Source organism: Nocardia flavorosea NBRC 108225, assembly GCF_001613385.1.
GTDB classification, from domain to species: domain Bacteria; phylum Actinomycetota; class Actinomycetes; order Mycobacteriales; family Mycobacteriaceae; genus Nocardia; species Nocardia flavorosea.
In genome coordinates this window covers 171673-228254 of record NZ_BDCG01000021.1, presented here as the reverse complement: position 1 = coordinate 228254, position 56582 = coordinate 171673, and the positions used below count along the sequence as shown (strand labels likewise).

55 protein-coding genes and 1 pseudogene (1 of these 56 running past the window's edge) are annotated in these 56582 nt (G+C 66.4%); 29 read left to right on the top strand and 27 right to left on the bottom strand.

All coding sequences use genetic code 11. The features are described from left to right. Positions 1-168 precede the first annotated feature (168 nt). Complete coding sequence (locus NFL01S_RS27765) at positions 169-858, bottom strand: TetR/AcrR family transcriptional regulator (protein ID WP_062979247.1); 690 nt, start codon at positions 856-858, stop codon at positions 169-171. Between the two features lie 88 nt (positions 859-946). Between NFL01S_RS27765 and NFL01S_RS27760 the strand changes: the two genes are divergently transcribed. Beyond that, entirely contained in the window at positions 947-1906 is a 960-nt protein-coding gene (locus NFL01S_RS27760) for an ATP-binding cassette domain-containing protein (protein ID WP_062979246.1), read from the top strand. Next, the gene (locus tag NFL01S_RS27755; RefSeq protein WP_062979245.1) at positions 1903-2724 is read left to right on the top strand and encodes an ABC transporter permease; all 822 of its coding nucleotides are present in this window, start codon (positions 1903-1905) and stop codon (positions 2722-2724) included. The genes NFL01S_RS27760 and NFL01S_RS27755 overlap by 4 nt, the downstream gene beginning before the upstream one ends. Before the next feature lie 134 nt (positions 2725-2858). On the opposite strand, the gene NFL01S_RS27750 is transcribed toward NFL01S_RS27755, so the two are convergent. Next, positions 2859-3782, bottom strand: coding sequence for an alpha/beta hydrolase (locus NFL01S_RS27750; protein WP_062979244.1), 924 nt, complete (start codon positions 3780-3782; stop codon positions 2859-2861). Positions 3783-3921: 139 nt separating this feature from the next. Here NFL01S_RS27750 and NFL01S_RS27745 point away from each other — a divergent pair, with 139 nt between their 5' ends. Together NFL01S_RS27745 and NFL01S_RS27740 are read left to right on the top strand one after the other, a co-directional pair. Beyond that, the gene (locus tag NFL01S_RS27745; protein WP_062979243.1) at positions 3922-4854 is read left to right on the top strand and encodes an aminoglycoside phosphotransferase family protein; all 933 of its coding nucleotides are present in this window, start codon (positions 3922-3924) and stop codon (positions 4852-4854) included. A gap of 120 nt (positions 4855-4974) precedes the next feature. Then, positions 4975-5898 (top strand): helix-turn-helix transcriptional regulator, encoded by a 924-nt coding sequence (locus tag NFL01S_RS27740; RefSeq protein WP_062979242.1) that lies wholly within the window; start codon positions 4975-4977, stop codon positions 5896-5898. Between the two features lie 11 nt (positions 5899-5909). Here NFL01S_RS27740 and NFL01S_RS27735 read toward each other — a convergent pair whose 3' ends face one another. Beyond that, positions 5910-7109, bottom strand: coding sequence for a cytochrome P450 family protein (locus NFL01S_RS27735; RefSeq protein ID WP_062979241.1), 1200 nt, complete (start codon positions 7107-7109; stop codon positions 5910-5912). Between the two features lie 518 nt (positions 7110-7627). Further along, positions 7628-8380, bottom strand: a complete 753-nt coding sequence (locus NFL01S_RS27730) for a GntR family transcriptional regulator (RefSeq protein ID WP_371851869.1) — start codon at positions 8378-8380, stop codon at positions 7628-7630. Between the two features lie 170 nt (positions 8381-8550). Here NFL01S_RS27730 and NFL01S_RS27725 point away from each other — a divergent pair, with 170 nt between their 5' ends. After that, positions 8551-9708 (top strand): TIGR03364 family FAD-dependent oxidoreductase, encoded by a 1158-nt coding sequence (locus tag NFL01S_RS27725; protein WP_062979239.1) that lies wholly within the window; start codon positions 8551-8553, stop codon positions 9706-9708. Positions 9709-9913: 205 nt separating this feature from the next. Here the strand turns inward: NFL01S_RS27725 and NFL01S_RS27720 are convergent, their stop codons facing one another. The 3 genes from NFL01S_RS27720 to NFL01S_RS27710 all read right to left on the bottom strand — a co-directional run bounded on the left by NFL01S_RS27720 (position 9914) and on the right by NFL01S_RS27710 (position 12490). After that, positions 9914-10717 (bottom strand): alpha/beta fold hydrolase, encoded by an 804-nt coding sequence (locus NFL01S_RS27720; RefSeq protein WP_062979238.1) that lies wholly within the window; start codon positions 10715-10717, stop codon positions 9914-9916. Between the two features lie 195 nt (positions 10718-10912). Continuing rightward, positions 10913-11554 (bottom strand): dihydrofolate reductase family protein, encoded by a 642-nt coding sequence (locus NFL01S_RS27715; protein ID WP_062979237.1) that lies wholly within the window; start codon positions 11552-11554, stop codon positions 10913-10915. A 69-nt stretch (positions 11555-11623) separates the two neighbouring features. After that, on the bottom strand, positions 11624-12490 hold the full coding sequence (locus NFL01S_RS27710; RefSeq protein WP_062979236.1) for an alpha/beta hydrolase family protein: 867 nt from the start codon (positions 12488-12490) through the stop codon (positions 11624-11626). 400 nt (positions 12491-12890) lie between these two features. Between NFL01S_RS27710 and NFL01S_RS27705 the strand changes: the two genes are divergently transcribed. From NFL01S_RS27705 to NFL01S_RS27680, 7 genes are all read left to right on the top strand, one after another. Beyond that, positions 12891-14156, top strand: coding sequence for a cytochrome P450 family protein (locus NFL01S_RS27705; protein ID WP_062979326.1), 1266 nt, complete (start codon positions 12891-12893; stop codon positions 14154-14156). Between the two features lie 171 nt (positions 14157-14327). After that, positions 14328-15155, top strand: a complete 828-nt coding sequence (locus NFL01S_RS37175; protein ID WP_245670914.1) for a hypothetical protein — start codon at positions 14328-14330, stop codon at positions 15153-15155. After that, complete coding sequence (locus NFL01S_RS37170; protein WP_503826398.1) at positions 15047-16396, top strand: AAA family ATPase; 1350 nt, start codon at positions 15047-15049, stop codon at positions 16394-16396. Before NFL01S_RS37175 ends, NFL01S_RS37170 begins: the two co-directional genes overlap by 109 nt. Beyond that, positions 16389-17630 carry an McrC family protein gene (locus tag NFL01S_RS27695; RefSeq protein WP_062979235.1) on the top strand — a complete coding sequence of 414 codons (1242 nt, stop codon included), beginning with the start codon at positions 16389-16391 and terminating at the stop codon, positions 17628-17630. The genes NFL01S_RS37170 and NFL01S_RS27695 overlap by 8 nt, the downstream gene beginning before the upstream one ends. A 244-nt stretch (positions 17631-17874) precedes the next feature. Continuing rightward, positions 17875-18408, top strand: a complete 534-nt coding sequence (locus NFL01S_RS27690) for a hypothetical protein (RefSeq protein WP_062979234.1) — start codon at positions 17875-17877, stop codon at positions 18406-18408. Positions 18409-19007: 599 nt separating this feature from the next. Further along, the gene (locus NFL01S_RS36195; RefSeq protein ID WP_062979233.1) at positions 19008-19400 is read left to right on the top strand and encodes a helix-turn-helix transcriptional regulator; all 393 of its coding nucleotides are present in this window, start codon (positions 19008-19010) and stop codon (positions 19398-19400) included. Beyond that, the gene (locus NFL01S_RS27680) at positions 19397-19942 is read left to right on the top strand and encodes a hypothetical protein (protein ID WP_062979232.1); all 546 of its coding nucleotides are present in this window, start codon (positions 19397-19399) and stop codon (positions 19940-19942) included. The genes NFL01S_RS36195 and NFL01S_RS27680 overlap by 4 nt, the downstream gene beginning before the upstream one ends. A 728-nt stretch (positions 19943-20670) precedes the next feature. Here the strand turns inward: NFL01S_RS27680 and NFL01S_RS27670 are convergent. From NFL01S_RS27670 to NFL01S_RS27650, 5 genes are all read right to left on the bottom strand, one after another. Then, positions 20671-21330, bottom strand: coding sequence for a hypothetical protein (locus tag NFL01S_RS27670; protein ID WP_062979230.1), 660 nt, complete (start codon positions 21328-21330; stop codon positions 20671-20673). Positions 21331-21545: 215 nt separating this feature from the next. Then, positions 21546-22055, bottom strand: coding sequence for a hypothetical protein (locus NFL01S_RS27665; RefSeq protein WP_062979229.1), 510 nt, complete (start codon positions 22053-22055; stop codon positions 21546-21548). After that, the gene (locus tag NFL01S_RS27660) at positions 22052-22762 is read right to left on the bottom strand and encodes a hypothetical protein (RefSeq protein WP_062979228.1); all 711 of its coding nucleotides are present in this window, start codon (positions 22760-22762) and stop codon (positions 22052-22054) included. The genes NFL01S_RS27665 and NFL01S_RS27660 overlap by 4 nt, the downstream gene beginning before the upstream one ends. Then, positions 22759-23085 (bottom strand): type VII secretion target, encoded by a 327-nt coding sequence (locus NFL01S_RS27655; protein ID WP_062979227.1) that lies wholly within the window; start codon positions 23083-23085, stop codon positions 22759-22761. The genes NFL01S_RS27660 and NFL01S_RS27655 overlap by 4 nt, the downstream gene beginning before the upstream one ends. A 239-nt stretch (positions 23086-23324) precedes the next feature. Beyond that, on the bottom strand, positions 23325-24869 hold the full coding sequence (locus NFL01S_RS27650; protein WP_062979325.1) for an alanine/glycine:cation symporter family protein: 1545 nt from the start codon (positions 24867-24869) through the stop codon (positions 23325-23327). A gap of 264 nt (positions 24870-25133) precedes the next feature. On the opposite strand from NFL01S_RS27650, the gene NFL01S_RS27645 reads away from it, so the two are divergent. Further along, positions 25134-26207, top strand: a complete 1074-nt coding sequence (locus NFL01S_RS27645; RefSeq protein WP_157117020.1) for a hypothetical protein — start codon at positions 25134-25136, stop codon at positions 26205-26207. Positions 26208-26818: 611 nt separating this feature from the next. On the opposite strand, the gene NFL01S_RS27635 is transcribed toward NFL01S_RS27645, so the two are convergent. From NFL01S_RS27635 to NFL01S_RS27625, 3 genes are all read right to left on the bottom strand, one after another. Further along, the gene (locus NFL01S_RS27635; RefSeq protein ID WP_062979224.1) at positions 26819-27676 is read right to left on the bottom strand and encodes a hypothetical protein; all 858 of its coding nucleotides are present in this window, start codon (positions 27674-27676) and stop codon (positions 26819-26821) included. Between the two features lie 116 nt (positions 27677-27792). Then, positions 27793-28527: a TetR/AcrR family transcriptional regulator gene (locus NFL01S_RS27630; protein WP_062979223.1), complete on the bottom strand. Its 735-nt coding sequence runs from the start codon at positions 28525-28527 to the stop codon at positions 27793-27795. Further along, positions 28524-29750, bottom strand: coding sequence for a cytochrome P450 (locus NFL01S_RS27625; RefSeq protein WP_062979222.1), 1227 nt, complete (start codon positions 29748-29750; stop codon positions 28524-28526). The genes NFL01S_RS27630 and NFL01S_RS27625 overlap by 4 nt, the downstream gene beginning before the upstream one ends. Before the next feature lie 381 nt (positions 29751-30131). Here NFL01S_RS27625 and NFL01S_RS27620 point away from each other — a divergent pair, with 381 nt between their 5' ends. Together NFL01S_RS27620 and NFL01S_RS27615 are read left to right on the top strand one after the other, a co-directional pair. Next, positions 30132-30380 carry a hypothetical protein gene (locus NFL01S_RS27620; protein WP_084493305.1) on the top strand — a complete coding sequence of 83 codons (249 nt, stop codon included), beginning with the start codon at positions 30132-30134 and terminating at the stop codon, positions 30378-30380. A 142-nt stretch (positions 30381-30522) separates the two neighbouring features. Then, complete coding sequence (locus tag NFL01S_RS27615) at positions 30523-30822, top strand: DUF1540 domain-containing protein (RefSeq protein WP_062979221.1); 300 nt, start codon at positions 30523-30525, stop codon at positions 30820-30822. Positions 30823-30919: 97 nt separating this feature from the next. Here the strand turns inward: NFL01S_RS27615 and NFL01S_RS27610 are convergent, their stop codons facing one another. Together NFL01S_RS27610 and abmR are read right to left on the bottom strand one after the other, a co-directional pair. Further along, positions 30920-31963, bottom strand: coding sequence for an ABC transporter substrate-binding protein (locus tag NFL01S_RS27610; RefSeq protein ID WP_062979220.1), 1044 nt, complete (start codon positions 31961-31963; stop codon positions 30920-30922). 70 nt (positions 31964-32033) lie between these two features. Beyond that, positions 32034-32621, bottom strand: coding sequence for an ATP-binding transcription factor AbmR (gene abmR, locus NFL01S_RS27605; protein ID WP_062979219.1), 588 nt, complete (start codon positions 32619-32621; stop codon positions 32034-32036). Between the two features lie 349 nt (positions 32622-32970). On the opposite strand from abmR, the gene ligD reads away from it, so the two are divergent. Continuing rightward, positions 32971-33906, top strand: coding sequence for a non-homologous end-joining DNA ligase (ligD, locus tag NFL01S_RS27600; RefSeq protein ID WP_062979218.1), 936 nt, complete (start codon positions 32971-32973; stop codon positions 33904-33906). A gap of 38 nt (positions 33907-33944) precedes the next feature. Here the strand turns inward: ligD and NFL01S_RS27595 are convergent, their stop codons facing one another. After that, positions 33945-34526, bottom strand: coding sequence for an NPCBM/NEW2 domain-containing protein (locus tag NFL01S_RS27595; protein WP_245670921.1), 582 nt, complete (start codon positions 34524-34526; stop codon positions 33945-33947). Between the two features lie 553 nt (positions 34527-35079). Here NFL01S_RS27595 and NFL01S_RS27590 point away from each other — a divergent pair. Beyond that, a complete protein-coding gene (locus tag NFL01S_RS27590) occupies positions 35080-36687 on the top strand; it encodes a DEAD/DEAH box helicase (protein ID WP_062979216.1) in 1608 nt (535 codons plus the stop codon). A 735-nt stretch (positions 36688-37422) separates the two neighbouring features. Next, the gene (locus tag NFL01S_RS27585; protein ID WP_062979215.1) at positions 37423-37878 is read left to right on the top strand and encodes an SRPBCC family protein; all 456 of its coding nucleotides are present in this window, start codon (positions 37423-37425) and stop codon (positions 37876-37878) included. Positions 37879-38181: 303 nt separating this feature from the next. On the opposite strand, the gene NFL01S_RS27575 is transcribed toward NFL01S_RS27585, so the two are convergent. Beyond that, a complete protein-coding gene (locus NFL01S_RS27575) occupies positions 38182-39264 on the bottom strand; it encodes an NAD-dependent epimerase/dehydratase family protein (RefSeq protein ID WP_062979213.1) in 1083 nt (360 codons plus the stop codon). Between the two features lie 486 nt (positions 39265-39750). Between NFL01S_RS27575 and NFL01S_RS27570 the strand changes: the two genes are divergently transcribed. After that, positions 39751-40044, top strand: a complete 294-nt coding sequence (locus NFL01S_RS27570; RefSeq protein WP_062979324.1) for a hypothetical protein — start codon at positions 39751-39753, stop codon at positions 40042-40044. Positions 40045-40095: 51 nt separating this feature from the next. Here NFL01S_RS27570 and NFL01S_RS27565 read toward each other — a convergent pair whose 3' ends face one another. From NFL01S_RS27565 to NFL01S_RS27550, 4 genes are read right to left on the bottom strand one after another with little or no spacing between them, the layout of a single operon-like run. Further along, positions 40096-40917, bottom strand: coding sequence for an ABC transporter permease (locus NFL01S_RS27565; RefSeq protein WP_062979212.1), 822 nt, complete (start codon positions 40915-40917; stop codon positions 40096-40098). Continuing rightward, a complete protein-coding gene (locus tag NFL01S_RS27560; protein ID WP_062979211.1) occupies positions 40914-41723 on the bottom strand; it encodes an ABC transporter permease in 810 nt (269 codons plus the stop codon). Before NFL01S_RS27560 ends, NFL01S_RS27565 begins: the two co-directional genes overlap by 4 nt. Beyond that, on the bottom strand, positions 41720-42511 hold the full coding sequence (locus NFL01S_RS27555; RefSeq protein WP_062979210.1) for an ABC transporter ATP-binding protein: 792 nt from the start codon (positions 42509-42511) through the stop codon (positions 41720-41722). Before NFL01S_RS27555 ends, NFL01S_RS27560 begins: the two co-directional genes overlap by 4 nt. Positions 42512-42542: 31 nt before the next feature. Next, complete coding sequence (locus tag NFL01S_RS27550; RefSeq protein ID WP_157117013.1) at positions 42543-43541, bottom strand: ABC transporter substrate-binding protein; 999 nt, start codon at positions 43539-43541, stop codon at positions 42543-42545. 397 nt (positions 43542-43938) lie between these two features. Here NFL01S_RS27550 and NFL01S_RS27545 point away from each other — a divergent pair, with 397 nt between their 5' ends. From NFL01S_RS27545 to NFL01S_RS27520, 6 genes are all read left to right on the top strand, one after another. Beyond that, positions 43939-44613 (top strand): FadR/GntR family transcriptional regulator, encoded by a 675-nt coding sequence (locus NFL01S_RS27545; RefSeq protein ID WP_084493318.1) that lies wholly within the window; start codon positions 43939-43941, stop codon positions 44611-44613. Between the two features lie 146 nt (positions 44614-44759). Next, positions 44760-45326 carry a MaoC family dehydratase gene (locus tag NFL01S_RS27540; protein ID WP_062979207.1) on the top strand — a complete coding sequence of 189 codons (567 nt, stop codon included), beginning with the start codon at positions 44760-44762 and terminating at the stop codon, positions 45324-45326. Beyond that, positions 45323-46537 (top strand): CaiB/BaiF CoA transferase family protein, encoded by a 1215-nt coding sequence (locus NFL01S_RS27535; protein WP_062979206.1) that lies wholly within the window; start codon positions 45323-45325, stop codon positions 46535-46537. The genes NFL01S_RS27540 and NFL01S_RS27535 overlap by 4 nt, the downstream gene beginning before the upstream one ends. Then, a complete protein-coding gene (locus NFL01S_RS27530; protein WP_062979205.1) occupies positions 46534-47913 on the top strand; it encodes an MmgE/PrpD family protein in 1380 nt (459 codons plus the stop codon). Before NFL01S_RS27535 ends, NFL01S_RS27530 begins: the two co-directional genes overlap by 4 nt. Before the next feature lie 18 nt (positions 47914-47931). Next, positions 47932-49095, top strand: coding sequence for an acyl-CoA dehydrogenase family protein (locus NFL01S_RS27525; protein ID WP_062979204.1), 1164 nt, complete (start codon positions 47932-47934; stop codon positions 49093-49095). After that, the gene (locus NFL01S_RS27520; RefSeq protein WP_062979203.1) at positions 49092-49916 is read left to right on the top strand and encodes an HpcH/HpaI aldolase/citrate lyase family protein; all 825 of its coding nucleotides are present in this window, start codon (positions 49092-49094) and stop codon (positions 49914-49916) included. Before NFL01S_RS27525 ends, NFL01S_RS27520 begins: the two co-directional genes overlap by 4 nt. A gap of 108 nt (positions 49917-50024) precedes the next feature. Here the strand turns inward: NFL01S_RS27520 and NFL01S_RS27515 are convergent, their stop codons facing one another. Next, positions 50025-51521, bottom strand: a complete 1497-nt coding sequence (locus NFL01S_RS27515) for an MFS transporter (protein ID WP_062979202.1) — start codon at positions 51519-51521, stop codon at positions 50025-50027. Between the two features lie 112 nt (positions 51522-51633). On the opposite strand from NFL01S_RS27515, the gene NFL01S_RS27510 reads away from it, so the two are divergent. Beyond that, on the top strand, positions 51634-52314 hold the full coding sequence (locus tag NFL01S_RS27510) for a TetR/AcrR family transcriptional regulator (protein ID WP_062979201.1): 681 nt from the start codon (positions 51634-51636) through the stop codon (positions 52312-52314). A gap of 78 nt (positions 52315-52392) precedes the next feature. Here NFL01S_RS27510 and NFL01S_RS27505 read toward each other — a convergent pair whose 3' ends face one another. Then, the gene (locus NFL01S_RS27505; RefSeq protein WP_062979200.1) at positions 52393-52716 is read right to left on the bottom strand and encodes an ArsR/SmtB family transcription factor; all 324 of its coding nucleotides are present in this window, start codon (positions 52714-52716) and stop codon (positions 52393-52395) included. A gap of 16 nt (positions 52717-52732) precedes the next feature. On the opposite strand from NFL01S_RS27505, the gene NFL01S_RS27500 reads away from it, so the two are divergent. Together NFL01S_RS27500 and NFL01S_RS27495 are read left to right on the top strand one after the other, a co-directional pair. Further along, a complete protein-coding gene (locus NFL01S_RS27500; protein WP_062979199.1) occupies positions 52733-53200 on the top strand; it encodes an SRPBCC domain-containing protein in 468 nt (155 codons plus the stop codon). A 204-nt stretch (positions 53201-53404) separates the two neighbouring features. Next, positions 53405-53863, top strand: a complete 459-nt coding sequence (locus NFL01S_RS27495; protein ID WP_062979198.1) for a nitroreductase/quinone reductase family protein — start codon at positions 53405-53407, stop codon at positions 53861-53863. Here NFL01S_RS27495 and NFL01S_RS37395 read toward each other — a convergent pair. Both NFL01S_RS37395 and NFL01S_RS37390 read right to left on the bottom strand, forming a co-directional pair. Then, positions 53797-54165: an amidase family protein gene (locus NFL01S_RS37395; RefSeq protein ID WP_280508017.1), complete on the bottom strand. Its 369-nt coding sequence runs from the start codon at positions 54163-54165 to the stop codon at positions 53797-53799. The two genes, NFL01S_RS27495 and NFL01S_RS37395, sit on opposite strands and share 67 nt — an antisense overlap. Positions 54166-54206: 41 nt before the next feature. After that, positions 54207-54653, bottom strand: a pseudogene (locus tag NFL01S_RS37390) (amidase family protein); the annotation flags it as partial. Between the two features lie 165 nt (positions 54654-54818). On the opposite strand from NFL01S_RS37390, the gene NFL01S_RS27485 reads away from it, so the two are divergent. Continuing rightward, positions 54819-56582, top strand: the 5' portion of a protein-coding gene (locus NFL01S_RS27485; RefSeq protein ID WP_062979196.1) for a GAF domain-containing protein. Its footprint extends 153 nt past the window's final position; the window shows 1764 of its 1917 coding nt (coding positions 1-1764); it begins with the start codon at positions 54819-54821; the stop codon falls past the right edge of the window.

Here is a 56582-nt window from a genome sequence, read left to right as displayed (position 1 = left end):
CGCGCACCGTATTGATATCCCGTTCGGCCCCGCTGGTCCGGTACGGGTCCGGAGCAGCGGGCCCGGCGCCGAGCCGTCGACTTCCGAACTCGGGGCTGCCGGACGCGGCCGGGAGGACATTTCACCCCCTGCCCTGCCCGTGACAAGCGGCGTCGCAGTGAAGGTGCGTCAGCGCGGGCCCGCGATACCGAACAGCAGCGCGTCGACCCCGGCCCGGAATACGGCGTCATTGTCGATACCCGGTTCACCAGGGGCGTCGGGTTCGGCGAAGAGCGCGGCGAGGTGCGGATAATGCCCCTGGACGAGCATGGCGGCGATATGCCCGGCGCCCCCGCCCTGAGTCGGCAACGGCTGCCCGGTGGCCTCCTGACCGGCAAAAACGGTAATCCACCCGGAGATCATCGCGATACCGGTCATGATCTCGGCCGGCCGCAGCTCCGCAGGCGCCAGTACCGCGACCATATGGTCCAGGTAGCGCAGGCCGTGCGGGCCGAGGCTGCGCGGGTTCGCTTCGATCAGCCAGCGGTGCCGGCGGTGCATGGCGCGCGCTTGTTCGGCGACGTCCAGAACATCGGCCCGGAGGTCCCCGGTGAGGGGCGCGAATTCGTATTCGCCGGCGACCAGGTCGTACATCAGGGCGACGAGATCCTCTTTGCCCGACACATAGCGGTACAGGGAGGCAGCGCCGGTGCCCAGTTCCTCGGCGATCCGCCGCATCGACAGCGCCCGCAGGCCTTCGGCGTCGGCCAGCCGGACGCAGACCGCCGCGATGTCGTCGAGGCTCAGGCCGGGGCGTGGTCCGGGTTTGGTGTCGCCGGCCCGTAGCCACAGCGCGTTCGTCGGTTCAGCGGAGGGCATCGGTCAAGCATGCCTCGAGCCAGTTGCGAACACTGTTCGCATTCAGCTAGCGTCGACTGCGAACGACGTTCCCAATCAAGGAGTGGACATGACGGCGATCCAGGCCGGTGGGCTGACGAAGAGATACGGCGGACAGACCGTGGTCGACACCGTCGACCTACAGGTGGAACCCGGACGAGTGCATGCCCTGCTCGGACCCAACGGGTCCGGGAAGACCACGACGGTACGCATGCTGGCCACCCTGCTGCGGCCCGATGCGGGGTCCGCCAGGATCGCCGGATACGACATCGCGCGCGAAACCACCGAGGTGAAAAAGCGGATCGGCTCAGTCGGCCAGTTCCACGCCGTCGATCCCCGGCTCACCGGGCTGGAGAATCTCACCATGTTCGGCCGGATGAACGGGCTCCCGGCCCGGCAAGCCCGCACGCATGCCGGTGAGCTGCTCGAACGGTTCGATCTCGGTGCTGCTGCCGATCGTCTCGCCCGGGATTACTCGGGCGGAATGCGCCGCCGGCTGGATATCGTCGCGGCGATGGTGGTGCGCCCGGCCGTCCTCTTCCTGGACGAGCCGACCACCGCACTCGACCCCCGCAGCCGCAACCAGATCTACGGCTACATCAAGGATTTCGTGAAGGAAGGCACCACCGTCCTGCTCACCACCCAATACCTGGACGAGGCCGACCGGCTCGCGGATTCGGTGACCATCCTCGACAGTGGCCGGGTGATCGCCACGGGGACACCGCACGAGCTCACGGCGAGTATCGGCGGCGGGCTGGACCTGATCGCGGACCCACGCCGCCGTCACGAAATCGACTCCGTACTGACGGGTTTCGGCGGTATCGCCGCACCACCCGGCGACACGGCGGACGAAACAGAAAAAACTGCGCCCCTGTCGTATTCGTTTCCGGGCGCGGAGATACCGCTGCTGCCGATCCTGCGCGCCCTCGAAGAGGCAGGTATCGAAGTACATGACATCGGCCGCCGGCGCGCCACCCTCGACGACGCTTTCCTGGCCCTGACCGGCCCCACCGCAAGGACGCACCGATGATCACCCGCACCCCACGCCCGCCCACCGCGTTCGCCGCCACCGCGACCACATTCGGCCGCGTACTCACCGCCTACCGGCATTCTCCAGGTCTGCTCGCGATAACCCTGGCCGCACCCGCGGGCATGATGCTGCTGTTCGGTTTCGTTTTCGGCGGTGCACTCGCGGGTACCGCCGATACCGCGGCCTACCGCTCGTACCTCACCCCCGGCGTTCTCGTCCTGGTCGCGGCCATGGGGCTCACCGCCACCGCGTCGACCGCCAATGCCGATCTGAACAGTGGACTCACCGACCGCTTCCGGGCATTACCGCTTCCCGCGTTCGCGGTTCCCGCCGGACTCGCGCTCGCGGAAACCCTCACCGGAGGTGTCGCGCTGGCCGCCATGTCCGGTATCGGCATGGCCGCGGGCTGGCGGATCGACGCGGCCCCCGTCGAAATACTCACCGCCGTAGCGCTACTACTGCTGTTCCGGTTCACGCTGAGCTGGGCCGGGATATGCCTGGGCGCGGTGATCCGGGACGAACAGATGCTGCAGCAGACCGCACCACTGATCTTCGGCGTGATCATGTTCTCCAATGTCTTCGTACCGACCGAGACCATGCCCGGACCACTGCGTGCGTTCGCGGAGTGGAATCCCGTCAGCGCCGTCGTCGCCGCGCTGCGAGAACTGTTCGGCGCCCCCGGCTCGGTCGCGGCGGACGCGGCATGGCCGCTGCGCGAACCAGTGGCAGCGTCCGCGATCTGGCTCACGGTGGCGCTGATCGTTACGATCCCGGTGGTCCTGCGGCAGTACGGGTCCGCCCGGCCACATCGAAACTGATCACAACCGGACGACCGCGTGGCGCGATTCCGCGCGACAGAAGCGGCCGGCGAGTCCACTGCTCGGCCGCGCCCGTGACGATGCCCCACGAAGCGGCGGGGTTTCACCGGCGATGCACGCCGACCGGGGACTTGTTATGACGACGGTAGCCGGTCGCCGTCGCCGAGTGCCGCCGACAGCGCGGTGAATCGCGCCTCCCGATACGCCCGCCCGACACCGGTCCTCGCCTCGACCAGATCGAAACCGTGGTAGGCGCCGTCGACCTCGTACAGCTCGCAGGACACCCCGGCGGCGCGCAACCGCTCGGCATAGGCCACGTTTTCGGCGTGGAAGAGATCGTTGGTTCCCACGCCGATCCAGGCCGGTGGTAGCCCTGTGAAATCGTCACCACGCCCTGGGGACGCCAACGGCAGTATCTCATCGCCGGCGAGGCCACCCAGATAGGAAGCCCAGCCGAACCGGTTGCTGCGCGGGCTCCACATACGCATCCGCGTGGCATCGAGTGAGGTATCGGCGGCCGTCCGGTCGTCCAGCATGGGATAGGACAGCAGCTGGAGTACCGGCCGCACCTCGCCGCGGTCGCGGGCCAGCAGCGCCAGTGCCGCGGCGAGCCCACCGCCCGCGCTCTCTCCCACGATCGCGATACGGTCGGGGTCGACGCCGGGTTGCCCGGCCAGCCAGCGCAGAGCCGCGTAACAGTCGTCGAGCGGCGCCGGAAACGGGTGCTCCGGCGCCAGCCGGTATTCCACCGAGGCCGCCACGATCCCGAGACGGCGGGCGGCCGCGCGGCAGAACCGGTCCCCCATCGCGGCATTGCCGATGACATAGCCCCCACCGTGGATGAACAACAGGGCCGGCCCGGGCTGCCCGGAGGTGTCGGGCCGGAACACCCGGACCGTCACCGTCTCGTCGACCCGTTCGATGGTCCCGCCCGCCGGCCGGGCCCGCCCCGCGCGATCGGTGAGGCGCCGGATCGTGCGGATCGTGCGGGGATGCACGACCGAACGAGGCAGCAAGCGGGCCAGGCGCAGGTCGGGATGGAAGATGGGCGAAGGCATCGACGAGCCGTCCTCTCGCTGTCGTGCGGGGGCGGGAGCCCCGGCCATCGCAGCCTACTGGAGTCACGGCACCTGCCGGCACGGTTCGATACCCGTAAATCCGGTTGTCGAAACGGAGGCGGGGACGCAAGCTGAGTCGATGACGCTCGGCCTCCCGCCCGTTGTGGTGGACACTATTCGCACCATCTTCGAGGAACGCGGCGACCGCTGGCTCGCGGATCTGCCCGCCGTGGTCGACCGGCAGTGCCGGGTATGGGACCTCGAGCTGATCGGGCGGCCGTTCGCCGGCGGTACGCATTCCTTCGTGGCGCCGGTGCGGCGCGGCGACGGTTCGGTGGCGGTACTCAAGATCGCGGTACCGGATGAGGAGAACGCCGGTGAGGCCACCGGAATGTACTGCTACTCGGGTGACGGCGCGGCACGCCTCTACGATTTCGACTCTGCCAGTGGCGCATTGCTGCTCGAATGGGCACGTCCCGGAACACCGCTGATCGCGCAGCCGCGGATTCCCTTGGAAGGTAGGCCGGAGAACGCGGGCAAGATCCAGATCGCCTGCGCACTGTATCGCCGGCTGCGCCGCCCACCCACCGATATTCCGGCCCGATATCCCGCGCTGCCGCTGGTGGCCGATATTGTTTCCGATTGGGAGCAGCAACTTTTCACGCCCGAGATGACCAGCTATCTTCCGGATGCGGTCACCGCCCGCGCCCGCGACCTCCGTAGGTGGCTGACCGTCCCGGACGGGCCGCTGCTGATCGTCAACCGTGATACCCATCTCGGCAATATCGTGGCCGCCGAACGGGAGCCGTGGCTGCTGATCGATCCGAAGGCATTCCTGGGCGAGGCGGCCTTCGATGCGGGATTCCTCATTCTGAAGCAGGTCGAAACAGAACCCGGCCCCGCCCTGGCGCGCCGGGTACTCGCGGCAACTGCCGACGGTCTCGAAGTGGATCGTGAACGAGCCCGTGCCTGGGCGTACCTCCGTGCCATGGAGGAGATCGCGTGGTCGCTGGAGGACGAGCGCCCGGAAGATGCCGCCCGGTACTGCGAGGTGGTAGCGGCCCTTTCGTGAACCGGCCGCGGGCACAACGGACCGGGGCCCGCGGAGCCAGTAGGGTGATTGCGCTGATCGAATCGGCGGGTGGACGGCCGATCCTGATCGATGGGAGGGCCACTCGTGCGCTGGAGCAGCGTGACCGCATGCGGTCCCGAATCGTTCGCCGGTCTGGCCGACGGATTCGTGCCGATGGCACATGAATTCGGCGACGAGCCCGAATGGCGGGCCGGGCTCACCACCCAGGAATCGGCGACCTATACGCTGCTGCGCTGGGATCAGCACGGCCGGCGGCAGTGCCATCGGAGGCCCGGCCATATCCGCCGCGAACCGGGCGACGATTTCTACTGGGTGGTGATTCCCGACCGCGGCCCCTTCGGGATCCGGTTCCGAGACGACATCACCCACGTCACACCGGGCCGCGCGACCGTAGCCGGCCTCGAAATCCCCTGCCATCTCGACATTCCGGATTCCGCGGCCTTCGCATTACAGGTTCCGCGCACCGAACTCGACCATCGGCTGCGCCCGCGCGCCCATATGAACCGTGTCCTCGATCTGCCCCGCGGACTGGGGCGGGTCGCCGACGCCATGATCCGCAGCACCCACGCCGAGCAGTCCCGGTTGTCGGCACGCGAATTCACCGCGGTCTGCGATCGGATCACCGAACTGCTGTGCATGCTCGCGGCCGGGGATACCGCACCGCAGCGCGCACACCACGCGGAGATCGCCGAAAGCATCCGGCGCTACCTGCGCGCGAATATCGGTCGCGGTGATGTGCGCCTACCGGCTGTCGCGTACGCGCTCGGCTGGTCGGAACGTCAAGTGCGGGAAGTGCTGCACGAATCCGGCACCACGTTCCGCGATCTGCGCCGGGAAGAAGCACTGCGGGTCGCCCGGGAGACCCTGGAAGATCCGCGCGCGACCATGTCCATCGCCGAACTCGCTACCCGATGCGGTTTCACGCCCGCCTGGTTCTCCGCCGCGTTCAAAGAACGCTTCGGTCAGTCGCCGCGGGAGTTCCGGCAGCGCCGCCGCGCCGAAATCGCCACGCATCGGGCGTGAACCACCCCGTCCTACGCTGCCGGCCCCAGCCGCACCGGCAGTGCGACCGGGCCGACAGTGCTGATCTGCACCGTGTACTCGATTTCCTTCGCGTCCACCGCCAAGGTCAGTTCCGGGTACCGGGTGAACAGCGTGGCCAGCGCGATCCGGCTCTCCAGACGGGCCAGAGGCGCGCCCAGGCAGAAATGCGGTCCGCGGCCGAAGGCGAGCTGATCCTTGTGCTCGTGGTCGATATCGAACACTTCGGCGTCGGAGTAGCGCAGCGGGTCGCGGCCGACCCCGCCGTGCCACAGCGTCGGTGTGCCCGCCGCGATACGCACCCCGGCGACGGTCACATCGGTGCGCGGATACCGCATGAGCGCGCCGACCACCGAAGACCGGTAGCGCAGCGCCTCCTCCACCACATCGGCCCAGCGGTTCCCCGCCTGCGCGCGGGCGAGCTGCTCCGGGAACTCCCGCAGGGCCACCACCGCGTTACCGAGCAGGTGCACCGTGGTCTCGTGCCCGGCGACGATCACCAGCCACAGCATGCTGATGAGCTCGGAGTCGGTGAGCTCGTTCTCCGCGTTGGCCGCCAGTAGCGCCGAGGTGAGATCGTCGCCCGGTTCGGCGCGTTTGCGCTGCAGCAGCTCGGCGAAATACCCGCCCATCGCCGCCATCGCCGCCTGCGCTTCCTCGCCGCTGCTGGTGACCGAAACGATGGTCAGCGTCCAATCCTTCAGCTGCGGTTGCTCGTCGGCCGGCACCCCGAACAGCTCGCAGATCACCCGGACCGGCAACGGGGTGGTGTAGTTCGCGATCAGGTCGACCTCGTCCCCGGCCGGGAAACTGTCGGCCAGTTCGTCGGCGATCCACTGAATCCGCGGCTCCAGCGCCGCGATCCGCGCCGGAGTGAACGCCTTGTTGATCGTCTGCCGCAGCCGGCGATGCTCGGCGCCGTCCTGGTTGAGCATATGTTCGGCGTCGGTGAGCGCCCGCAGTGGCCAGTCGGCGGGAATGGTGCCGTCGCGCAGCGCCGGACAGTGCGCGGGATGTTTACCGAAAACCTTGTCGTCGAGCACTTCACTCACCGCGCGATGGCTCACCGCGATCCACGCGGGCACCCCGCCGGGCAGTTCGATCGGCACGATCTCCCCCGCACGCAGGATGCGCTCATGGGTTTCGAGAATGGACTCGCCGGGTGTCGGAAGTTGGATGATCTGCTCGGACATGCTGCCTCCCTGGGCGTTTCGGTCTACCGGGGGCAAGTGTGCGGCGACGTCGCGGGCCCGGCAAACGCTGCCGGGCTTTCTGCCGCCTACCGATATTCCCGCGCACCGAACCGTAAGAATCCACGGCGCGTCACGACCGGGCCGATACCTCGGACAGCCGCCCACAGCCCCGTTCGGCACCCTCGGGCATCTGCTCCGATCCACCTCGGCCTATCCGCGTGCGGAGTGCGCCGGGCGGCCGGAGTCCCAAGGCGCGCCGGATCGCTGCCTCGTCGGCTCGCGCGCAGCGCGGCAGGTACAGCCAGTGCCGGTGTCGCCCGGCCGCCGAACACCCGTCCCCGGCCCGAAGGCTCGGCGCCGACCGTGCGCCCGAACTACTTCGGCCGTCATTTTGCCTGGCCGCGCGGTGGATCCGACTGTCGGCGCGATCCTCCCTGTCCGCAACGTCGCGGAGTCGGGGGCGTCTACGCGGCACTCCGCAGGTCGGCGCACACACGTGACCACCGCGAAGATTCGACTCATTCCGCCTGTTTGCGGACCCGCAAATCGGGCGTGGTCCCCGGGACTCCAGGGCGGGCGTTGTCGATGGTGAAGGTGACCTTGTCCGGGCGGTAGCGATCGTCGCCGTACTCGACCGGTTCCCCGGCCGCCGTCAGCGTGCGGCGCCGTTCCCGCAGCAGTGGGGCTCCCGGGGCGATACCCAGCAGTGTCGCGTCGTGGCGGTCGGCGGCCAGCGCGTCGATGGTGTGCCGGGCCGAATGCAGATCGACGCCCTGCCGGGCGAGGTGAGCGTAGATCGACGAGGCGTCGGGGTCGAAATCGAACAGCAGCCGGCCCACGGGTTCCACGAAGGTGGCGCGTTCCAGCATGACCGGTTCGCCGTCGAGCGAACGAACCCGCAGGACATCGACAACCGGCGTACCTTCGCCGATACCCAGCGCGGTAGCCGCGGCCGCACCCGCCCCGCGCCGCGCGATCTCTACCGTGCGCTGTCCCGGTGTCCGGCCTATCCGCTCCGCCCAGGCGGTGAACGAGACCAGGCTTTCGAACGGCTGCCCGGATGCGGTATCGCGCACTACGGGCGGCCGGCCCTGGCCACCGATGATCAGCCCTTCGTGCCGGAGGGTCGCCAGGGCGGTGCGCACGGTACCCCGGGACGCATCGAACTCCGCGCACAACCGCGCCTCCGAAGGTAGTGAGGCGCCGGGCGGTAGCGCACCGCGGTGGATCCGCTCCCGGAGTTCGGCGGAGACCCGGGCGTGCAACGGTATGACCACGTCGTCCTTTCGGGTTACCGGGCAACTTGACCACACAAGTATAGGATCACCGCCGCGGATTTGCGCACCGACCGCAATGAACTGGAGAAACAGTAGGTGAACTTATATATACAAGTTCCGCGGAGGCCTTGAGCCGCGACGGCCGGCTTGCGAATATTCCCGGCATGACAGCTGTCCCGCCGCCCGTACCCCGCACCCTGCCGACTCGTCCGGTCGACCTCGCCGTCGTCGGCGCCGGCATCGTCGGTCTCGCCCACGCCGTCGATGCGGTCGAGCGCGGGCTGCGGATCGCGGTCGTCGAACGCGACGCCCGCGCGGTGGGCGCCTCGATCCGCAACTTCGGCCACCTCTGCACCACCCCGCAGACCGGCACCCTCCTCGACTACGCCATGACGGCCCGCGAGAAATGGCTGCGGCTCTCGGAGATGGCGGGTTTCGACATCGTCCGCGCCGGCACGCTGGTCGTCGCGCGCAGCACCGCCGAGATGGGTGTCCTCGAGGAATTCGCCGCCGAACGCGGCCGCGAACAGGTACGCCTGCTCGACCGCTCCGGCGTCGAGAAATCCTTCCCCGCCGCCCACTCCGGCAGTGAAATCGTCGGCGGCGCGCATCTACCGCTGGACCTGCGGGTCGACCCCCGCGCCGCAGTCCCGGCGCTTACGAACTGGCTCGCAGCACACGGTGTCGATTTCTTCTGGAACACCCACGCCGGCGCCATCGCCCCCGGGGTCGTCCACACCGCCCGCGGCGACCTGCCCGCGACAGCGGTCGTCCACGCCTCGGGCCACGACGTCGACCGCCTGTTCCCCGCCCTCGCCGAAGAATACGAAGTCCGTCGCTGCAAACTGCACATGCTGGAAGTAGACCCACCCGGCGATATCCGCATCGACCCCGCCGTCCTCACCGGCTACTCGATGCTCCGCTACGGCGGCCTCGCCGCCACCGCTGCGGCCACCGAGGTCCGCCGCGAAATCACCGACCGCGCACCGGAAACCCTCGATGTGGTGATGAACCTGATGTTCACCCAGCGCCCCGACGGCGCCATCGCGCTGGGCGACACCCACCACTACGACCGCACCCACCTCCCCTTCGACGAGGAATCGGTCACCGACCTGGTGCTGCGCGAAGGCGCCCGCCTGTTCGGTGCCGACCGGCTCACCGTCCGCCGCCGCTGGCGCGGAATCTACGCCGACTCCCCCGAAACCGATTTCCTCGTCGCCACCCCCGCCCCCGGAGTCCGCGTCGTCTCGGTGACCTCCGGTATCGGAATGACCACCGCCCTCGGCCTCGCCCCCACGGTCCTCGACGATCTGATGGGGTAATCCCGCTCGCCGGGTGAGGTCAGGCGTGCCACCATTCGTCCGTGCCACAGGCGACCTCGTAGTGCCACCCTCCGTGGTCCCGCCCGTGCTCGGGAGTGGCCTTGATTCCGGCCGCGCGGAACGAAACGAAACCAGATCTTGGTCCTGTCACCCGCGCTCGCCGTGGCGCCCATCCTGCCCGAGTCGCGCGACGACGTACCGTCCGCTAACCCGCCGCGGTCGTGATGGTGGCCGCAACGTCGTCCGGCCGGGAGACCAGCGACGCATGCGAAGCGTCGAGTTCGCTCACCTGCGCACCCATCCGGCCCGCCATGAACCGCTGGGACGACGGCGGAATGACCCGGTCCTGAGCCGACACCAGATACCAGCTCGGCACCTGCGCCCACGACGGTGGGCCGGAGGGTTCGAGGTTCGCGGCGACAGCGATCGACTGCTGGTGGGCGATCATCTGGGCAGCCGTGGCATCGTCGACATCTTGCGCGAACACCTCATGGAACCGGTCCGGTGCGATATAACCGTCGAGGTTGCGGCCCATCGGGCCTTGCGGATCGTCGACGAGTTCCACCTGCAACGTCGGCGGAAGCAGCTGACTGCCCGGGAACCGGATCGGGTCCAGTGCCAGCTGCGCGATCTCCCCCTGCGCCGGCGCGAACGCCGCCACATAAACCATCGACACGACATCAGGGTCGTGCACATTACTGATAACGAACCCCCCGTACGAATGCCCGGCCAGGACGATCGGTCCCTCGACGGTGTCGAGAACCGATTGGATGGCCGCCGCATCGTGCGCGGGCCCGCGCAACGGGTTCTCCGGCGTCAGCACCTGATATCCCTGACCGCGCAGACGCTGGGCCACTCCATCCCAGCCGGTGGAATCGGCGAAGGCTCCGTGCACCAGTACCACGGTCGGCAACGACTGCGCGGCCGCGGGAATCACACCCCCCAGCACCGCAGTCAAGGCGACGATCACAGCGAACAACGCAACACGCACAGTGCGGAATGTGGTCATGGTTTCCCTGTCCGGTCTCGATCGGTTCGACACGAATTCGAGCAGCTGGGCGCCGAGAGATCCGGCGCCGCACAGGTGATACGGCCACTGATTCTAACCCCACTCGCCGACCTGCACCGGGAAATCTCCCACCTGGTTCAACGGGAGACCCGGCGATCCCCGGACCACCCACGACACGACGGCCGGATCCGGAACTCACCCGACCTCGGATACCTCACGCCCTCCTTCGACCAGATAACGCCCCGCCTGGAACTCCGCAGGTCGCAGCACCTGATACACCGCTCCCGATCCCGTCACCGCACTGTCGGCCAGTGTGAACCCCGACGCCGGCGAATACGTATCGAACAACCGCTTCCCCGGCCCGACCACCACCGGAAACACCATCAAGCGATACTCGTCGATCAACCCCGCCTCGTGCAGTGTCCGCACCAACTGCCAGCTCCCGTGCACCTGCAGTTCCCCGCCCGGACGTTGCTTCAACGCCTGCACCTGCCCGACGACGTCCCCGGCGATCGCCGTCGAGTTCTGCCACTCCGGCTCGGCCAGGGTGGTCGACACGATATGTTTCGGCAGCCCGTTCAACTTCGCCGCCACGATATCGGCGGGATCGGTGACCTGCGACCAGTACTCGTACATCATCTCGTAGGTACTCCGTCCGAGCAGCAACTCCGCCACCTGCTCGAACCACCCGCCGACGATCCGCCCGAAATCCTCGTCCCCGGTGAACGGCACCTGCCACCCACCGCGCTCGAACCCACCGCTGGTGTCCTCGTCGGGTGCTCCCGGACCCTGCATCACCCCGTCCAAGGTGAGGAATTCGTGCACCGTGAGTTTCATTCGCTGCGTCCTATCCTGTCGGCCGGTCAGTGGTAATGACCGGTCCGCTCAGCAAAAATCATCGGTCGCTCACCGATGCGCGTGCGCCCCGGTCACGTGTTCGAGAATGATCGCGCGGGCAGTAGCCCAGGCAGTCGAATCGATATCTCCGAAATCCGCATGCCCAGCCCCCTCCAGCATCGCCAACCGTGCCGGATCACCCGACGCCTGCGCAGCCCGCACATAGGACCGGGACTGCACCGGATCCACTACCGAATCGGCCGTCCCGTGCACTGCGACCACCGGAATTCCCACCGGCAGATGCTTGATCGGCGACCCCACCGCATACCGTGCGGGCTGTTCCGAGGGCGCCCCACCGAGCAACCCGCCGACGAATTCGTCATGTCCCTTACGCACGGCCAGCGCAAGGTCGAACACCCCGGCCATGATGGTCGCACTCCGCGGACGCACCCGCGGCTGCGCGCCGGGCGCCCCCGGCCCGAGCGTATGCCGCCCCGCAATCCACGCCGCCAGATGCCCACCGGCCGAATGCCCGGCCAGGTGCACTCGTCCGAGGTCGAGCCGCCCGCCTGCCGCCTGCTGGACGACAGTGGCCACCGATTCGGTGGCATCATCGGCATCGGCCAGAGTCGCCGGCCAGCCACCTTCCCCGGTCACCCGCCGATACTCGATATTCCAGACCGCGACACCCGACTCGGCCAGCGACGCCGCCAACGGTTCGAAGTATCCGAGATCGTGATCCTCGAGCCACCCACCCCCGTGCACCATCACCACCACCGGATACGGTCCCTCCCCCTCCGGCACATGCAGAATCCCGTAATTGTCGGGGTGCTCTCCGTAGACGACTTTCGTCGTATCCGCGCTGCCACGGAGAACGGGCGCTTCAGCAGCCTGCCCGCCACAGGAAACCACACCCACAGCCGTCGCTACGGTCATGAGGAGCCGCGTCACTGCCGCCCGCCAACCACACATCGGCACCTCGTCTCCCATGTCGCGAACAGACCGTCGCCCGGCTTCCTTCGCGTCACCGTAAGCATGACGTCTTCTGCTTCCGTGGATGCCACGCGGAGTCACATCGGCAATGCGCCACATGCAGACGGCGGCCGCGGCCGTGTTCACCCCCGCCCCGACCGCGTCCTGGATATCTGACCGGCACCGAGGTTCGGCCGGCCCGGTACGAGCCGGCGTCCGGGTCTCCACCCCCGGATCGATTGCGAATTGATCAATCCGGTCGGTTCGGTTCGAGTCAGGTGTCTTCGCCGAGTAGTCTCGCCACGAGCTTCCGGTGGCGTCGGTAGAGCTGTATCCCGGCGCCACCTTCACCTGTACATATGGAGTGACACAGTTGTTTCCGTCGGCCGACGCCCAGCCCACCGCACTTCCCCTCGTCCACGGGTCACCGCAGAGCTCCGACGGACCCCGGGTTCCGTTCTATGCACCGGAAATCGCTCAGGCACCCCACCGCGCCTATCGCGAAATGCGCCGCCGGTACGGCCCGCTGGTGCCGGTCGAGCTGGCTCCCGGTGTTCCGGCGACACTCGTCGTCGGATATCACACCGCTATCCGCATCCTCAACGACCCCGAGCACTTCCCGGCGGATTCCCGCACCTGGCAGAAAGATATCCCCCGCGACTGCCCCGTACTGCCGCTACTGGAATGGCGCCCGTCGGCTGTCCGGAACTCCGGTCCTGTGCACGCCCGCTATCGGCAGGCAACCGTCGCCGGTGTGAGCGGTGTCGATCTGTATTCGCTGCACAGCCGCGTGGAGAAGATCGCCATTCCACTCATCAACGCCTTCTGCGCCACCGGCTCGGCGGAACTCATCGGGCAGTACGCATTCCCGCTGACCTTCGCGCTCATCAACGACATCCTGGGCTGCCCGGCCGAAATCAGTCAACGCGCGGCGGCCGGAATGGCCACCATGATCGAGGGATCGACAACGGCCGCCGCCGAAGGCAACGCCATGCTGGAACAGGCCATGGCCGATCTGGTGAGCCTGAAAAAGCGCGAACCCGGGCACGACATCGTCACTCGCATGGTGCACGACCCGGCGAACCTCGACGACGACGAAATGCTGCACAACGTCTACAGCTTCTACGGAGCCGGTATCGAACCGCTGCAGAACCTGATCGTCAATTCGCTGCGGCTGATGCTCACCGACGAGCGTTTCGCGGGCGGCGTCCTCGGCGGAAGCCTCTCGACCCGCGACGCCGTGGACGAGGTACTGTTCACCGACCCGCCGGTGGCTAACTACGCGATCTCCTTTCCTCGCCAGCCGATTCTGATCGACGGCGTCTGGCTACCCGCTCATCAGCCGGTGATGATCAGCATCGCCGCCTGCAACAACGATCCGGCGATCGACAACGGCGAATACACCGACAACCGCGCCCACCTCGCCTGGAGTGTCGGCGCACACATGTGCCCGGCAAAAGAGGTGGCCTACCTGGTCGCACAGGAGGCAATCGACCAACTCCTCGACGCCCTGCCCGAAATACGCCTCGCCGTACCGGCCGGGGACCTCACTTGGCGCCCCGGACCTTTCCAGCGCGCGCTGACCGCCCTGCCGGTCGAGTTCCCCGAATCCGCGCCACTGACCATCTAGCCCGAAACATCCCAGCGCTCGGTCGACCTGCGCCCGACCGCATCGTGGTGCGTATACCGCCGACAGTACGCCCCTCGGAGTGACACTGCCCTGGTCCGCCGCTATTCTGACCCGGCTCTCTCCCCACGGATCACCGGCGCGTGACCACAGCGAGAACCGATGAGGAATTACATGGACATTCACGCTGCGGTCGCCGAGTTCGACCGATCCGCCTACTCCGAAAGACTGGCCGCCGGGGAGAGTCAGCGTCAGCAGATCGTCGAACTTTTCCCGCTCGACGAATGGCCCTCGATGCCGCTCGAGCGGTATGCGCTGGGCGTCGGCCAGCGCAGCGAAATGACCTATTGCCGGCTGCTCGAGTTCGTCGCCACCGAGTTCGGCAGCATCGGCGGCGGCAGCGCCCGTAAACATATGCTCTACCGGCATAAATCCGGCGAGTGGCGGCTCGCTCCTCCGCTCATGGGCCTCGGTGTGGACGAGGCGTGGCAGCGGTTGCGCAGTGAGTTCGTCGCAGCATTCGACGCCGTGGAACGGCAGGCCTTCGCCGAACTCGACGACCTCCAAGTGCTTACGTCCGGCCAGACTCTCGCGACCAAATCGATGACCACCTACTACCCGCAGCACTTCCTGCCGATCTACTCGTCGACCCACCTGCGCAAGTTCATCGCGCTGCTGGGTGGGACGCCCGAGCGGAACGCTCCCGCCTGGCGGTCCAACCGGCAACTCCGTGAGCTGGTTCGAAAAGAGCCCGCGCTGGAAGGGATGTCTTCCTCGGAGGTGATGCGGTTCCTGTACGCGAGCTTCGATCCGCGGGAGCAGAAGCGCGTGGTGTGGAAGATCGCCCCGGGCCGGGCGCGCGGCTCTGGGATGAGTGCCGGACACACAAGTACATCCGAGTCGGCTGGGACGAGGTCGGCGATCTCACTCAGTACACCAGTGACACCGAGCTCAAACATGCTCTCGACACCGAGCTGCCGGACCGCCCCGGCGGCAATCTGACCAAAGCCCGGAATCTGGTGGCGTTCCGCGATCTCGAACCGGGCGACCGGATCGTCGCCAACCAGGGCAAATCCCATGTGCTGGCGGTCGGTACAGTTTCCGGCGGTTACTACTTCGACGAGGACCTGACCGAGTATCGCCATGTGGTTCCGGTCGATTGGGACACCTCCCTGGCTCAGGATCTGGCGGAGCCGCAGAACGGCTGGGTGCCGACTTTCGCGAAGGTTCCGGAGCAGTTGTTCGCGCAGCTCACCCGCCCCCGCACGGTTTCCGGCGCCACGTCGGAGTTCGATCCCGCCGCCGAGATACCGGCGGCGGTAACCCGCGTACAGGATGCGCTCGTCCGGAAGGGTCAAGTGATCCTGTACGGCCCGCCCGGCACCGGAAAGACCCGGCTGGCGTTGCAGACAGCGTTGGTCGCTACCGGACAATCCGCGGCCCTCGGCAACCCCGCAGAGTCGCAGGAGGTCTCACATATGCTGGGTTCCGACAAAGTGCAGCTGGTGACGTTCCACCCTTCCTACGGTTACGAGGATTTCGTCGAAGGCTACAAACCGGTCGACACCCCGAACGGGCACGGGTTGCGACTCCAGCTCACCGACGGCTTGTTCCACAATCTCTGCACCGCCGCGGCCGATTCGGACGACACCTTCCTGCTCATCATCGACGAAATCAACCGTGGCGACCTGCCGCGGATCTTCGGTGAACTCGTCACTCTGCTCGAAACCGATAAACGCGGCATCCCACTGCGGTTGCCGATCAGCAAACGCACTTTTACTGTCCCGCCGAATGTTCGCATCATCGGAACGATGAACACTGCCGACCGCAGCGTCAGCCATCTCGACGCCGCGATCCGCCGACGTTTCGCCTTCGTCGAAATCGGTCCCGACCCCGACGCGGTGTCGGGCTCCGTGGGCCCGCTCGACCTCGCCTCCTTCCTTACCTCCCTCAACACCCGCATCGCCGATCACCTCGACCCGGATCACCAGATCGGCCACGCGTACCTGCTCTCGAACAGCGAACCTCTCGCCACGGACGAAGAGCTGGCCGCGGCCTTCTACCACGACATCGTTCCGCTCCTGGAGGATTACTGTGTCGGCAGAGTGGAGTTGCTCCGGGAAATCCTGGGTGACCTGATCGACCAGGACACCGGCCGCCCCGCACAGATCGCCGTCGCCGACCTCGCGGCCGCACTGGCCGCCGAGTTCACCGCCGGCCCCGACCGCGACATGGATGCCTGACCGTATCGAGATCCGGCTGGCCGAATACGAAGCGGTATCGCTGGATCTCGCTCAGCTCAGCCAGGCCGATCTGACACGCCTGCACGCACTCCAGGACCGGCGCCGCTGCACACTCACCCCACACCGCACCGGCTGGACGCTGACCGCCCGGGCAACGGTCGGGGTCCTCGCCCTGGACAGAATCCGCCTGGTCATCGCGCCGAAGCTCGCTTTCACCGGCGATTCGCTGCTGCGGTGGTTCTGTTATGCCGCTGCCGCACCGGTCCCGCACCCGGCCACGCTCCGCCGGTGGCAGGTCGACCGGCACGGCGTCACCGATATCGTCGCAGCAGCATTGCTGCACGAATGCCGAACCCTGCTGCGCGACGGCCTGCGCCGCGACTACATCCGTCACGACACAGTCGAACCCGTACTCCGCGGCCGCCTGGACACGGTGGCCCAGGCAACAAAGCGATACGGCCTGCTCGACCGCCTGCACAACCAGACCTTCGACCGCGATATCACCATCTGGGAGAACCAACTCTGCGGCCTGGCCCTCCGCGCGGCCCGCACAATGGTTGCCGACCCGCACCTTGCTCGCGAACTCACCCGCACCGCTATCGAATTCCCTACGCCGGCCTCCCGCGCCCGCGTCCTGCGTGCGCTCGACCGCACCACCTACACTCGACTCAACCGTCGCTACCGCCCCGCCCACATCTGGGCGGGTCTCGTCCTGCGCGGTGGAGGCGTCACTGATCTACTTGTCGATACCGGAGCGTCCGCGGAAAGTCTGCTGCTGGACATGCCGGCCCTGTGGGAGTCGGTGGTTCGCCGGTTGGTGCACGACGCCGCCCCACCTGGAACCGAAATCGTCACCTCCACCGGCCCGACGGCCATTACCGTCCGCGGCGATCTCTCGTCCCGGCCACCGTTCCGCCCAGACGTGCTCGTCCGGCGTTCAACCGGAACCGGCTCGCCGAGCCTGCTCCCGATCGACGCCAAATACAAGACCTACGCCAACCGAACGATAAGCGCCGCCGACGTCCATCAGCTATTGACCTACTCCTCGGGATACGCACCGCATACCGCTCCACTCGCTACCATCATCTATCCGCATCCGAACGACTCCCCCCAGCGGAGACTCCAGATCAGCGGCAACGGCCGCCACCTGGGAATCGTGCATGTCCACGGCGTCGACACCACCGCAAGCCCTGAGCAGGCCGCTGCAGCCCTGGGCGCGAGATTGTTCACGTAGTGCAGGATCGCGTCGGGAACCATCTCGGCGCTACCCAACGTGCGAAGCTCGCCACAGCGCGTGCTCGCTACTGATCACTTCTTCCGTACCGGCCGCGTCCTCGTCCGTCTCGTTGGAGTTACGGACGGTGCCGCGATCAGCGCTGCAGAAAGAATAACCCATGCCCTTGCATTAAGCTTTATCAAGCCATACTCTGTGGCCAGGTGACCTGGGGCGCCGCGCCATACATTTCGGAAGGCATTGGGTGGCAATCAACTTCAAGCTTCGGCAGCGATGCGAGATCGAGGATTCGAGCACGTGGGGCCGCTCATGGGTGGGCTGGGATAAGCACGCATCCGATCAGGTGAACTTCGAGGTGAATCGCGGCGTCTGGAACTTGGGCGCACGTGCGGAACGGGAGGGTTACGCCACGTTCTCCAGTGAGGGAACCGTGGTTGCCGTCGCCGAGATCGATCGCATCGAGAACATTTCGATGCTCGACGGAAGCATCAAACAAGCGATTGCAGGACGGGCCCTCCAGCCCGGTGACGCCGGCTACGACCTGCTGATCGGCCGCGCAGTCGACAATCACCGCAATCCCGTCACCTACATTCCCGATCACCCCGACGAAGGGCCGAGGACTTGCGCCTGCCAGTGCGGGGCCGCAGTGACCGGGAGCCGGGTTTTCCTCCCCGGTCACGATCAGAAGGCAGTCCACGATCGTATCCAACGGCAGTGGGGAAGTACCGTCGCCTTCATCAATTGGTTCGATAGGGAGTTCACTGGAGAGCGCCGGTGACCCACACCTTCCCGCACGGCGAGCGCGTAACCCGAGGACAGTGCCACTGGGAACATACTCCTGACGCCGACAAGGGACTGAACGAGTTGCTGGCCCGGGACCCATTCGCGTACGGCAACCTCATCGGTCAGATCGAAGAATCGGAGCGGGGTGGCCTCGGGCGTAGCCGATATCGACAGCCGCAGGATTACCGGTGCCCGCTCGATTACGCACCCAAGGACGAACCGGACCCACCCTGGCTGGGCAAACTGAAGGCCTCCGGCATAGGCAGGAAGACGGAATGGCGGTTGTACTTCGGGGAGCCGGTCAATCGGCAAGACCACGTCGTGGGCGTGACATTGCGGGACAGCAAACTGGGCCGCCTCAACCCACTGCAGAACCACGACCGACAGCGGCGCGATATCAAAACAGGCCATGCGGTATCTCAGGAAGTTCTTCACGGAACGTGGGTACCTGTGGGCGCCGTTTCCGAAGCGATAACCGAACCGCGGCACAGCACTCCCCCAAGCATATGTTGCGCTATAATGCAACATATGAGGATTAGTAGGCGACGCGTACAAGCCCTCGACTTAACCAGCCAAAGCCACCTCAGGAACGCAATGGACCTGACTCAGGCTCGACGCCGCCTGTTCAACGACCTCATCGGTATACGCACGCGGCGGGGAATAAGTCAGGCGCAGGTCGCCGAAGCGATCGGCATCAACAGGTCCGGCATCAGCAGGTTCGAGTCCGATATCGAGGGCAGTAATCCGACGATTGATATCGTCCTGCGCTACGCCCATGCCGTAGGCGCAGCGATCGAGATCAATGTGGAGACCGTCGAGGAAAATCAGGCCCGGCGCACCGCCCGCGCCGCTGGTGACGAACACGCCTGGACCATCTCACCGCGGACGCTACACGAGCCGGTCTTCGTCCCCGCCGACAAGCTCGACGACGACGAAGCGTCGGTACTCCAACTGGGCGCGGTAGCCGACAGCGATGGGCCCCGATGACCGACAAACGCCACATCGACGGGGCATCGACTACATCGTTCGCCATCCGTTTGGACAGGATCGAAACCTGGTCCGTCCTCGCACAACGATGGGACGACGAGAAAGAGATACCCGATTGGGCGGCGGGAACAAAGAGCGAGTTGACCATCGGATTAGGTGGACGACCGGCTAGCCAGATCGCGGCTTCGATCGACTTGCTCGTCCTGGACGATCACCCTCGTGCCGTTCGGGTCGAGATCGTCGCGTTCTACGAGGTGGCTGCATTTTCGTCTGGGTCTCCTACCCCCAGCGAAGGAAATATCGAGGATACGAGCGCATTCCTGGTAGATCTCGAAGGCAGCGCCAGCACAAAAATCGTGAACCGAGCCCTACGGGACGTAGGCCCATATCTCCGCGAAGCTGTCCAAAGCGCTTCGGCACGAGTGTTTCCGACGCATCCCATCATCCTGCCCGGCGATATCCGTGACCTGCCGGAAAGCGCATTGCGCCCGCAACAGCAGGCTCCCACGCCCGCGGACGACCAACCATCTCCGGACGATTAGGTCTCGCAGTCTCGGTTGTCGCAGATCGAGTACGGTCCCCTAGGGGTTCGTACCTCCACCGGGAACCCTCGGACCCGTTCGACGCACCTGTCAACTCGGGGTTCAGGTTCGATGACCAGATAATCGTGACCCATACCTGGTCCGTGCCCGCAGGTATCAGCACCCGGAGTTGCATCTTCGCAAACTATCGACGCACAGTATGTTCGCGTCGTTCAAGCGCCGCTGAGGCGTCCCATCTCAGGGACACCAACCCAGTGTCAGAGTGCGAAAGTCGCATTCTAGGTTGCGAATTCAGCGTGCAAGAGTGCGAAAGTCGCAGCAAAGTCGATTTGGGCTGGTCTCTGTGACCAACCCTCGCCCGCCGGAGAACGCGACTGGTTCATCGACGGACTCGACATCATCCTGGACGGCATCGAAGCCGGCGGCACCGTACGCCACACATGACACCCGGCCGCACCAGCCGGACCCCCAACAAGCGTCTTCACCTGCCTTTTCTCGGTGCCGAGGGAGCCCGCCGGCTCACGCCGAGAATGATCCCCATCAGGGAGGCGAGGCCGGTAGTGACCGCGTCCGACCGCGCGGACCGAAAACCATACGCCCGCACCTGGGCGACCCGGCCGGCGGATACCGAGTGCTCTACGCTCCTGACCGGCGTCTTTTTCTTATCGCTCGACGGTTCGTAGGTCTCCCAGAGGTGGCGCCGGCAATCCGCACGGGACTCTTACGCGTCAGCGATCATCCCCGGGCCTCACAGCATAGTTCGGTACGACTCTGCCGTTCTCCATCCGGTAGGGACCTGTTCCCGTCTGCCCACCCTGCGCCGAATGGTCCGGCACCACCCGGCCGTGTTCGAGGCGATAGTGCTGCACCGCGGGCGGCTTCCCCTGCGGTTCCGTGGTCACACGATGAACGGCGGCCCCGAACTTCGGGTGTACCGCGACCCGCAGGAACCGTTCGTCATCGATGGGCCGCAGCGTCATCCGGGGATCGCCCTTCTTGTAGAGCCACGACATGACGAGCAATCCGAGCGGAATCGAACCCGGGAATACGCCGAGCGCCAGCGGAGGTATCAGCGGGTCGTAATGCACTATCCGCGCGACGACAACCACGGCTATCAAGTTGGCGACCATAACTATCGCAAGGAGCCCGGCCAAACCGCGGTAGCGACGTCGATAGCCGCTGCACAAGTCGCATATCGGCCAATCACCGTCGACCACGGTCGAGGGCGGTGGATATCGATGCGGTGCATGGAACGAGAGCTTCGGGTCGCGCGGGTGGACCGCGGTTTCGTAGAAGACAGACCTCATGGACACCCACGCCACAGCGGGCCGGCCGTGGGCGGCACAGACACTCGGGAGCGGTTGCGCGAACTCCAGGTCGAGCGGCACCGTGGCACCTGTAAGTCGTCGTCGTGACATCCGGAGCAGTGGTTCAGCATTGCTCCGAGAGCTCGGCCGGCGGCGAAGCGGGATAGTCGCGTCCGTTGTTTCGTGGTGCCCTTCCCGCGCGGCCTCGCCGGGGTTGCGCACCGAATGTTCCGAGTACAGCCACGTTCGGCCGTACTCGTCGAGATGGTGCTCCCGCCCGGTCTCCGGCGCCCCACTCACTGCAACCAGCCGCGTTGCCGCCGTTCCTGGAAATACAGGTCGTCTTCATCGGGCTCGTCGGGGGTCACGACGACATCACGCCAGGATCGACGCGGGTTGCTCGTCGGCTGCGATGCGGTGTGTGGTGGTACGGGCTGAGCGGGAGGTTCCGGTGCGGGACGGGGTTCCGGAGCCGGCCGCGTTTCGCGGTCCGAGACGTGGGGATCTTCGTGTCGGTAACGTTCGAGGATGGCATTGCCCATGTCGACCAGCCGCTGCTTCTCCTCGTCGGTCTGGACAGCTTGGTCCTGCCGAACCTGCTCCAGTACCGAATCACCAAGCCTCAAAAACGATTCACTGGACTCCAGATCGCGCAAACTGCCGGTTCCGTTGCGGATTTCCCGCAACTGGTTTTCCAGGTTCTTGTCGGCGGTGTTGTCGGCCAGTGCCTTCAATGCCTGCGAAAGCACCCGCGATACACCGATATCTCCGGCCGGGTCCAACATCGGTTCTTCACGATTGTTCATGACACCCCAGGGTGGTCATAAGTTTTCTCCGGAAGTTCGGGAATGTCGATCTTATAATCCTCGCCGCTCTCCAAGTAGCTGAGCAGTGCCATCGCGCCGCTGTACCAATTGCCGAATGCACTGACAACCTGGACGCTCTTCACTGCCATCACCGCCGCGATCGCAGCCGCAACGGATTGGAATACAGCTGCTGCAGGCGTCGGAAGCCGTGCCGCTGCCTGGTTCACCAGGAAGACAATTGCCAGATCACCCAACCCTTGGAGGGCAGCGGCAATACCGTTGGCCATCTCGTAGGAATTCAGGGCGAACTCTTCGATCTTACCCGCCATCTCGTTCATCGGATCGATTTGCCCGGTCAGGCTGTCACCCAACGTGGTGAAGAACGCGCGTGCGTCATCGGCAGCGTTCCCTGTCCATGATGCCGCAAAGTGCGCCGCGGCCGAATCGATGGAGCCTTCGTAGGCACTGTTGTAACCAGCCATGTTCCGGATAGCTTGCGCCGACTGGTAGAGAGTGGACCAATCACCCGAAGCATAGTTGGTCACCGTGCCGATGGGGTCGAACCCGGTGACGTACGAGATCACTGCATTGATCATGTAACTCATGCTCACACCGTTGCCGTTGAGCATCAGCTCGGCCAAGTTGGATACGGGGTCTGTATCGTCGCTGGGTGTGGCAAGTTTGGCCACCGGCCACTCGGTGCTCAATTTACCGACTCCGGATTTTCGTAGCTGCGATCCAGATTTTCGGCAGTTTGGGTGTCCGTCGATCGATACATCACGGCGGAATTCGTCAGTTCTGTCGATGACAAGTCCGTGACACGACCCAGAGTTTCATAATTCTTCTGCAGCCGTTCACCGGCTTTCTGGAGTCCGGCGAACACGGGTTTGAGTATCTCGCCCGCGCTTTGATCCAGTGTCAGCCACTGCTTGGCATAGGCCACCGCCTGCGGGTTGTCCTCACTCAGTTTCCACAGATCACGTGCCGCCAAATCCAAATGAGCTGGTTCGACCTTGAATTCGTAAACCACTTCGACCTTCGTCTTGTTTCGTCACACTGACATGCCCGAGTGTTCGACTAAAGGCGTCTATACATCGAAGCCCCCCTACGCTTTCCGACATGTCCGTATCGGATACTGCCACATATCCATGGCCAGGTCGACTACGGGCCGGGTCGAGACCGGTTCCACCGCGCGAGGCCTACACAGGCGCCGTGGTCGATGACATCCCGGTCAGCCGGTCTCGAGCGCCGGATCGGTGGTCACTCGGCTCATGCCCTCGTCGGCACCTTTACCTTGTCGCCCGACGGTTCGTAGGTCTCCCAGAAAGTGGCCCCGGCGATACCCAGCGCCCTCGGATCGAATACCGGATCCACCCCATCCCGCTGCTGTTTCTCGTAGTCCCGCAACGCCTTGTACGCGGGCTGCTGCAAGACGAGGATGCCCACGATATTGAGCCAGGCCATCAAACCCACTCCGATATCACCCAGCGCCCACGCTTCCGCCGCGGTCGATACGCAGCCGACCACCACCGACGCCAGGATAAGAGCCTGCAGTACGACCGTGGCGACCGAACCGGCCGACCAGCGCAGGAACGGAACCACGGCGGTGCCGTATTTGCTCAGCAGGAACCGCAGGTTGGTTTCCGCGATGTAGTAGTAGGCGAGGATCGTGGTCAGGCAGAAGAATGCCAGGGAGAGGGCGACGAACGTGGAGCCGGCGCCGCTCCAGAGGGTGTCGAAGCCGTGCTGGACGAAGCTGGGGCCGACGACGATATCGGAGGGCAGGACGCCGCCGTCGGCGATAACGGCCCCCTCGGCGGTTTCGCCTTCGAATACGCGGTAGGCGCCGGTGGACAGGATCAGGAAACCTGTTGCGCTACAGACGAATAACGTGTCGAAGTAGACGGCGAACGCCTGGACGAAACCTTGTTTGACAGGGTGGGAGACCTCGGCGGCGGCCGCGGCATGGGGGCCGTTGCCCTGCCCCGCTTCGTTGGAGTAGATACCGCGTTTGACGCCCCACATGACCGCGGCGCCCACAATCGCACCGAAGGCCGCGTCCGCGCCGAAAGCGCTCGCGAATATCGTGGAGATCACCGAGGGGATCTCGGAGGCGTTGACCACGACGATGATCAGGGCGACCAGCATGTAGCAGACCGCCATGAACGGCACCACCACGGACGCGAAGGCCGCGATTCGTTTGACGCCGCCGATGATGATCACCGCCAGCACCGCCGCCGTACCGATTGCCACCACCCATTCCGAGACTCCCCACGCCTGCTGCATCGCCGACGCCATGGAGTTGGACTGCACGCTGGGCAGCAGAACCCCGCAGGACAGCACGGTGACCGCGGCGAAGACGAACCCGTAGACCCGGAACGCCGGGGCAGCCTTGGTATGCGCCATGGCCCTGCTCAGGTAGTAGGCGGGTCCACCACGGTATTCGCCGGTGAGCGGGTCGCGGGTCTTGTAGATCTGGCCGAGGGTGCATTCCACGAACGAGGTCGACGCACCCAGGAAGGCCATCGCCCACATCCAGAACATCGCGCCCGGACCGCCGAACGCGATCGCGGTCGCCACCCCGGCGATATTTCCGGTGCCGATCCGCCCGGACAGCGATACCGCCAGCGCTTGGAACGACGAAACCCCCGCAGATGAACTCTGCCCCTTCATCATCAAGCGGATCATCTCGGGCACCTGGCGCAACTGCAGGCACCGGGACCGCACCGAGAAATAGATACCTGCCGCCAGGCACAGGTAGACGAGAGCGTCGCTCCATACGTAGCCGTTGACGGTATCGAGAAAATCACCCAAAACGGATACTCCTTGCGAATTCACATTGAGAATTATGTTGATTCGCATGCTCGCACAGGTGGCGGTCACCCGTGTGTCCGATCGATGACAGCCGTGTAAGAAAGGCTGCCCGCGGGCATCGGCTCAGCGCTTCGCCGAGTGCGACAGACCAGCACCGGGCCGGCACACAGTCCCCCGCCGAGCCTCCGAACGCCGGCAGCACCAGTGCTCGTACGCGCCCATTCGTCCGACTACTGCCATGAAATAGCTGGCAGGATGGATGGCATGGCACCCCGAAACAGTGATGAGGCGGCGGAACCGGCCGCATGGTCACTGGTGGAAACACGCAAGCTGTTCGATATGCTCGACAGCCCGCGCCCCGGGCACGGACTGCTGGGGGTGAGCGACCCGGATATCCACTATCTCGACGGCAGATGGTGCATGTTCGTGGGTGCGATGAACAGCCGGTTTCAGGTCAGGCTGTACGAAGCGCGGCTCCCCGAAGGGGCCGATATCACCGATGACCACTGGCAATTCGTCGTCGACAGCCGCGACCAGGCGATCGCGCTGGGTCCGGCGGAACGCGGCGCCTGGGACAGCGCGGGGATGCACTCCCCGACCTACGTCCGCGGCACGGCGGACGATCGCACAGTGGAACGTATCTACTACGCCGGACAGCTCACCCGCGCCATGAGCGGAAAGCGCAGCCGATACGCGATCGGCTACCTGCAGCGAAGCGCCGACGGTCAGTGGTTACGGCACCCTGAACCGATTCTGTACGGGGACGATACGCGCCCCAGCGCCATGGAGCCGTTCGTGCTCTGGACCGGCGAGCAGTGGCGGATGTGGTACCTGGCATGCGTCGGTGAAGTCGGCCGTGGCGAACTGCCCGACTACGAGATGCGGTACACCACAAGTGAAGACGGGACGAACTGGACTCCGCCGGAACGATTCGGCAACACTGTCGAGGGGTTCTTCAACAATACGGTCGCGGTCCGCGATACCGGTTCTTGGATGATCACGGCACGCGGAACCAACCTCCACGGCACGGACCCGTACCCGAGTCAGGGCCTCTGGCTGGCCCACACCACCGGAATTCCCGGCGACCGCGCTTCCTGGCAACCATTCGAACGACTCCTCGACACCGACACCGCAGCGGAACCGTGGTATGCGGCCGGAATCTGCGGTCCCGCCTGTGTCTTCGACGGCGACGACACCATGCACATCTTCGCCACGGGCACCCACTCCCCCCTTTCGTGGCACCGCGCGGTCTTCCAGCAGTTCCGCCGCCGGCTCCCGATCGTGCCCGCCCCGTTCTACCTCGCCACCGCTCGCTTCACCTTCCGCCGCTCCCGGTGAAGTCTTGGACCGGTCACCTGTCGTACGTGGGCGTGACCGGCAGGCTGAACCATGGTCAGCTCGGCTCGGCCCCCTCAGCCGGTGGTCTCGGTCGCGGCGGCGCCGAACTCCGGGCTGCTCTCGGCAGGGGCCGAAACCTTGCTCCGGCCCTCGCCGCGGTGCAACAGGAACGGGCACACGATCGCGGCGGCAGCAAGGAGACCGCTCTGGTGATGGTGTCGGCGCCGAGTCCGTCGATGAATGCGTGGCGGGCAAGGGCGGCGAGAGAGTCGGCGGATTCGGCCGGGAGCTGTTCGGCGACGCTCAGCGCGGCGCCGTGTTCGGTGGCGGTCTCGGAGAGCGCGGACGCGGCGCCGGAGCGATCCGGCGGCGCGGAGCCGACCACCACAGCGTGGGCGTTGACGGCACTCGACGAACTGGGTTTGCCGCCGCAACGGCAGCGCGCGCGATCATGACGATCAACGACTACGTCCAGGGCCACGACCGTGTTGTCCTCGGCGGCAAGCAGGCCACGGCCGGCGTTGAGCTCGAACCACCTGGTCCACAGCGGGTCCGGTACCCGTGACGCGGCGGGCAGCCGATCCGGATCCGCTCGCCCTGCTCGTCGATGATCACCACGGCCCGCGGCCGAACCAGATGGGACGCGCGGGAGCGCCGGGACCGTCCACATAGGGTGTCAGGTCACCGACTGTTGTGATCTGCACGGCATCGGTGACCGTTCCGGGAATGGCCGGCGCCTTGGGGGGAGGCCAGAACGAATACACCTCCGGGTCCCGGTCGGGCCCGATGAGATGCCCGGTCGCCATGGCCGTATGCGCATTGCCCTCGCCCCATCCATCCCAGACGATCAGATCACCGCGGCCGGGTCGCTCTCCTGTGGGATCGCCGAGATCGAGATCGCGGGAGCCGTGCGGAATCGTGGCGGCCCGCATCTGCTGAGGGAAATCGTTCGGCAGGATGCCGTTCCGCCGGTTTCTCTGCGCCTTCCGGCCCAGCAGTGACGCGTACTGGTCACGAAGTTGCGCATGGGTCAGTACGCCGCGGCGAGCGGCGGCCCACATGATCATCTCCCGACAGTTCACCCCGGAGTCCGGGGTGAGTGCCGGGAGCGGCCCCTCGTTCTTCGACAGGATCCACTCCTCGAACTTGCGATGCGGAATGAACCTGGGCAGAAAGTTGGTCCACATGGCTTGGGCCCCGGACAGGTGCATTGCGCGGAGCTCGTCGGCGACCACCAGCGGCGCATCCAAATCCTCGGATCGCGGACGGTCCACAGAAGGTCCTACAGCACCGGAACCTTCGTCCCGGCCCCTGCTGTGCGAGATCGGCTTATCGCTACGCTCCCAGAGCTCGGCGGCTTCATCGATCCGTTCCCCGGCACGGCGCAGCGGTTCTTCGGCGACGCGTCCGACGCCCTTACCGAGGCCGAGCACCCGCTGACGCATCTCGTCGAGAACACGGCGCAGCAACCAGGACCTCCGGCTCGCCGACCTTGGGCGCGCATCGTGGATTGTCGTAGTGGGTGTCCCCCGATGGTAATCGACGAGCCGTGCTCGGGCCGAGAGATCGGCGGATGCGACTGCGGTTACCCGACGTCTCCCGCGGTGAGTCCGATGCCGGCGGCGAGGTCGGTGAGTACCGCGTCGAACAGTACGTCCGGGTCGCTCACCGGCATCGGGTAATTGCCGAACACCTCGAGCGTCACGTGCCCGTACAGGCGGACCCAGACGATCATCATCAGGTACGCCACCCCGAGGTCGAATTTTTCGGCGGGGAACTTCTGTTCCGATCCCGCCAGCAGCGCCAGCAGTTCGGTCTGGAATGCGATCAGATCGGTCCGCAGCGCTTCCGGAATCGATTCGACGGGTGGCGGCGCCAAATCATATGCGCCCAGGACCTTACCGGCGGCTTCGAGGAAGACCAGGCCGAACGATTCGTCGAATCGGCGTACCGTGCCCGGGTTGCCGTCGGACGGGGAGGCGAACACCAGTGTGAACTCGTTGCGATGGGCCAGGGCCCAGCGCCGGAACGCGCGGCAGATGGCGAACAGCCGCACCACCCCGTCGTCGGGCAGTTCGGCGACCTGCGCGGCGAGGTCGTCGGCGAGACGTTTGCAGATATCGCGGCGCAGGGCAGCGAGGAGCTCTTCCCGGGACGGGTAGTAGCGGTAGAGGGCGGGGGCGGTGATGCCGAGTTCACGCGCAATGGCGCGGAGGGTCAATGCCTCCGCGCCGTGCGAGACCAGCAACTCCGCGGCCACGCGCCGGATGTCCGCGTCGCTGACCGCGGGCATCCGGCCCCGCCGCGCGGGTGGTGTCATTCGTAGGCGACCTGCCAATTCTTGATGCCGTTCAACCAACCCGACCGTAGCCGAACGGGTTCGGAGACCTGACGCAGGTTCGGCATCACATCGGCGATGGCGTTGAAGATGAGGTCGAGCTGCAGGCGGGCGAGGTTCGCGCCGACGCAGTAGTGGGTGCCCGTACCGCCGAAACCGACGTGCGGGTTCGGGTTACGGGTGACGTCGAATTCGAACGGTTTGGTGAAGTGGTCCTCGTCGAAGTTGGCCGAGGAGTAGAACAGGCCCACACGCTGGCCCTTGGCGATGGCCTGGCCGCCGATTTCGGTGTCCTGCAGGGCGGTCCGCTGGAAGGCGATGACCGGGGTGGCCCAGCGGACGATCTCGTCGGGGGCGGTGCGCGGACGCTCGGCGCGGTACAGCTCCCACTGTTCGGGGTTGTCGACGAATGCCTTCATGCCGTGGGTGGTGGCATTGCGGGTGGTCTCGTTACCGGCAACGGCCAGCAGGATGACGAACCAGGCGAACTCTTCGGAGCTCAGTGCCTCGCCGTCGATATCGGCGCTGAGCAGCTGGGTGATGATGTCGTCGGCCGGGCAGCCGCGACGCTCCTCGGCGAGGTTCCAGGCGTAACCCATGACCTGTGCGTTGGCCATCTTGTAGCTGTCGGCGTACTGCGGATCGTCGTAGCCCATCATCTGGTTCGACCACTCGAACAGCTTGCCGCGATCGTCCTGCGGCACACCGAGGAGTTCGGCAATGGCCTGCAGCGGCAGTTCGCACGCGACCTGCTCGACGAAATCGCCACCGCCGGTTTTCTTGGCCTCGTGCACGATACGCTCGGCGCGTTCGGTGAGCGCCTCACGCAGGCTCTGCACGGCGCGCGGGGTGAACCCGCGAGCGATGATGCGGCGCAGTTTGTCGTGTTCCGGCGGATCGGTGTTGACCAGCATGGCGCGCTGGATATCGATCTCGTCGCGGGTGATCTCGCCGTTGAAGCGGATCACCGCGGTATTGGCGTTGGTGGAGTAGACCTCGGAGTTCTTGGAGATCTCCTTGATGTGGTCGAGCTTGCTGACCACCCAGTACCCGCCGTCGTCGAAACCGCTGACGCCGTTGGGCTGATCGACCCACCAGACGGGCGCGGCGCGGCGCAGTTCGGCCCATTCCTCGATCGGCAGCCGAGCGGCGAGCAGGTCGGGATCGGTGAAATCGAAGTCGTGGGACAGGGACGGTGCGGTCACTATGCCTCCTTGCAGAACACTGTCTCCTGAAGTGAACCACACCACACCCGCATTTGTGAACACCCTTTAGTAAATAGTGTTCACCCAACTTTCGGCGACGCCGACGGTATCCGAGCGGGCACAGGCCGGCTCCCGCACCGGCCGGTCGCAGAATCGCGACCTGCAGCGCGGACCCCGGCAGGCCATCGGCCACTGGCCGGCTCACAAGACGACCGAGCTCGGTCTACCGCCCGTGACGCCTGCGCCCCCGGCCCGGCCGCGGACGGCCGATTCGATCAGCGTTGCGGTGCAGAACGGTGGACCGTGCCCAGCTGCTGGTCGAGCGCCCTGAGGGGCCGAACGGTTCGGCGGTGGTCGTGACTGTCTACGGTCAGCGAATTGGTGAGCGATCTCGACCGCGCCGAATGGGTGCAACGCCGGCCCGACCCGGCCAACCGTCGGCGCACCCTGGTCTCCTTGCTGCCACCCCGGCGGGCGCATGTCGAAGAATTCGTCGCCCGGCGCGCGGAGCCGCTCCTGGCGGCCATGTCCACCCTCAGCGCCGAACAGCGGGCGGGATTCCAGGCGGGGTTGCAGGCCTGGGCGCACGAGATCCGGAACTGGCGATCCGAGCCCATGACATCGCGCTAGCTACTCGACGGCAATATCAAGGGTTCCCGGCTCGGAGATCAGCAGAACCCAAGAATTTTCCGACGGGTATTCAGCACTGTGACGGCGGTCTACTCTGGTATCCGCATGAGCAAGACTCCCACAGCCCAGGAGGACGAAGCGCATGACAACCATGGAAATGCCGCACGTCAGCGAATGCACAGTGAACGACTGTTCGTACAACCACGACGGCTGCCACGCCTACGCCATCAATGTCTCCGGACAGAACGGCAGCGCCGATTGCGCGACGTTCATCCCGCTGGCCACCAAGGGCGGCCTCGACACGGTCACCAGCATGGTCGGCGCTTGCCAGCGCGCCGATTGCACCCATAACGCCGACCTCGAATGCACGGCCGGCGAAATCCGGGTCGGCCCGGGTAGTGGCGAACACTCCGCGCGCTGCCTGACCTACACCCCCCGCTGAACGCAGCTGCCGGCTCCGGCCGAAATGTTCGCGGTGGCCTGGCCCTCGGCAACCTCGCGGAGGGCGAGGCCATCACGTACCTCACCCATCCCGGGCATCAGCGCTGGAACATTCCCTGCCACGTCTCCTGGTACCGGGAGACGGCGTCCGGGGTGAGCGTGGCGATATCGGGGAACGGCACCTCCTGCGCGCGCGCTACGGCACCATTGATATCGGGGAGCGCAGCGGCATACCCCTCCGACAGCGCCGTCTGCCCTTCCCGTGTGACCAGGAAATCGGCGAGCACCTGCGCGGCGTTCGGATGTGGCGCGGCGGACAGCACATGGCTGTACCACGGTGTGCCCCAGGCGGGATCGGGCAGCAACCAGTCGACCGGCGCACCCGCCGCCTGTTCGCGGACCAGCGGCTGAACCATCGGCGTCGCCACGATCTCCCCGGAGTTCAGCGCCTGGGCCACGCCCAGCGCGCTCGGATAGATACGCGGCCGCTGCGCCGCCAGCTTCTCGGTGAAGCCGGGATCCCAGTTGCGGTCGAAGAACCGGTACTGATCCACCACCGCGGCGAAACCGCTCGGGTTGGTCACCCCGATGCGGCCTTGCAGGGCGGGATCCAGGAGATCGGCCGGCGTCGCCAGACCGCCGGGCAATGCCGCGGTGTTCCAGCCCAGCCCGAATACCGCGGCACTGGTGAGGAAGAATGTGCCACCACGAACGCTGCCCTCACGATCGTAGGCCGGGTCGCGCAACGACGGACCGACCGGATCGACGGAGTACGGACCGGATTCGGCCGCGGTGGCGGTCCAGACCGGGTCGGAGGTCATATGCACATCGGCCGTACCGCGGCCGGTGCGGTGTTCGGCCTCGACCCGGGGGTTGATCTCCACATCGGTGCCGCGGGTGAACTCCAGGGTTATCCGCGGGTATCGCTGCTCGAATGCCGCCTTCAGTTTCGCGAGATTGTCCGGGTGCTGGGTCGAGTAGAGGTGCACTCTGCCCTCGTTTTCCGCGGCCGCGACCACCTCGGACCACTCGCCGGACACCGGCAGGTTCGCCGACGGCGTGGAAGCACCGCAGGCCGTACTCGTGGCCGCCACCGCCACGGTGAAGAGCGCGACGACAGCGCGTCGAGAGAGCGAGAACACCCGGACCTCCAGAACTGAACTGACATTAGTTCAGCAACTTAAGAGGCGCCGGACCAGGTGTCAATGGCGACTACAGCCCCTGTGGACCTTCCGAACGCAGATCGTCGACCTTCCGCATCGCCGTCCGCAATTCCTCGAGCCAGGATTCGGTGTGCTCACCCACCAGCCGCACCGCCCACGCCAGGGCGTCCGCCCGGGACCGCGCGACTCCGGCATCGACCAGCGTGTCCAGTACTTTGCGTTCCGGTTGCCGCAGCCGGGTCATCACCGGAACCGCCAAGTGGGTGAACAGGGTTCGCTGCCCGTCGATCGAGACACCCCACGCGACACTGCGCCGGTAACGGTGCTGCGCCTCGTCCGCGATCTGCATCCGTGCCGGCCGGGTCGCCTCCCGGAACCGGGCCACCGCCCCCTCCTTGGTCGCCTCCGGAATCGGGCGGCCGGATTCCTCGCCCGCCGTCTCGTCCGGTGGCGGTACCGGTAGTTCGCCGATCACCACGATCTCGTCGCGGTCGATCTCGATCACCGGCGCTCCGGTGAACCATTCGGCGGGCAAACGGCCCGCGAACCAGTCCGCGATATCGCCGGTTTCGGGCAGATCCGCCTGCTGCCATCCACCCGGCCGGCCGAATCCACGCCTCCGGTGTCCATGCCTCATGGGATCACCTTCTCACTAGAACGATTACTTGATTACAAGATTACGCCGCAATCGATACTGCCGGTTCCGCTGAGCGCGAAACTTGATCACGGCCGGTCCGAGGAGTGATTCCGATCCGCACATTGCGGAAGGTTCCGTCTTCCGCGTGTCTGCTCCCCAACGGTTCGAACAGCTCCGTATTCTGCGGCCGACCAGGCAGTACCCGCCTCATGAAGCGAGGACTCATGGCACCCGGACCGGGCCGCGGAACCACCGGCGCAACGCACCGCAGAAGACTCGGCGCCCACCTCCGGTTGCCGGGGCACGAGGTGAGGGGTACGTCCTGACCGGGCCGTCGGTCCCGGCACCGATGCTCGCCGTGGCGGGCCGGGCGCCGGACACCCCGGAGTGGGCGGTGGAAATGAAATGGGACGGCGTGCGCGCGATAGCGATCTGCCGCGACCGGACCTGCCGGCTCTACAGCCGCAACCGACGCGAGATCACCGACTCGTATCCCGAACTCGTGGCCGCCCTGACGACCGGCGCCGGGGATCGCGACCTGGTCCTCGACGGTGAGATCATCGCACAGACACCGGCCGGCGCACCGTCGTTCGCGCTGCTACAGCGCCGTATGCACGTCGCACGACCGGGCGGTGCGCTGATCCGGGCGGTGCCCGTTCAACTGTTCCTCTTCGATGTGCTCGTCGACGACGGCGAGACCGTGACGGGAGAGCCGTATCTGCGGCGCCGTGCGCGGCTCGAACAACTCGATTTCACCACTACGCCGGTCCAGACTCCGCCGTACTGGGTGAATATCGACGCGGAGCAGATGATGGCTGCCGCCCGGGACAACCACCTCGAGGGCATCGTGTCCAAGCGGACCGACTCCGTGTACCGGCCCGGCCGGCGCTCCCCGGAGTGGATCAAGACCCCGTTCCGCCGGACCACCGAGGCCGTGGTCGCCGGCTGGACCTCCGGCAGCGGGTCGGTCTCCGGATCCTTCGGATCGCTGATCCTCGGCGCCCACGATCGAGCGGGCAACCTGGTCCACATCGGCAATGTCGGCACCGGTTTCACCTTCGCCGACCGGCGTTCACTACGCGCCCGGCTCGATGAACTGAGCCGCACCGGCCCGCTGTTTCCACTGACTTCGGCACGCGGCCGGCCCGGGACCCCGCACTGGGTGGAGCCGGTACTCGTCGGCGATGTCGAATACCGCGAATACACCGGCGAAGGACTGCGTCACCCCAGCTGGCGCGGCCTCCGCACCGACACATCGACCGATGAGGTATTCGTCCCCGAGTGAATGCGACCGTTCGCCGGTAAACGAAGATATTCGCGAACCTATTTCGTGAGAGTCGGATCGCCCCAGACACCGTTTCCGAGCTGCGTGCAACTCGACGACGAAGCACCGTCGAGAAGCGTGAAGGCGATCGTCAGATTCTCCACACCGGCCACCGGGATTTCCACCTTCGGCGGCACGCCCACACCGATATTTCCGGAGGTGAAAACAGATTTCCCGTCGGCGACCACCGAGAACTGCAGTGCCGATTCCGTATTACCCCCGTCGGCCACGCCGATCACCGAGGAAAAGCGCGACCATTCCCGATTGAGGTCGTAGGTGTGGCTCACCTCGGTACTGCAACCACTGAACTGCTGGTAGATCGCATGCGGATAAGCGACACCGTTGACGCTGATCGACCCGGTGTAGGCGGTGGTACCGACCGGGGTCAGTTCGGCGAGGAACTGCTGGGCGGCGCCGGTGGTCGTGGCGGGCGGCGCGGGCGCCGGCACGGACACCGAACTTTCCGTGGTGGTGGGGGGAAGAGCGGAATCGGAATCGGCTTCTCCCGAACCGGGACCGACGATGAGAGTGACGACCAAACCCACAATCGCCAGCGTCACACCGAGCCCTGAGACAAGCATCACTCGTTGGACGGAATCACCGGCCTGGGCACCCGGCGCCGTACGCGCCGGCGAGGGGGGACTCTGTGTTTGCCCGCGGGTGGGATCGGTGGGATTGGACACGCGCACACTCTTCTTCGATCAACTCGCCGGAACCCGGATGGGCGCCGCAGCAGAGATATACCACGCTCGCCAGGCGTAGGGAATCGGAGCGCTCGGGTCGGTGGTGAGAACGCAATCAGCGTAATACCGCTCACCTGGTTCGGTGGGCTGCAAACGCGAAAGATTCAGCGCACTTTGACAATTCAGACCCATAGGACCAGACCATTTCGGGGAGCCGAGCAATGAACCGGGCAGCCGCCCGACTGTGCCCCGGTTCACGAATACCGGAAACCACTCGCCTGTGCTGTAGGGTGACTGCTGTACCTGCGCCGATGAGAATGCATGTACAGCCGTCGCGGGATACCTGCTTTTCGCGTCGGGACCCGCGACGCCGCCACCTCGTGTAGGCACGGACATCGGTCCGATCGGATGTCGCGGTATCACCTCCGATGCCGAAAGGCGCACTATATTCATGCCTGTCCACACTGCTGTCACGCAGACTTTCGCCGATCTCGGCGTATCCACCGGAATCGTCGACGAACTGGCGGCCGCCGGTATCACCACAGCGTTCCCCATCCAGGCCGCCACCCTGCCCGACAGCCTCGCCGGACGCGATGTGCTGGGCCGCGGCAAAACCGGTAGCGGTAAAACCCTGGCCTTCGCGATCCCGATGGTCGACCGGCTCGCCGGCACCAAACGGGTCCCCGGCCGGCCGGCCGGGCTGATCCTGGCCCCGACCCGGGAACTCGCCACCCAGATCGCCGCCACCATCACCCCGTTGGCGCAACTGCGCGGACTGCGGGTGACCACCGTTTTCGGTGGTGTCCCGGTGAATCGCCAGATCAAGGCCTTCAAACAAGGTGTCGATATCGTCGTCGCCTGCCCGGGCCGGCTCGAGGATCTGATGAAACAGCGAGCGGTCGCACTGGACGCGGTGCAGATCACCGTGCTGGACGAGGCCGACCATATGGCCGATCTCGGCTTCCTGCCCGGCGTGACACGCATCCTCGCGGCCACACCCGCCGGTGGTCAGCGCCTGCTGTTCTCGGCCACCCTGGACAACGGGGTCGGGAAACTGGTCGACCGGTTCATGCGCGCACCCGTCACCCATTCGGTCGACGAAGCCGGTGACCCGCCGCCGAAAATGGAGCATCACGTTTTCGAACTCGAGGGCGCCGCGGCGAAAAAGCAGATCATCCGGATGCTGGCCAACGGTAGCGGTCGCCGCATCCTGTTCATGCGCACCAAACACCACGCCCGGCGACTGGCCGGCGAACTGACTCGCGCCGGTATTTCCGCCGTCGACCTGCACGGAAACCTGTCACAGCCCGCCCGCGACCGCAACCTCGCCGCATTCGCCGCGGGGACGGCCCGGGTGATGGTCGCGACCGATATCGCCGCCCGCGGTATCCACGTCGACGAACTCGAACTGGTGGTGCACGTCGACCCGCCCGCCGAGCACAAGGCCTACCTGCACCGTTCCGGCCGCACCGCGCGCGCCGGTACCGAGGGCACCGTGGTCACGCTGGTACTTCCCGAACAGCGCAAGGATGTCGCGGCCCTGCTGCGCAAAGCCGGAATCACGGTGAAACCGCGTTCGGTGACCATCGATTCGCCGATCCTGACCGAACTCTCGGACGGCGCGGCCGCCGCGCTGCAACTCCCCACGGAGGCGCCGCAGGCCGACCGCTCGCGCCCCGAGAACAGACCTGCCCGCAACGGCAGGCGTGGCGCGCGCGGTGCCCGCACATCGACGAACGGCCGCGCGGATACGACCGGCGCGGCCGCCGGCGGCGGACAGCGGACCCGTCCGGACGGATCGGGTAAACGCTCCGGCCACAGCGACCGCTCCGGCGCGGCCGAACACGCCGGAGCACGCGGTTCCAGCGGTCGGCGCGGCCCGTCCGCGGGACGCGCCGGCAAACGGGTAGCGTCCGGCCACGAGGCTCCCGCAGCACCCGCACGTAAGCCGGCAGCCGGCACCAAGCGGGTGGCGCATACCAGCACCACGAATAGTGCCGATCCGGCGCGGGCCCGTGGCTCGCGCCGCCCCCGCCGGGCCACCCGTCCAGCCGGCTGATCCTCCCCTGACCCGAACTCCTCGGGCAGACTGCCACTCCCTCGAGCGACGACAGCGCGCTCGGGGGAGTGCCGCTTGTAGGGGACCGACACCGATGCGCTCGGATACCGATCGGCTTGCGCGCACCGGTAGTACTCGAGCGATGCGGGTGATGACGACATCGGTGCATCCCCTGTCGTGCATTACGACGGCCCGGTTCCGTTGCCGACGGAATTCACCACAGGCCGGCCGGTTCAGCCGACCTGCCCGAACTCGATCCGGTGCTGTAGACCTATGGGCACGGCCACCGAGCAGCAAGGCCCCGCCGGCGCCGGTTCCCCCTCGATACACGAACGACCTGCCTCGGCAACGGCTCGCACCACAGATGAGCGAGACGCCCCTGACCGTGGTCCGCAGGGCCGATCCGATCGACGAAACGCCTCCCGCCCGGAGTGATCGACATCGTCACCGTCGGTTCCCCGCGTGCGACCCGACGCCGGACAGCCGAACGCGGTCTGCGGCGAAAGTCCCGGGCGCGTCGGTGCCCGGCTACGCTCGGCGGCCGATCCAGCTCGCCGACCGTATCGCTGTCCTGAACACGGCCGGATCGTCGTCGCCGGCAGGACTCCGGCCGGGTTCGCGCCTCGATCCGGCCGGTTTCGCGGACCGGCGGCCGGGTACCTCGCCGGGCGATGTCACTGCCGTACGGCGCAGGTGCCCGCGCGGCAGTAGGTTCTCTCTACGATCGGAGCTGCGATGCCCGCCGAACCGAGTGTGCGTATCCCGATCCCGATCGAGAACGTGTTCGGTGTCCTCGCCGACGGCTGGCTTTATGCGCTGTGGGTTGTCGGGGCCACGCATATCCGGAAGGTCGATTCCGGATGGCCGGCGGTCGGCACCCGGATCCACCACAGCGTCGGCGGCTGGCCGCTGGCCCGCAGCGACACCACCACCGTGAGCGCGGTGGATCCGCCGCATCATCTCGAGCTGGAGGCCCGGTTGTGGCCGGCCGGAGCGGCCCATATCTCGCTCGACCTCGTCGCGCTCGGACCCGACAGTACCGAGGTCCGGATGGCCGAACGCATCTCGCAGGGTCCCGGTCGGCTGCTCCCCGGAATGGTCCAGGATCTGGCGCTGATATCCCGCAATCGCGAATCCCTCCAGCGTCTCGCCGCCCTGGCCACCGGACGCTCCCCCACCGGCGCCGACTGAATGCCTCGTGCGCCGCGCTCGGCCTCCTTGCACACACCCCGGTGACCTCCTCACGTGCGCAGCTCCACCGGGACCACGTCGTAGAGGTCATCCCCGGCGACCGCGGGCTCCCCGGGCGCGCGCACCTCCCCGCGGCAATCTGCGCGATACCCTGCGCGCTCATGGTTGCCTGGCCGAATCAGATCCGGCTGAAATGCTCGCGGTCGGGAGCCCGCCGGGCCCCGCCGTCCGCTCGTCCGACCGAGCCCGGCCAACCGCTCGTCGTACCACAGGGCCCGCACCTGCGAGGACCGGCGGAATGATTCATCCGCCGGTTCCGGCAGTGCCGGCATGTTGCGGGCGCTGGTTCTGGTGAGTCGGTCGCCCGAGCCGGAACTTCGGGCGGGGAGGGGCGAGCGGGGCGCTGGGGCCGGGCGGCCCGGTCCTGATCCGGCTCGCCAGCTCTCGGCAGGCCGTGACGGCATCGGTTTCCGGCTGCCAGCCCAGTTCGCGGGTCGCCCGGACGGCGTCGACCAGGCAGGCGCGATCGGCCAGTTCGAGCCAGGCCGGATGCAGTGGTTGCAGGCCCGTCCGCCAGCTCCATCCGGCTCCGGTGGTCAGCAGCCCACGCGGAACCGGCGCACGGAATCCGCCGAACAGTGCGGCCAGGGTCGGCGCGGAGAGAACGGGTTCGGCGGCGAGGTCGAATGCGCCCACCGCACGGTCCCGGAGGATCGCCCGGATCGCCGTGGCCACATCGGCGGCGTGCACCAGCTGTAGCCGGAGGTCCTTCCACAGCGGTATCGGTAGCATCCGGCGGCCGATCACCGATCGCGGCAGCCACGGGCTCAGCAGCCAATCCCTCAGCTCGGCAGCCGAATCGCTCTGCACGATGCCGCACGGCCGAATCCGCGCGACCCGGATGCCGGGCTGTTGCTGTTCGAATTCGTCGAGTCGCGTTTCCAGTGCGGCCTTGCCGAGGCTGTAGGCACTACCGGGCAGGCCGGTCCGCGGATGGTTTTCGTCGACGTGGGTCCACCGGTCCGCCGGGGTGTACGCGGCCACCGAGGATGCGCACACCACCTGCGCGACCCCGGCCGCTGTCGCGGCGTGCAACACGTGTTCGGTACCGATCGCGTTGGTGCGGGTCATCGGCGGGTCGGTGCGGTGCGGATGGATCGCCCAAGCCAGATGTACCACGGCGCTCGCTCCGGCGAACGCCTCCGTGAGCACGGATTCGGCCGAGGGGTCGCCGATATCGCAGCCGATCCACCGCATCCCGGTATACGGTTCCCGGGCGGGCGGCCGGCGCCGGGCGATACCGGTCAGCTCCCAATGCTCGATTCCGGGTGAACGCAGCAGGGCAGTTCCCACGCTTCCGCTGGCACCGGTGACGACGACCTTCATCCGCCCGGTTCTCCCCAGGTCCGGGCGGCGGCACATACCGCCCGGCTCGGCCCGCCCGACCACCACGGGTTGCGCACTGCTCGTCCCGTATTCACATCGCCCGGGTACCCCCGGTTCCCCTGTGAAACCCGGCCGGGTCGAGCCGGTCGACGTCGCGTGCACGCCGGCGAACGACGCGCAGTTCCTCCAGGAGGGCGTACCCGGGGCTTCACCGTGACCGGGCGGCCGGATATCGACGACTTCGCGGGGGCACTGCCGGAGAAATTCGTGGCCGCGGCGGCCACGCTCGGCGTCGAAACCCTCTCGCCGGTCCACGGTGCCCCGGGGACGGCTCGATCGCCGACCCGGCTACCCCCCGTTCACCACCGTGGAACGGTCGATACCGAACACCGGCGGGGACTCCGGGTACGCCCTACCACCACCGCTCCCGCGGCAACGATCGATCGAACCGGCCCGGCCCGCGGAGCGCATTCATATACTGGCGACATGCTCGATCCCCTCAGCCTTGCCGTAGGCGCAGGCCTTCTCGCAGCCGGCTGGGTCTGCGGCCGGTTCGTGCCACGGCGGCGAACGGGATCGGCGCGCAAGCTCACCGCCCGTTGCGGTTGCGGCCACGATCTGGCGTTGCACGACCGCTCCACCGGCACCTGCCACGCCGAATCTTCCCGCCGCGGCACCCACGGTCTGCGCGAATGGGTGCAATGCAACTGCCGCCGCTATACCGGCCCCACTCCACTCGAGGACGTATTCAGCCCGCCGATCCTCCCGCCGGACAACTGACGCGAATGCCGGATCACGATTACGGAACCGCAATCGGCAGGTGTGCAGGTGTCACCGGGCCGCGCCGCCGAAGCGGGCCGTGATGCGATTCTCCAGCGCCTGCAGAGCAATCGTGGGGGGTAGTGCGATCACGACGATCAGCACGACCGAGCCCATGATGTTCTCCATCCGGATGAGGCTCACATTGCGCAGCATCTCGTAGCCGATACCGCTCGACGAGGAGAACATCTCCGCAAGGAGCAGCCCCAGGAAGGCGAGGCCGAAGGTCGCCCGCATACCGGTCGCGAGCGCGGGCAGCGTCGAAGGCACGATGATCTGACGGATGAGCCGCGGACGGCTCATCCGTAGCGACGCCGCCATTTTCAGATGCAGTGGATTCACCGCGGTGGCGCTCTCTACGGCCATGATCAGCATAGGGACGAATGCCGCGTAGAAAGCGAATCCGAACCGGCTCGACTGGCCTATCCCGAGAAAGGACAGGAACAACGGGTACAGCACGATCTTCGGGATGCTGTTGATCGAGTAGATGATCGGCAGTACGGCGCGGGACCAGAAGGCGCTCATTCCGAGAGCGAGACCCAGAATCGAACCCGCCACCACGCTGACGACGAATGCGGCGATCAACAGGCGCAGGGAGTCGAACACATTGGCGCGAAACGATTCGGTGGCCAGATCGGCGAACAGCGACCGCATGGAATCGGCGGGCGTGGGAAAGATCCGACTGTCCAGCACGATCGCGGTGGCCCACCAGGCCAGGACGCCGAGGACGGCGACGAGAACCGGAGGCCCGATCCGTCGTGCCGTGCTGATCCGGGACACCGCTGTGCCCAGGAATATCGGGCGGGTCGGCAGTTGCCGCACTACGGATGTCATCGCCGGCGCCTCCAATCGAATCGGTTGAGCACTGCGGAGATGAGGAGGGTCGCCAGGAGCGCGAGTGCGGTGACCACGAGTATGCCCGCGTACATTTCCGCGATATCGAAGCTGTCGTAGGCGATCGATATGTAATGCCCCAGCCCCTCTGTGGAGAGAATGAATTCACTGGCCAGCACCGAGATGATGGCGTACGAAAGGCCCAGTTTCAGACCGGTGATGATATTGGGCAGCGCGTAGGGCAGCAGAATCGATCGGAAGTACTGCCACCGAGTCATCCGCAGCACCCGGCCCAGTTTTCCGATGATCGGTGTCGTGGATTCGAATCCGGTCTGCGCGTTCACGGTGACGATACCGAAGGCGAAGACCGTCGAAAGCACGGCGATCGGGGTGATTCCGCTGCCGAACAGCACCACCATGATGGGGTAGAGCGCGAAAGTCGGGACTGCGTAGTACACATTCAAGTACGGACGGAAAGCTCGCTTACACAAGTCGAACCGCCACAAAAGGTAAGCGGCCGCGATACCGAGAACGGAACTGACGGCGAAGCCGATGGCAATGATTCCGAGCGTGCGCCCCAGCGAATCGACCAGGAACTCCCGGTCACCGAGCAATCGGATCGTCTCCGCGACCATGTCCGAAACGGGCACGATATCCAGCGGAGAGGCCAGCGACGAGCGTGCGTAGAGTTCGACGAGCGCCAGGAGCACGATGATGACCACAGCGGTCCATCCCGGGCTCGGCAACCGCAACACCCGAGCCGGCGGCGGGCGGAGATAGCCGGGGACTACGGATCGGTTGCTCATCGGGCCACACTCATCGTCTTCTTCGCCTCATCCCGCAGCGACGACCAGATACGTTCGTGCAACGAGGTCGCGGCCGACGAGGTCAGCACATCCTCCGAACGTGGTCGCGCGAGGTCGATCGCTATTTCGTCGATGAACCGCCCCGGCCGCGCGCTCATGACCAGAACCCGGTCCGACAGCAGGATGGACTCCTGAATGCTGTGCGTGATGAACAGGACTCCGCAGGTGAGCTTCTCGACGATTTCGAGCAACTCATACGACATCACCAGGCGGGTCTGCTCGTCCAGCGCGCCGAAGGGCTCGTCGGCCAGGATCAGATCCGGTTGCATCGACAGACACCGGGCAATGGCCACCCGCTGCCGCATTCCCCCGGACAACTGCCCCGGGAAATGATCCCCGAAAGCGGTGAGTCCGACGGTGGCGAGCAGTTCGTCGGCGCGGGACCGGCGCTCACGCTTGGCTACACCCTGGACCTCGAGCGCGAACGCCACATTGTCGCGGACCGTACGCCACGGCAGGGTCGCCGATTCCTGGAAGATCACCGCGGTGCGTTCCCGGGGACCGCTCAGCGGCTTCCCGTCGACTGCCACGGTCCCCGCGTCGTGGTCCTGCAGCCCCGCGACGATCTCCAGCATCGTGGATTTACCGCAGCCGCTGGGGCCCACGATGGAAACGAACTCTCCGCGTCCTATCTGCAGATCGACCCCGTCGAGTGCGGTGACCGCGCCGAAGCGCCGGACCACACCGCGTGCGTCGACGATCGGGTCGGATGTCGTAGGAGTATTCATGAACAGACCCTTCGCGGTCGGAAGTTGTACATCACGACGAGGACGTCTCGGAGCATCCGTCGGGGAGTGAGTGATCCACGTCGGCCGGCAGGAACTGTGGATCGAACAGGGTGCAGAGGTCGGGGTCGCGGTCGCTACCCGAAAGTTCGACTCCGGCCTGCGCCGATGCCACCGAGGCAGGGTCGAAGCCGCCGCCCCAGGTTCGGGCGGATGCGGCCCGTTCGACCACCTTCAGCGCGGCATCGACATCGAATCCCGAATAGTCGGCGTACAACTGGGCTGCGGCCAGTGGATTCGCGTCGATCGAGGCGACCGCGTCGGTGTAGCCGGCGTTGATGGCGCGCACCACGCCGGGGTGGGAGGCGGCGTAGTCCTTCGTCGTTGTGATGGTGGATTGCAGGAAGCGCTCCAGATATTCAGGGCTGCTCGCGATGAGCGTGAAATCGTCCGGACGTTGTTCGGCCACGATCGAGGGCAGCATCGCGATATCCACGGACCCCGCTTCGAGCAGCGCGAGGCCCTCGCCGATCCCACCCGAGGAGACACGTTCGATCCGGTCCTCGGGGATACCGGCCAGCTTCGGTATCAGCTGCGAAAGCGCATCGGTTGCCGAGTTCGGCCGCGTGTACGCCCACCGGCGCACGTCCTGGATCGATCGGATCCGGGTATTCGAGGCAAGTGCGTAGAAGTTCATCGGGTACGGGCCTTGCGTACCGCCCCCCACCACGCGCAGTTCGGCGCCGGTCGGGTCGGCCTGCACGATCGACGGGTAGCTCACCTCACCGATCGGGATATTGCCGTCCAGCAGGGTGCGCATGGTGGCGCTGCCCCCTTTGCCCGGCACGATGTTCTCGACGATGACGCCGTACTTCTCGAACAGTCCCTGTTTCTGGGCGACCAGCCACGGGATGCTGTAGATCTCGGCCGCGGCCGACACCGTCACATCGATGGTGACGGGTGCGGCGGGATCGGCGTCGGGGCCCGGATCACCGGCGCATCCGGCGAGCGCGACGATCGATGCGGCCGCCATTGCGACCGACCTGCCACGACGGGCCCGGCGATGTGGGGACGGAAATAATGTGAACATGATCCCTCGACATATCGTGCGGGTCGGTGGTGACGATGCCGCCGCCGCGGGTGGTTGAGAGCGGCACCTGTTGTGACGGCTCGCAGGATCTGGTTGGTGAGACTTGGGTTACAGTGGGTGACTGTAAACATATGATGGTTTGATCGTCAAGAGTCGCATTTCTCGACAACAGCGGGCGTCTTACGGCGAATTTTCTACCGATACAGCAGACTTTTAGGGAACCGCCCGGACACGGGACTGCACCGGACCGACAAAGGAGAGGCCGAGGTTGGCCGCCGACCGTACGAACCACGGAGCGAAAACAGCAGCGTCCCGGCCACCATTGGCCTACGAAATTCTGATGGAGACGATCAGGGCGCGAATCCTGTCCGGCGAACTCCCCCCGGGCACCCGGCTCCCCACGGAGCCCGAACTCAGCGACGAGTTCGGCGTCGGCCGGAGCACCATCCGCGAGGCCCTCCGTTCACTGGCCACACAGAACCTGATCCACACCACCCGCGGGGTGACCGGCGGCAGTTTCGTCACCGCGCCGAGCATCGGGCATATCAGCGCCCATCTCGAGACGGGCGTGGCGCTCATGGCGGCGGCACAGACCGTGAGCGTCGATCAACTGATGGAAGTACGCAACCTGATGGAGGTTCCCGCGGCCGGGATGGCAGCCTTCCGGCGCACGCCCGAACAGCTGGAACGACTCGAGGCCGTAATGTTCGAACCGGACGGCACCCAGGGCCCGCAGACATACGCGGCGAATCAGGAATTCCACCTCATCCTGCTGCGCGCGGCGAGCAATCCGCTACTGGAGTTGATCACGGCGCCGGTGTTCCGGGTACTGTCCGGGCGCTTCGGACGCGATCACACCCCGGACGGATTCTGGGAATGCGTGGACCACGATCATCGCGCGATTCTCGCGGTGGTGCGGGACGGCGATTCGATGGCCGCCATGGACCTCATGCGCAGGCACCTGGACCATCTGCGGGATTCGTACCGCCAGATGGATCGACTTCGGTCCACATGAGACCATACATCTGATGTTTTTGACCAGAGCGCGATAGACATCCAAAGAAAATCAGGACTCTTCTCGCAGCGCGAACTATTGACGACGCAAACATCAGATGTTTACAGTCATCGCGACTGCCCGACCGAAGCCCCCTAGGAGGCACCGTGGCGACCCATCCCGCGATCTTGGGAAGGTTCTTCGAGGACTACACCGTCGGCGATGTGTACCAGCACCCGCTGGGACGGACCATCTCCGAGGCCGACAACACCTGGGTGACCCTGTTGTCGATGAACACCAACCAGAACCACTTCAACGCCCATGTGGCACAACAGAATCCGATAACCAACGGCCGGGTTATCGTCAACTCGGGTCTCACCGTCTCGGTGGTGCTGGGCATTTCGGTACTGGATATGAGCCAGAACGCGATCTCCAACCTCGCGTTCACCGATATCAAGATGAGCCACCCGGTCTATGTCGGTGACACCATCTACGCCGAAAGCATCTGCACCGGTCTGCGTCGCTCGGAATCCCGGCCCTACGCCGGCATCGTCTCGATGATCACGCGCGGATTGAACCAGGACGGTGACGAGGTCATCTCCTGGAAGCGCTCGGTCATGGTCGCGACTCGCGAAAGCGGTATCGGACAGAACTACTTCCCCGTGGCCAAGAGCGGCCCGCTCGAGCTACCCGGCTCCACGTCCGCCGCTACGACCGACGGAGTGTCCGCATGAGGCCGCTCGAGGACGTCCGGATCCTCTCGCTCGAACAATACGGCGCGGGCCCGTTCGGGAGCCTGCATCTCGCCGACCTCGGCGCCGATGTGCTCAAGGTCGAAGATCCCGGAGCCGGCGGCGATGTCGGCCGCTATGTCCCGCCTTTCGCCGCGGGCGAGGATTCACTGTTCTTCGAAACCTTCAACCGCAACAAACGCAGTATCTCCCTGGACCTGTCGACCACGGCGGGCCGTCAGGTGTTCGAAGATCTCGTCCGCGAATCGGATGTCGTGTACTCCAACCTGCGGGGAGATGTGCCGCAGAAGATCGGCATCACCTACGACCAGCTCAAACACCTCAATCCGGCAATCGTCTGCTGCAGCCTGACCGGGTTCGGGATGACCGGTCCGCGTGCGCAGGAACCCGGATACGACTACATCCTGCAAGGGCTGGCGGGATGGATGAGCGTCACCGGCGACCCCGACGGCCCGCCCACCAAATCGGGCCTGTCCCTGGTGGATTACTCCGGTGGGTTCGTCGCCGCCATCAGCATCCTGGCGGGGCTGCATGCCGCCCGGCGCGACGGTATCGGCGGCGACTGCGACCTTTCGCTGTACGACACGGCGATGGGCCTGCTCACCTACCCCGCGACCTGGCATCTCAACGGCGGCTTCGAACCCGTCCGTACCCGCAATTCCGCGCATCCTTCCCTCGTACCGTTCCAAGCATTCGAAGCATCGGACGGCTGGCTCATCGTCGGCTGCGCCAAGGAAAAATTCTGGCAACGACTGGTCGTTGCGATCGACCGGCCCGAACTCGCGGCAGATCCCCGCTTCACCGATTTCGAGAGCCGCGGCCGCCACGCCGCCGAACTGCTGCCGATTCTCGAAGAGGTCTTCGCGACGGCCACCGTCGAGCACTGGCTGTCGGTGCTGCGTCCGGCCGGGGTGCCGACCGGACCGATCAACGATATCGGTCAGGCTCTCACCGAGGAGCACACATTCGCCCGCGGGTTGATCGTCGATACCGAACATCCGCGCTTCGGCACGGTGCGGCAGGTCGCTTCACCGGTGCGTTTCGGTACCCAGCAGCCCGATTACCGGCGGGCACCCACCCGGGGCGAGCATTCCGATGCCGTACTGCGCGGACTCGGTTACAACGACGAACGGATCTCGGAATTGGCCGCCGGCGGCGCCTTCGGCACAGACGGTTCGGACATCACTCGATGACCGCGGCAGCGGTACTGGCCGGCTGGATTCACGGGACGGAGCCGCGGGACCTGCCGCGGGAAGTGGAGCACGCCGTCGGCAGGCATCTGCTCGACGGTGCCGGCGTCACCGTCGCCGCAGCCCGCCTCGCCGCCGGCCTGCCGGGGTGGACCGTCGCGCACAGTCTCGGTGGGCCACCGCAGGCGCGTGCGCTGACCGGATATCAGGCGCTGTCGGCACCGGCAGCGGCCATGGCGACCGCGATGCTCGAACACGCGCTCGATTTCGACGACACTCATGCCGGTGGCCTGGTCCACCCGACGGTGACCGTGCTACCTGCCGCGTTCGCGGTGGGCCAGGAGCAGTCGGCGACGGGTGAACAAGTACTGGCGGCGGCGGCTCTCGGGCTGGAAACCGTCTGCCGGCTCGGCGCTGTCAGCCCGCACGGTTTCCACGCCCGCGGCCTGCACGCCACCGGTGTCGCGGGGCCGCTTGCCGCGGCGGTGACCGCGGGACGGTTGATGGGCCTGCCCGCCGCCCGACTCGTCGACGCCCTGGGGATCGCCGGCTCCTCGGCCGGCGGATTGCTGGAGTTCCTGGATTCCGCCGCCGATACCAAATCCCTGCATCCCGGTTCCGCGGCCTTCGCCGGGGTGGTGGCGGCCCGGCTGGCGGCCGCCGGGGCCTCCGGGCCACCCTCGGTGCTCGAGGGTAAACGCGGTGTGTACGCGACGCTTTCGCAACGAGCGGCCGATCTCGCGGTGCTGACCGACGAACTCAGGGACCGCTGGGAACTGACGCGCATCGGTATCAAGCCGTACCCGAGCTGTCAGCTCATGCACGTGACCCTCGATGCCGTAGCCGCCGCAGTCGCCGAAACGGCGGTCGACCCGGCCGATATCGTGGATATCGAGGTGCACGTCCACCCCGATTCCAGCCCGTTCGTCTGCGGTGACCACACCGGGACGGGGCCCCCGCGCAGTACCTACGATGCCAAGTTCGACCTGCCGTGGAGCGTCGCCGCGCTGCTGCACGACGGGGCGATCACCATCGACACCTACACCCCACAGTCGATCACCCGCCCCGCGGTGGCGGCGACGGCGAAATCGGTCCGGGTAGTCCCCGCACCGACCGAAGGGCCCGCCGCCGCGGCGCCCGGCCGAGCCGTCGTCACGCTGCGCGATGGACGGACCGCGACGGGAGACGTACCAGGTAGCAAGGGAACACCGCAGGTTCCCATGACCGATGCCGAAGTGCTGGCGAAGTTCACCGGCAACTGCGCCGGGCACCCGCGGGCCGGCGAACTCGCCGACCGAATCCTGAACTTGTCCGCGGAGGACGACCTGACCGTCGTGCACGACCTGGCCCATCTCATCGCCACCGATCGGCACGACTGAAGAAAGCTGAGGAACAGCATGGATTTCACCTTCAACGAACAGCAGCGCGATTTCCGGTCGACCTTGCGGGCCTTCGTCGAGAAGGAGATCGTGCCCGTCGCAAGCGAATACGAGCGATCGGGCCGATACCCGACCGAAATCGTCGAGCATATGAAGAAAATGGGGCTCTTCGGGATCACCACTCCCGAGGAATACGGCGGCCTGGACCTGGACAAGGTGTCGTTCACACTGGTCTACGAGGAACTGGCCCGGGGCTGGATGGGAATCGCCGGCATTCTCGGTAGCCACAACCTGTCCTGCTGGATGATCGCCCGTCACGGCACCACGGAACAGAAACAGGAACTCCTGCCGAAACTGGCCGCCGGAACCTACCGGACCGGCGTCGGCCTGACCGAACCGGGCGCGGGTACCGACCTCCAGGGCATCCGCACGACCGCCCGCAGAGACGGGGACCACTACGTGGTCAACGGGACGAAGACGTGGATCACCAACGCGCGCTACGCGAACGTCCTGCCCGTTCTGGTGAAAACGGATACCACAACGACCCCTGCCCACAAGGGGATGAGCATTCTGCTGATCGACACCACGACCGAGGGCTTCGAGGTGCAGCGCGATCTCGGAAAGCTCGGATACAAGGGCACCGAATCGTGCGAGATAGTGATGACCGATGTGCGGGTGCCGGCGAGCGCGCTACTCGGGGGCACCGAGGGCCGTGGCCTGCAACAGGCGCTGTCCGGGCTGGAGATCGGCCGCCTCAACATCGCCGGTCGCAGTGTGGGAATCGCCCAGGCCGCCTACGACGCCGCCCTCGTCTACGCACGCGAACGCGAGGCGTTCGGGCAGCCCATCGCGGAATTCCAGGCAATCCAGCTGAAGATCGCCGATATCGCGACACAGTTGCAGGCCGCACGGCTGATGACCTACTGGGCGGCCTCCCGCGCCGACGGCGGCAACCGGGTCGATATGGAAGCCGGGATGGCCAAGACCTTCGCCTCCGAAACAGCGATCACGGCAAGTCTGGAATCCATGCGCATCCACGGTGGATACGGATACTCCACGGAGTTCGTTGTGGAACGGCTCTACCGGGATGCGCCGCTCATGGCGATCGGCGAAGGCACCAACGACATCATGCGCACCGTGATCGCGAAGGCACTCGTTTCGGGTCAGGGAACCATCGGATGACGGCGACCACGTACCTGTACGTACCGGGCGACATGCCGCAGCGATTCGGCAAAGCGCTGCGCTCGGGTACCGATGCGGTCGTTCTCGATCTCGAGGACGCGGTGGTCGCCGCCCGGAAAGACGAGGCCCGCACATCGGTCGCCGAATGGGTCGCACGCTGCGATCCGGACGGAATCGAACTCTGGGTTCGGGTGAACCCGGGCGATGTGCAGGCCCGCGATATTCGCGCAGTAGCCGGACCGAATCTCACCGGCATCTGGCTACCGAAAGTGGAATCGGTTCGGGAACTCGAAGTAGCGGACCGCATTCTCACCGAATGCGGGGCCGATGACGCACGGCTGTCCGCACTCGTCGAAACGGCCACCGGGCTCATGGCGGCACCGGATATCGCGCGCTCGCCGCGCCTGCGTTTTCTGCAGATCGGTGAGGTCGACCTCGCCGCGGACCTGGGGATCGAAGTAGACGACTCCGCCGAACAGTTGCTGTTCGCACGCAGCCGCGTGGTCACGGCGAGCGCGGCTGCCGGGATCGAACCGCCCGTCGCGGCGGTATCGGTGAACTTCACCGATCTTCCCGCGTTCGAGGCCGATACCCGCCGGCTCCGGCGCCTGGGTTTCGCGGGGCGGGCATGTATTCATCCGAAACAGCTCCAATCGGTGCGCGCCGTATTCACCCCGACGGCGGAGGAGATCGGCCGTGCGGAGGAGGTGCTGAGCCGGCTCGCCTCCGCCACCTCGGGTGTCGGGGTCGACGCGCACGGGCATCTCATCGATGAAGCAGTCGCGCGATCGGCGCGGCGCGTACTCGCTCGCGCACGCTGAGCAGCGTGCCCCCATTCTGTCCGCTCTGTCCGCTATCGACGGCGGCTACCCGAGAGCACCGTGCCCGCCTTCGCATATCGCGAAGACGGGCACGTAGGCATCACCGGGTCAGTGCGCGAGCACCGGTTCTCCCTCGGCCGGAGCGGGCAGAGTGGACGGCAACAACATCGCCAGCACTACCGCACCGATCACGAAAATGCCTGCGGCCCAGGCAAAGCTGGTGGTGTAGCTTTCGATCGCCGATTGGGCGGCGGTGATCTGGCTCGGCGTCCGGCCGGCGAGGTAGTCACCGGCCGCCGAAGCCGCGATGGTGCTCAGCAACGCCGTCCCGATCGACCCGCCGACCTGCTGGCTGGTGTTGATCATCGCCGAGGCGACCCCGGCGTCGTCGTGCCGGACCCCGGCGGTGGCGCTCTGGAACGCCGTCGACATGGCGGCGCCGAGGCCGAGGCCGAGCAGGATCAGGCTGGGCAGGATATGGGTGGTGTACCCGGTATCGAGGCCGATCTGGGTCAGCCACGCCATTCCGAACGCGGCGATCGCGAACCCACCGCTGACCGCCACCTTCGGCCCGATCTTCGGCAGCAGCAGCGACGGCGTGGTGGTGGACGAGGCGATCATCCCGGCGACCATCGGCAGGAATGCCACACCGGTCATGATCGGCGAATAGCCCAGTGTGAGCTGCATGTAGTAGGTCAGGAACAGGAAGATCGCGAACATGCCGATCCCCATGACGAATACTGCGAGGTATGCGCCGCCGCGGGTGCGGTCGAGCACGATACGCAGTGGCAGCAGGGGATGCGCGACCCGCGTTTCGAGCCAGACGAACAGCGCGAGCAGGCCTGCGCCGCCGGCGAGGAAGGCGAGCGTCACCGAATCGGTCCAGCCTTCGCTCTCGGCGTGGGAGAAGCCGTAGACGATCGCGAAAAGGGCGGCGGTGACGACGACCGTGCCGGGGATATCGAGCTTGGGGCGGACACCGGCGGCGTGCCGGGCCAGCAGCAGTACCGCACCGACCAGCGCGACCGCGGCGAAGATCAAGTTCACGAACATCACCCACCGCCACGACGCCCATTCGGTGAGCGCTCCACCGAGCAGTAGGCCGATGGCTCCGCCGGTACCGGCGACGGCGCCGAAGATACCGAAGGCCTTCGCCCGTTCGGACGGTTCGGTGAAGGTGACGGTCAGCAGTGACAGCGCCGCCGGTGCGAGCAGGGCACCGAAAACGCCCTGGCCGACGCGGGCCGCGACCAGCATCTCGAAGTTGGCGGCCGCACCACCGACTGCAGAGGCCACCGAGAACCCGATCAGGCCGACGATGAAGGTGTTGCGGCGCCCGAACAGATCGCTGAGCCGGCCGCCGAGCAGCAGCAGGCTGCCGAAGGCCAGGGCGTAGCCGGTGATCACCCATTGGCGGCTCGCATCGTCGAATCCGAGATCGCGCTGAGCCTCGGGCAGCGCGATGTTCACCACGGTCGCGTCGAGTACGACCATGAGCTGGGCGACGCCGAGAACGGCGAGAACCCACCATCGCAGCGCGTGCGACCCGCGTCTGCCGGACGGTTTTTCCTGCGCGGATGGCCCGCGATCGAACGTGGTAGTCATCTCGCCCCTAGAAAGAGTGGTTAAATGGAGGTTGCACCTCCGATTATCTGAACGCTAACACAAAAACGGAGATCACGCCTCCACTTAATCCCGTCGTTGATAGACTGCGGCTGTGAAACCCGCCACGACCTTGCGCACCCGGCGCCTGCGCGCCGATGCCGTCCGCAATCAGCAACGCATCGTCGAGGCCGCCCGCGAACTGTTCGCCGATCGCGGACTCGAGATCACCCTCGACGATGTGGCCGAACGCGCGGGCGTGGGAGTGGGCACGGTCTACCGCCGGTTCGCCAACAAAACGGAACTCATCTCCGAGGTCTTCGAACATCACCTCGGCGAATTCGCCGACGCCGCCGAGGCGAGCGTGCACCACCCCGACCCCTGGCTCGGCCTCGTCCAGTTCGTCGAATACGCCTGCCGCCACCTCGCGATCAACCGCGGGTTCAGCGAGGTGATCCTCGAGCTCGATCTCGACACCGAACGCTTCCACCGCGTCCGCGACCGGATCAAACCGGCGGTCGCCGCCATCGTCGAACGCGCCCGGACAGCGGGTGTGCTGCAACCGGATATCGAGCCGTCGGATCTCTTCGCGATGATCCATATGGTCGACGGGCTCGCCGAATTCGCCAAACCGGTCAATCCCGAGATCTGGCGTCGCTATATGGCCATCACGCTGAACGGCATTCGCGCCGACAGCGTCGAACGCCAGGACCTACCGGTCCGCGCCCTCACCGACGACGAGGTCGATCGGGCCAAGACTGCGCGCACGGCCCCATGCGCGAGCCGGCGCCGCTGAGAACTTCACCATCCGAGTCGACTTCGCACCCGGCAGTCCACAGAATTCCGGCACACCCGGCCGAAACAGGCGGCGCACCTACTCGGCCTCCAGGTCATCCAGCAATTCCACTGCGGCACGGGCATATTCCCCGATCCACCGGTCGTAGATGCGTTTGATCGGCATCGGCGCGAGCGAGAGATGCCGCTCCCGGCCCACTTTGCGGCCGGTCACCAACCCCGCCCGCTCCAGTACCCGCAGATGCTGCAGCACCGTCGTCCGATCCAGCCCGGGAAAGAATTCACACAACCCACCCGTGGTGCGCGGCGCTTCTTTGAGCGCATCGAGCATGGCCCGCCGGGTCGCCGATCCCAGCGCTTTGAACACCAGATCATCGGGGTCCTTGTCATCAACCTCAGACATGTTGTAAATTTATCACATGTCTGAGCTGAAAGAACTCTCCTTCACCGTTTCCGGCCGTGTGGCAAAGCCCTGCGCCGAGGTATACGAGGCGGTCGCCGACCCCGAACAGCTGTCGAAGTACTTCACCACCGGAGGGGCCCGCGGCCGGCTCACCCCGGGAGCGGAGGTGACCTGGGGTTTCCACGACTTTCCGGGCGCATTTCCGGTGCGGGTCCTGAAGGCGGACCCACCGCGCACCATCGTCATCCAGTGGGACGGCGAGGCCACCACCGACGAGGCCGGTGCCACCACCACAACCTTCGAATTCGAACCGATCGACAACGACACCCGGACCCTGGTGACCATCACCGAATCGTCCTGGCGCCCGACCGAAGCAGGCGCGAAGAACGCCTTCGGCAACTGCGAGGGATGGACCGGCATGCTCGCCGCGCTCAAGGTCTGGATCGAGCACGGCATCGACCTCCGCGAGGGCTTCTACAAGTAAGCCCTGCGAAAAGGCGGCTACAGGCGCCCCGGCGCACCACAGGGGCGCACGGGCGTACCCGCAATCGGTCGGGCCGGACGGGTCCACGGCGACGACACGTCCCTCGCCGAGCCCACCCGGTGTGATCAGCAATTACCTTCTGACCCATATCGTTCGGAAGTCGGCTACGGCTCTCCACCTCCGGCGGGGACTAGTATCCGGCAGATGTCGTTGCCGAGTGATATGCCCGCGTTCAACAGGTCTGTAGTGGAGGATTTCCGCGCCAATGGCGGAGAAATCACGAGGGAGGGAATGCTGAAGGGGGCCGACCTCGTCCTGTTGACCACGGTCGGCAGGCGGAGCGGGCGGCAACATATCGTGCCGCTCGCCTATCTGACCGACGGCGACGACCGAATCGTGTTGTGGGCGTCCAATATGGCCGCAGCCGAGCATCCGGCGTGGTACCGGAATCTGGCCGCCAATCCGCAGGTCATCGTCGAACGCCCGACCCCCGCGGGGATCGACCTTTTCACCGGTACCGCGCAAACCGCCACCGGTACCGAACGCGATCGACTGCTCGGCATGCTGGCGGAGCAGTTCCCCCATATGGCCGCGCATCAGCAGCAGACCGAACGAGAAATCCCGCTCGTCGTGGTGGAACGGGTATCCGGGCTGACGGGATAACTGGGTGGTCGTCGCCCGATCAGGACGGCGGCCAGTGGTCCGCCCAGGTCAGCGCCCGTTCGACCTGCCCGGCCAATGCCATGATCGCCGGGTCGTCGTGGAACCGGCCGACCAACTGAACACCGATCGGCAATCCGGACCGCGCGGAACCGGCCGGACAGCACACCCGGTGACTGCCAGCGATCCGGATGCGGCGCCGTGCCGACCCGCCCCCGGAACGGCTCGAGACCGAAGAGGCCGCAACACGAAGCGGGAATCCGGATCGACCCACCGCCGTCTCCGCCGATGGCTGCCGCCACCATTGCGGTGGCGACGGCGGCAGCCGAACCACGCTGGATCCACCGGCAGTATGCCCGGCATTCCACGGATTGCCGGTCCGCCCGGTCGCCTCGGCTTCGGTGAACGGCCACAATCCGAATTCGGGCATCGTCGCCTTGCCGCTGATCACCGCGCCCGCCCGGCGCAATCGCCCGACGATTCCGCTGTCCGCGGCGGCGGGAGTGTGATTCGCCCGGCCGCCGAAGGTTGTCACCGAGCCGGCAATATCGTTCTCCTGTTCGATCGCCACCGGAACTCCGTGCAACGCACCGCGCGAGCCGGCAGGGCATTCGTCCGGTACGGCCGCCTCCCGCAGGGCGGATTCGGCCGAGACCTCGAAGAACGCGTTCACCCTCGAGTTCAGCTCTTCGACGGCGGCGCGTACCGCCTCGGTGAGCTCCACCGCGCCGACCCGGCCGTCGCGCAATGCGGCGGCCTGCCCGGCCACACCGGAGCGGAGTAGGTCACGCATTGTGCATCGCTGACCTGCCGGGATTTCGCCGGCGCCGTAATCTGCCAGAACGACAGGAATGTCTCACCGTGCCGGCGACAACCCCGCCTGATCTATCGGTGACCGGCCCGCGCACCGGCAGAGGGGGTGCGCCGGCGCCGTGGCACAGGGGCCATCATGTAGTCCATGAACAGCAGCGACATCGCGCGTCTCGTCCGCGAGGTGCTTCGCACCGTCACCCACGGTGAACCGGATGTCACCGCACTGACGGGCTCGCTGACCGGCCTCGGTCTGGATCCGGACACGATCGGCGAGATCGTCGACCGCGTACGCCGCGACCGCGCCGAGGTCGCTCGCCTGCGCCGGCGTGAACAGGAGCTCACCGCACTGTTCTCCAGTGCCCGCGACCTGGCCGAGGTACGCGATATCGATGCGCTGCTGGCCAGATTGGTGGCACGCGCCCACGAGATGATGGGCACCGATGTGACCTACCTGTCGGAATTCGACGCCACCACCCGCGACCTGCACGTCCGCAAAACGATGGGAGCGGTGACTCCGCAGTTCCAGGATCTGCACGTGCCCGCCGGGACAGGGCTGGCGAGCCGGATCGCCGATACCCGGTCGGCCCAGTGGGTGCCCCGCTACAGCGAGTACATGGAGGGCACCCACGAGCACACCATCGACGATGCCGTGTTCGCCGAAGGGATCGTCTCGATCCTCGGTGTGCCGATGCTGTCCGACGGCACCGTCCTGGGCGTTCTCTTCGCCGCGACCCGGCAGGAACACCGGTTCACTCCCGAGGAGATCGCGCTGCTCTCGGCGCTGGCCGACCATGCCTCGGTGGTGCTGCAGACCGCGAATATCCTCGCGCAACTCCGGGAATCGCAAAACCGCACCCGCGGTGCACTGGACAAGCTGACCGCGCATCTGGAGGCCCGGGACCGATCCAGCGCGGTACACCAGGAACTCGTCCACGCAGTGCTGTCCGGAGGCGGTTTCACCCAGGTCGCACGCACCTTGTCCGCGGCGCTGGACCGGCGGGTGACGATTGTCGACGCCGAATCCTTTTCGATCGCCACCTCCGCGGCCGCAGACAACGAGCACGTCACGGTGAGCCTGTCGCCGGATGTGCGGGCGGCGATCTCGGCGAGCCGGTCGAGCGGGCACTGCCGGACGGTCGAGAAGAACAGGTCGGTCGAGGCAGTGGCCGCCGTCACCGCCGGCGAACTGTATTTCGGCGCGCTGCTGCTCACCCCCGGCAGTGTGGAACTCGGTCCGGTGGAGCGGCGCACGATCGAGCGGGCGGCTCAGGTCGCTGCGCTGCTCGCTCTGCAGCAGCGGGCGGTCACCGACGCCTACCGCCGTGAGCGCGGCGAACTCATCGCCGACCTGCTGGATTCATCGCCGGAACGGCGGCGCGATATGGACCAGCGGATGCGTAACCACCGGCTGGCCTCGTCCGATCTGAAATCGCTGCATATCGTCGAGGTGCCGCCGGACCGGCGGGCCCGCGCCGAACGCGCGGCGGCGGGGTTCCTCGGCGACCGAGGGCTGGTGAGCGAACATGCGGCCACCGTCGCCGTGATCGCAGCGGCCGCCGATCCGATGGCTTTCGCGGACGACCTCCGCACCCACCTCATCGGCGCGCTCGGGGCCCCGGTCCTCATCGTGACCCCGCCGCCGGCCGCAGCTCCCGACGAACTCCCGCGGCTGTTCCGCACCGCGCAACAGACCGTGCGCCTGCTCGCGGGGCTGGGGATCGACAGCGGCGCGGTCGCCACCGATGCCTACGCCCCGTACACGGTCTTGTTCGGGGCGAACCCGGAGGCCCTGCAGTCGTTCCTCGATCTCACCATCGGCCCGGTCCTCGACTACGATGCCCGGCACGGCACCGATCTGCTCACTACCCTGCGGACCTTCGTGCGGCACGAGGCGAGCCCGACGAAGACG

Bases quoted from the DNA above. Each gene is read 5' to 3' on its own strand.
- NFL01S_RS27765 (WP_062979247.1), bottom strand. From the start codon at position 858: ATGCCCTCCGCTGAACCGACGAACGCGCTGTGGCTACGGGCCGGCGAC.
- NFL01S_RS27760 (WP_062979246.1), top strand. From the start codon at position 947: ATGACGGCGATCCAGGCCGGTGGGCTGACGAAGAGATACGGCGGACAG.
- NFL01S_RS27755 (WP_062979245.1), top strand. From the start codon at position 1,903: ATGATCACCCGCACCCCACGCCCGCCCACCGCGTTCGCCGCCACCGCG.
- NFL01S_RS27750 (WP_062979244.1), bottom strand. From the start codon at position 3,782: ATGCCTTCGCCCATCTTCCATCCCGACCTGCGCCTGGCCCGCTTGCTG.
- NFL01S_RS27745 (WP_062979243.1), top strand. From the start codon at position 3,922: ATGACGCTCGGCCTCCCGCCCGTTGTGGTGGACACTATTCGCACCATC.
- NFL01S_RS27735 (WP_062979241.1), bottom strand. From the start codon at position 7,109: ATGTCCGAGCAGATCATCCAACTTCCGACACCCGGCGAGTCCATTCTC.
- NFL01S_RS27725 (WP_062979239.1), top strand. From the start codon at position 8,551: ATGACAGCTGTCCCGCCGCCCGTACCCCGCACCCTGCCGACTCGTCCG.
- NFL01S_RS27720 (WP_062979238.1), bottom strand. From the start codon at position 10,717: ATGACCACATTCCGCACTGTGCGTGTTGCGTTGTTCGCTGTGATCGTC.
- NFL01S_RS27715 (WP_062979237.1), bottom strand. From the start codon at position 11,554: ATGAAACTCACGGTGCACGAATTCCTCACCTTGGACGGGGTGATGCAG.
- NFL01S_RS27710 (WP_062979236.1), bottom strand. From the start codon at position 12,490: ATGACCGTAGCGACGGCTGTGGGTGTGGTTTCCTGTGGCGGGCAGGCT.
- NFL01S_RS37175 (WP_245670914.1), top strand. From the start codon at position 14,328: ATGGACATTCACGCTGCGGTCGCCGAGTTCGACCGATCCGCCTACTCC.
- NFL01S_RS27695 (WP_062979235.1), top strand. From the start codon at position 16,389: ATGCCTGACCGTATCGAGATCCGGCTGGCCGAATACGAAGCGGTATCG.
- NFL01S_RS36195 (WP_062979233.1), top strand. From the start codon at position 19,008: ATGGACCTGACTCAGGCTCGACGCCGCCTGTTCAACGACCTCATCGGT.
- NFL01S_RS27680 (WP_062979232.1), top strand. From the start codon at position 19,397: ATGACCGACAAACGCCACATCGACGGGGCATCGACTACATCGTTCGCC.
- NFL01S_RS27665 (WP_062979229.1), bottom strand. From the start codon at position 22,055: ATGAACAATCGTGAAGAACCGATGTTGGACCCGGCCGGAGATATCGGT.
- NFL01S_RS27645 (WP_157117020.1), top strand. From the start codon at position 25,134: ATGGCACCCCGAAACAGTGATGAGGCGGCGGAACCGGCCGCATGGTCA.
- NFL01S_RS27630 (WP_062979223.1), bottom strand. From the start codon at position 28,527: ATGACACCACCCGCGCGGCGGGGCCGGATGCCCGCGGTCAGCGACGCG.
- NFL01S_RS27615 (WP_062979221.1), top strand. From the start codon at position 30,523: ATGACAACCATGGAAATGCCGCACGTCAGCGAATGCACAGTGAACGAC.
- abmR (WP_062979219.1), bottom strand. From the start codon at position 32,621: ATGAGGCATGGACACCGGAGGCGTGGATTCGGCCGGCCGGGTGGATGG.
- ligD (WP_062979218.1), top strand. From the start codon at position 32,971: ATGCTCGCCGTGGCGGGCCGGGCGCCGGACACCCCGGAGTGGGCGGTG.
- NFL01S_RS27595 (WP_245670921.1), bottom strand. From the start codon at position 34,526: ATGCTTGTCTCAGGGCTCGGTGTGACGCTGGCGATTGTGGGTTTGGTC.
- NFL01S_RS27590 (WP_062979216.1), top strand. From the start codon at position 35,080: ATGCCTGTCCACACTGCTGTCACGCAGACTTTCGCCGATCTCGGCGTA.
- NFL01S_RS27585 (WP_062979215.1), top strand. From the start codon at position 37,423: ATGCCCGCCGAACCGAGTGTGCGTATCCCGATCCCGATCGAGAACGTG.
- NFL01S_RS27575 (WP_062979213.1), bottom strand. From the start codon at position 39,264: ATGAAGGTCGTCGTCACCGGTGCCAGCGGAAGCGTGGGAACTGCCCTG.
- NFL01S_RS27570 (WP_062979324.1), top strand. From the start codon at position 39,751: ATGCTCGATCCCCTCAGCCTTGCCGTAGGCGCAGGCCTTCTCGCAGCC.
- NFL01S_RS27565 (WP_062979212.1), bottom strand. From the start codon at position 40,917: ATGACATCCGTAGTGCGGCAACTGCCGACCCGCCCGATATTCCTGGGC.
- NFL01S_RS27560 (WP_062979211.1), bottom strand. From the start codon at position 41,723: ATGAGCAACCGATCCGTAGTCCCCGGCTATCTCCGCCCGCCGCCGGCT.
- NFL01S_RS27555 (WP_062979210.1), bottom strand. From the start codon at position 42,511: ATGAATACTCCTACGACATCCGACCCGATCGTCGACGCACGCGGTGTG.
- NFL01S_RS27550 (WP_157117013.1), bottom strand. From the start codon at position 43,541: ATGGCGGCCGCATCGATCGTCGCGCTCGCCGGATGCGCCGGTGATCCG.
- NFL01S_RS27545 (WP_084493318.1), top strand. From the start codon at position 43,939: ATGGAGACGATCAGGGCGCGAATCCTGTCCGGCGAACTCCCCCCGGGC.
- NFL01S_RS27535 (WP_062979206.1), top strand. From the start codon at position 45,323: ATGAGGCCGCTCGAGGACGTCCGGATCCTCTCGCTCGAACAATACGGC.
- NFL01S_RS27530 (WP_062979205.1), top strand. From the start codon at position 46,534: ATGACCGCGGCAGCGGTACTGGCCGGCTGGATTCACGGGACGGAGCCG.
- NFL01S_RS27525 (WP_062979204.1), top strand. From the start codon at position 47,932: ATGGATTTCACCTTCAACGAACAGCAGCGCGATTTCCGGTCGACCTTG.
- NFL01S_RS27520 (WP_062979203.1), top strand. From the start codon at position 49,092: ATGACGGCGACCACGTACCTGTACGTACCGGGCGACATGCCGCAGCGA.
- NFL01S_RS27515 (WP_062979202.1), bottom strand. From the start codon at position 51,521: ATGACTACCACGTTCGATCGCGGGCCATCCGCGCAGGAAAAACCGTCC.
- NFL01S_RS27505 (WP_062979200.1), bottom strand. From the start codon at position 52,716: ATGTCTGAGGTTGATGACAAGGACCCCGATGATCTGGTGTTCAAAGCG.
- NFL01S_RS27500 (WP_062979199.1), top strand. From the start codon at position 52,733: ATGTCTGAGCTGAAAGAACTCTCCTTCACCGTTTCCGGCCGTGTGGCA.
- NFL01S_RS27495 (WP_062979198.1), top strand. From the start codon at position 53,405: ATGTCGTTGCCGAGTGATATGCCCGCGTTCAACAGGTCTGTAGTGGAG.
- NFL01S_RS37395 (WP_280508017.1), bottom strand. From the start codon at position 54,165: ATGGTGGCGGCAGCCATCGGCGGAGACGGCGGTGGGTCGATCCGGATT.